41 protein-coding genes, 3 tRNA genes, 6 pseudogenes and 1 riboswitch (2 of these 51 cut by a window edge) are annotated in these 57,671 nt (G+C 49.2%); of the genes and pseudogenes, 21 read left to right on the top strand and 29 right to left on the bottom strand.

What is annotated here, in order from left to right; translation table 11 throughout:
- Positions 1-1,956, top strand: partial view of a right-handed parallel beta-helix repeat-containing protein gene (locus tag CGZ65_RS02855; RefSeq protein ID WP_096294748.1) — the 3' portion only. Its footprint begins 87 nt before the window's first position; the window shows 1,956 of its 2,043 coding nt (coding positions 88-2,043); the start codon falls outside the window, past its left edge; the stop codon is at positions 1,954-1,956.
- Between the two features lie 93 nt (positions 1,957-2,049).
- On the top strand, positions 2,050-2,886 hold the full coding sequence (gene serB / locus CGZ65_RS02850; protein WP_096294747.1) for a phosphoserine phosphatase SerB: 837 nt from the start codon (positions 2,050-2,052) through the stop codon (positions 2,884-2,886).
- A 63-nt stretch (positions 2,887-2,949) separates the two neighbouring features.
- Here serB and lptG read toward each other — a convergent pair whose 3' ends face one another.
- Positions 2,950-4,020 (bottom strand): LPS export ABC transporter permease LptG, encoded by a 1,071-nt coding sequence (gene lptG, locus CGZ65_RS02845; RefSeq protein ID WP_096294746.1) that lies wholly within the window; start codon positions 4,018-4,020, stop codon positions 2,950-2,952.
- Positions 4,017-5,132 (bottom strand): LPS export ABC transporter permease LptF, encoded by a 1,116-nt coding sequence (lptF, locus tag CGZ65_RS02840; RefSeq protein ID WP_096294745.1) that lies wholly within the window; start codon positions 5,130-5,132, stop codon positions 4,017-4,019. The genes lptG and lptF overlap by 4 nt, the downstream gene beginning before the upstream one ends.
- Before the next feature lie 223 nt (positions 5,133-5,355).
- Here lptF and CGZ65_RS02835 point away from each other — a divergent pair, with 223 nt between their 5' ends.
- The 6 genes from CGZ65_RS02835 (at position 5,356) to CGZ65_RS02815 (ending at position 10,086) form a co-directional block, all read left to right on the top strand.
- Positions 5,356-6,765, top strand: coding sequence for a leucyl aminopeptidase (locus CGZ65_RS02835; RefSeq protein WP_096294744.1), 1,410 nt, complete (start codon positions 5,356-5,358; stop codon positions 6,763-6,765).
- 90 nt (positions 6,766-6,855) lie between these two features.
- Positions 6,856-7,296: a DNA polymerase III subunit chi gene (locus CGZ65_RS02830; RefSeq protein ID WP_096294743.1), complete on the top strand. Its 441-nt coding sequence runs from the start codon at positions 6,856-6,858 to the stop codon at positions 7,294-7,296.
- Positions 7,297-7,435: 139 nt separating this feature from the next.
- Positions 7,436-8,248 carry an FKBP-type peptidyl-prolyl cis-trans isomerase gene (locus tag CGZ65_RS02825; RefSeq protein ID WP_096294742.1) on the top strand — a complete coding sequence of 271 codons (813 nt, stop codon included), beginning with the start codon at positions 7,436-7,438 and terminating at the stop codon, positions 8,246-8,248.
- Positions 8,249-8,309: 61 nt separating this feature from the next.
- Entirely contained in the window at positions 8,310-8,438 is a 129-nt protein-coding gene (locus tag CGZ65_RS14560; protein ID WP_255419103.1) for a hypothetical protein, read from the top strand.
- Positions 8,439-8,525: 87 nt separating this feature from the next.
- On the top strand, positions 8,526-8,732 hold the full coding sequence (locus CGZ65_RS02820; RefSeq protein ID WP_096294741.1) for a hypothetical protein: 207 nt from the start codon (positions 8,526-8,528) through the stop codon (positions 8,730-8,732).
- 856 nt (positions 8,733-9,588) lie between these two features.
- Positions 9,589-10,086, top strand: coding sequence for a disulfide bond formation protein B (locus CGZ65_RS02815; protein ID WP_096294740.1), 498 nt, complete (start codon positions 9,589-9,591; stop codon positions 10,084-10,086).
- A gap of 102 nt (positions 10,087-10,188) precedes the next feature.
- Here CGZ65_RS02815 and CGZ65_RS02810 read toward each other — a convergent pair whose 3' ends face one another.
- Entirely contained in the window at positions 10,189-10,914 is a 726-nt protein-coding gene (locus CGZ65_RS02810) for a YebC/PmpR family DNA-binding transcriptional regulator (RefSeq protein WP_096294739.1), read from the bottom strand.
- A 414-nt stretch (positions 10,915-11,328) separates the two neighbouring features.
- Here CGZ65_RS02810 and CGZ65_RS02805 point away from each other — a divergent pair, with 414 nt between their 5' ends.
- On the top strand, positions 11,329-12,756 hold the full coding sequence (locus CGZ65_RS02805; protein WP_096294738.1) for an alanine/glycine:cation symporter family protein: 1,428 nt from the start codon (positions 11,329-11,331) through the stop codon (positions 12,754-12,756).
- A 56-nt stretch (positions 12,757-12,812) separates the two neighbouring features.
- On the opposite strand, the gene trhA is transcribed toward CGZ65_RS02805, so the two are convergent.
- From trhA to thiM, 18 genes and pseudogenes are all read right to left on the bottom strand, one after another.
- Positions 12,813-13,439, bottom strand: coding sequence for a PAQR family membrane homeostasis protein TrhA (gene trhA / locus CGZ65_RS02800; protein WP_096294737.1), 627 nt, complete (start codon positions 13,437-13,439; stop codon positions 12,813-12,815).
- Between the two features lie 178 nt (positions 13,440-13,617).
- Positions 13,618-13,692: transfer RNA gene (locus tag CGZ65_RS02795), tRNA-Glu, on the bottom strand.
- A 22-nt stretch (positions 13,693-13,714) separates the two neighbouring features.
- Positions 13,715-13,791 (bottom strand) — tRNA-Arg (locus CGZ65_RS02790).
- A gap of 132 nt (positions 13,792-13,923) precedes the next feature.
- The gene (locus tag CGZ65_RS02785; RefSeq protein ID WP_198345328.1) at positions 13,924-15,282 is read right to left on the bottom strand and encodes a deoxyguanosinetriphosphate triphosphohydrolase; all 1,359 of its coding nucleotides are present in this window, start codon (positions 15,280-15,282) and stop codon (positions 13,924-13,926) included.
- An 85-nt stretch (positions 15,283-15,367) separates the two neighbouring features.
- The gene (rho, locus tag CGZ65_RS02780) at positions 15,368-16,630 is read right to left on the bottom strand and encodes a transcription termination factor Rho (RefSeq protein ID WP_096294736.1); all 1,263 of its coding nucleotides are present in this window, start codon (positions 16,628-16,630) and stop codon (positions 15,368-15,370) included.
- 191 nt (positions 16,631-16,821) lie between these two features.
- On the bottom strand, positions 16,822-21,339 hold the full coding sequence (locus CGZ65_RS14555; RefSeq protein WP_096294735.1) for a calcium-binding protein: 4,518 nt from the start codon (positions 21,337-21,339) through the stop codon (positions 16,822-16,824).
- 223 nt (positions 21,340-21,562) lie between these two features.
- Positions 21,563-22,135, bottom strand: a complete 573-nt coding sequence (locus CGZ65_RS02770) for a hypothetical protein (RefSeq protein ID WP_096294734.1) — start codon at positions 22,133-22,135, stop codon at positions 21,563-21,565.
- A 247-nt stretch (positions 22,136-22,382) separates the two neighbouring features.
- Positions 22,383-22,825 (bottom strand): annotated as a pseudogene (locus CGZ65_RS02765) (hypothetical protein); the annotation flags it as partial.
- Positions 22,797-23,034: pseudogene (locus CGZ65_RS02760) on the bottom strand (IS1595 family transposase); the annotation flags it as partial. The pseudogenes CGZ65_RS02760 and CGZ65_RS02765, both read right to left, overlap by 29 nt.
- Positions 23,035-23,286: 252 nt before the next feature.
- Positions 23,287-23,913: a hypothetical protein gene (locus CGZ65_RS02755; protein WP_096294732.1), complete on the bottom strand. Its 627-nt coding sequence runs from the start codon at positions 23,911-23,913 to the stop codon at positions 23,287-23,289.
- Between the two features lie 69 nt (positions 23,914-23,982).
- Positions 23,983-25,665: a glutamine--tRNA ligase/YqeY domain fusion protein gene (locus tag CGZ65_RS02750; RefSeq protein ID WP_096294731.1), complete on the bottom strand. Its 1,683-nt coding sequence runs from the start codon at positions 25,663-25,665 to the stop codon at positions 23,983-23,985.
- 219 nt (positions 25,666-25,884) lie between these two features.
- Positions 25,885-26,502: a glutathione S-transferase family protein gene (locus CGZ65_RS02745; protein WP_096294730.1), complete on the bottom strand. Its 618-nt coding sequence runs from the start codon at positions 26,500-26,502 to the stop codon at positions 25,885-25,887.
- A 15-nt stretch (positions 26,503-26,517) separates the two neighbouring features.
- The gene (locus tag CGZ65_RS02740; RefSeq protein WP_096294729.1) at positions 26,518-27,291 is read right to left on the bottom strand and encodes a DeoR/GlpR family DNA-binding transcription regulator; all 774 of its coding nucleotides are present in this window, start codon (positions 27,289-27,291) and stop codon (positions 26,518-26,520) included.
- Between the two features lie 78 nt (positions 27,292-27,369).
- The gene (locus CGZ65_RS02735) at positions 27,370-28,272 is read right to left on the bottom strand and encodes a LysO family transporter (RefSeq protein WP_096294728.1); all 903 of its coding nucleotides are present in this window, start codon (positions 28,270-28,272) and stop codon (positions 27,370-27,372) included.
- A 59-nt stretch (positions 28,273-28,331) separates the two neighbouring features.
- Positions 28,332-29,078, bottom strand: a complete 747-nt coding sequence (locus tag CGZ65_RS02730; RefSeq protein ID WP_096294727.1) for a GntR family transcriptional regulator — start codon at positions 29,076-29,078, stop codon at positions 28,332-28,334.
- Between the two features lie 506 nt (positions 29,079-29,584).
- Positions 29,585-30,001, bottom strand: coding sequence for an OsmC family protein (locus CGZ65_RS02725; RefSeq protein WP_096294726.1), 417 nt, complete (start codon positions 29,999-30,001; stop codon positions 29,585-29,587).
- 278 nt (positions 30,002-30,279) lie between these two features.
- Complete coding sequence (thiD, locus tag CGZ65_RS02720; RefSeq protein WP_096294725.1) at positions 30,280-31,086, bottom strand: bifunctional hydroxymethylpyrimidine kinase/phosphomethylpyrimidine kinase; 807 nt, start codon at positions 31,084-31,086, stop codon at positions 30,280-30,282.
- A gap of 96 nt (positions 31,087-31,182) precedes the next feature.
- Positions 31,183-31,980: a hydroxyethylthiazole kinase gene (gene thiM / locus CGZ65_RS02715; protein ID WP_096294724.1), complete on the bottom strand. Its 798-nt coding sequence runs from the start codon at positions 31,978-31,980 to the stop codon at positions 31,183-31,185.
- Positions 31,981-32,098: 118 nt separating this feature from the next.
- A riboswitch (TPP riboswitch) is annotated at positions 32,099-32,193 on the bottom strand.
- 274 nt (positions 32,194-32,467) lie between these two features.
- On the opposite strand from thiM, the gene CGZ65_RS02710 reads away from it, so the two are divergent.
- The 4 genes and pseudogenes from CGZ65_RS02710 to CGZ65_RS02695 all read left to right on the top strand — a co-directional run bounded on the left by CGZ65_RS02710 (position 32,468) and on the right by CGZ65_RS02695 (position 38,944).
- Positions 32,468-34,858 (top strand): TonB-dependent hemoglobin/transferrin/lactoferrin family receptor, encoded by a 2,391-nt coding sequence (locus tag CGZ65_RS02710; protein ID WP_096294723.1) that lies wholly within the window; start codon positions 32,468-32,470, stop codon positions 34,856-34,858.
- Positions 34,859-34,944: 86 nt separating this feature from the next.
- Entirely contained in the window at positions 34,945-35,580 is a 636-nt protein-coding gene (locus CGZ65_RS02705; protein ID WP_096294722.1) for a biliverdin-producing heme oxygenase, read from the top strand.
- Positions 35,581-35,737: 157 nt separating this feature from the next.
- Positions 35,738-37,264: an NAD-dependent succinate-semialdehyde dehydrogenase gene (locus CGZ65_RS02700; RefSeq protein WP_096294721.1), complete on the top strand. Its 1,527-nt coding sequence runs from the start codon at positions 35,738-35,740 to the stop codon at positions 37,262-37,264.
- 82 nt (positions 37,265-37,346) lie between these two features.
- Positions 37,347-38,944 (top strand): annotated as a pseudogene (locus CGZ65_RS02695) (peptide chain release factor 3).
- A gap of 211 nt (positions 38,945-39,155) precedes the next feature.
- On the opposite strand, the pseudogene CGZ65_RS02690 reads toward CGZ65_RS02695, so the two are convergent.
- Positions 39,156-39,916 (bottom strand): annotated as a pseudogene (locus tag CGZ65_RS02690) (sulfite exporter TauE/SafE family protein).
- A gap of 249 nt (positions 39,917-40,165) precedes the next feature.
- Here CGZ65_RS02690 and CGZ65_RS02685 point away from each other — a divergent pair.
- Positions 40,166-40,660 (top strand): TIGR00645 family protein, encoded by a 495-nt coding sequence (locus CGZ65_RS02685; RefSeq protein WP_232507493.1) that lies wholly within the window; start codon positions 40,166-40,168, stop codon positions 40,658-40,660.
- A 43-nt stretch (positions 40,661-40,703) separates the two neighbouring features.
- On the opposite strand, the gene CGZ65_RS02680 is transcribed toward CGZ65_RS02685, so the two are convergent.
- Positions 40,704-41,588, bottom strand: a complete 885-nt coding sequence (locus tag CGZ65_RS02680; protein WP_096294719.1) for a LysR family transcriptional regulator — start codon at positions 41,586-41,588, stop codon at positions 40,704-40,706.
- A 129-nt stretch (positions 41,589-41,717) separates the two neighbouring features.
- On the opposite strand from CGZ65_RS02680, the gene CGZ65_RS02675 reads away from it, so the two are divergent.
- Together CGZ65_RS02675 and CGZ65_RS02670 are read left to right on the top strand one after the other, a co-directional pair.
- Complete coding sequence (locus CGZ65_RS02675; protein ID WP_096294718.1) at positions 41,718-41,948, top strand: tautomerase family protein; 231 nt, start codon at positions 41,718-41,720, stop codon at positions 41,946-41,948.
- A 71-nt stretch (positions 41,949-42,019) separates the two neighbouring features.
- Positions 42,020-42,889 (top strand): alpha/beta fold hydrolase, encoded by an 870-nt coding sequence (locus CGZ65_RS02670; protein ID WP_096296074.1) that lies wholly within the window; start codon positions 42,020-42,022, stop codon positions 42,887-42,889.
- A 253-nt stretch (positions 42,890-43,142) separates the two neighbouring features.
- Here CGZ65_RS02670 and CGZ65_RS02665 read toward each other — a convergent pair whose 3' ends face one another.
- The 5 genes and pseudogenes from CGZ65_RS02665 to ubiD all read right to left on the bottom strand — a co-directional run bounded on the left by CGZ65_RS02665 (position 43,143) and on the right by ubiD (position 50,047).
- Positions 43,143-43,658 carry a PqiC family protein gene (locus CGZ65_RS02665; protein ID WP_096294717.1) on the bottom strand — a complete coding sequence of 172 codons (516 nt, stop codon included), beginning with the start codon at positions 43,656-43,658 and terminating at the stop codon, positions 43,143-43,145.
- A pseudogene (gene pqiB, locus CGZ65_RS02660) lies at positions 43,658-45,327 on the bottom strand (intermembrane transport protein PqiB). The gene CGZ65_RS02665 and the pseudogene pqiB overlap by 1 nt, the downstream one beginning before the upstream one ends.
- Entirely contained in the window at positions 45,317-46,609 is a 1,293-nt protein-coding gene (locus CGZ65_RS02655) for a paraquat-inducible protein A (RefSeq protein ID WP_096294716.1), read from the bottom strand. Before CGZ65_RS02655 ends, pqiB begins: the two are co-directional and overlap by 11 nt.
- A gap of 272 nt (positions 46,610-46,881) precedes the next feature.
- Positions 46,882-48,338: pseudogene (locus tag CGZ65_RS02650) on the bottom strand (DASS family sodium-coupled anion symporter).
- 230 nt (positions 48,339-48,568) lie between these two features.
- On the bottom strand, positions 48,569-50,047 hold the full coding sequence (ubiD, locus tag CGZ65_RS02645) for a 4-hydroxy-3-polyprenylbenzoate decarboxylase (RefSeq protein WP_096294715.1): 1,479 nt from the start codon (positions 50,045-50,047) through the stop codon (positions 48,569-48,571).
- 207 nt (positions 50,048-50,254) lie between these two features.
- On the opposite strand from ubiD, the gene CGZ65_RS02640 reads away from it, so the two are divergent.
- Positions 50,255-50,330 (top strand) — tRNA-Ile (locus tag CGZ65_RS02640).
- 284 nt (positions 50,331-50,614) lie between these two features.
- Here the strand turns inward: CGZ65_RS02640 and CGZ65_RS02635 are convergent.
- Complete coding sequence (locus CGZ65_RS02635) at positions 50,615-51,577, bottom strand: calcium/sodium antiporter (RefSeq protein WP_096294714.1); 963 nt, start codon at positions 51,575-51,577, stop codon at positions 50,615-50,617.
- 319 nt (positions 51,578-51,896) lie between these two features.
- On the opposite strand from CGZ65_RS02635, the gene CGZ65_RS02630 reads away from it, so the two are divergent.
- From CGZ65_RS02630 to pgaB, 4 genes are all read left to right on the top strand, one after another.
- Entirely contained in the window at positions 51,897-53,234 is a 1,338-nt protein-coding gene (locus tag CGZ65_RS02630) for a sodium-dependent transporter (protein ID WP_096294713.1), read from the top strand.
- Positions 53,235-53,659: 425 nt separating this feature from the next.
- Positions 53,660-54,256, top strand: coding sequence for a cysteine hydrolase family protein (locus tag CGZ65_RS02625; RefSeq protein ID WP_232507492.1), 597 nt, complete (start codon positions 53,660-53,662; stop codon positions 54,254-54,256).
- Between the two features lie 287 nt (positions 54,257-54,543).
- Positions 54,544-56,949, top strand: a complete 2,406-nt coding sequence (pgaA, locus tag CGZ65_RS02620; RefSeq protein WP_096294712.1) for a poly-beta-1,6 N-acetyl-D-glucosamine export porin PgaA — start codon at positions 54,544-54,546, stop codon at positions 56,947-56,949.
- A gap of 197 nt (positions 56,950-57,146) precedes the next feature.
- Positions 57,147-57,671: the start of a poly-beta-1,6-N-acetyl-D-glucosamine N-deacetylase PgaB gene (pgaB, locus tag CGZ65_RS02615; protein ID WP_096294711.1), read on the top strand. 1,356 nt of this gene lie beyond the right edge of the window; the window shows 525 of its 1,881 coding nt (coding positions 1-525); it begins with the start codon at positions 57,147-57,149; the stop codon falls past the right edge of the window.

The following is a 57,671-nucleotide window of genomic DNA, read 5'->3' as shown; positions in this document are numbered from 1 at the left end:
ACCAAAACCACAGCCTCAGGCATCACTTATACAGTTTATTCCAACAGTAAATTTGGTAAATACATTGATGCCGGCCAATTCGGCACCGACAAAACCGGCAAAACCGACAGCTCGGCGGCCATCAAAGCTGCGCTTGAAGTGGCCAATAAGGAAAAAGCTGCCGTATATTTGAGCGGCAAACTGTATATTGCGGATCAAATCGTCATTGATAAATCTTTGAGCAACGTAAAGGGTTTGTTTGGAGACGGCATGGGCGCAACCAAAATCAGCTTTGATACCAAGCAAGACGGTGTTTTCAACTCAAACAACAACGACGGCGATATTCGAAAATATGCCGGTATTTTGGTCGATGGCGTCAACAACGTAAATATCTCGAATTTATCCATTGAATACACGCACACCAGTGATTTCTACCGCAAAGGCCAAAGTTACTTCGGCAAGATAACTGGTATTTTGGTCAACGATGCCGACAACACCCTGATTTCGGGTGTAGAAGCCTCAGGCGCCAACCGTGCGGGAATTTTGTTTACCTCAACCAGCGCCACCAACAAAGACAGCCGCACCGGCACCACCTACAAAACCCGCGTAGAAAATGGTGAAATCGATGAAACCGACGCCAGATTGCCTTTGGGTGAAAACAATCGAATTGAAAACAGCTATCTGCACCACAACCGCGTTGGCGGCGCATTAGTCGCCTATCAAGAAGATTTTGTAGCCAACGGCAATATCGCAGCCTGGAACGGCTCGCAATACGATGGCGGTACCGGTTACGGCATTGCTGCTTTGGCAGGCACCTACAATTTCGGTATCACCTATACTAACAACTACACCGACCACAACTACCGCAAAGGCTTGGATGTACATGACGGTACCGACATTGTGATTAAAAACAACGTCTCCAATGGTGACCGCTTATATGGCATTGCCGTTTATAACCGCCAATACGCCATGGATGATGTCGTCATTAAAGACAACACCGTTATCCAAGATCCAAGCTTCCGCCTTTATCATGATGACGATTTAGGTCAGTTTTATCATGGTTATGGCGGCATCCAATTGGAAACCAACACCCAGCGTCGTGACTTACACACGGAAAACAACGCCAATTATGAAATCAGTGGCAATAAAATCAGCGGCTTAGCTGTTCATCGCGATGCCCTGCATACTTACGGCATTGAATTTCGCAATCATGAGCATTCCATCGATTACACCGTCAACATCACCGACAATACCATCGAAGGAACCAGTAGCAAGTATCTGATTGCCGCAATTAACGACACTTCGCTAAATGGTAAAAATGGCGCCGGTTCCGGCACGATTAATATCTCTGGCAACACCGCCGACATCGGTGAAATCGTGAAAGGCACGGTACCGATTTACGTTGAAGAGAAAAACGCTTCCGATACTTTACGCGGCAGCGTGACGGTCAGTGACAACGACATCAGCATCAATAAAACCAGCGGCGTGGTCGAAGGTGTGCAATTGATTGGTAATGCCAAAACATACGCCGTTACCGACAACAACTTTGCTTTAAAAGGTATTTTAGACAAATCCATCATCAGCTTTATCGGCACCAGCAATAAAGAAAGCGCCAGCGTAACCGTCAGTGATAACGACTTAGTAACCAGCTCACGCGTCAAGCTGACGGCAGATTGGCTGCAACACAAAAACGCGTCTTATGTGGCCATTGATAATACGCACAACGGCAAAACAATGGATGTTTACTCCAACTTAAATACCAAGCAGCTAAAATCGTTCAACGATACTAAGGAAGCGGCCGACGCGATAGAAAAAGAATTGACCACCGTTTTCGACATCGATAAAAATGCCTTTAAAGTCAACGCCCTTTTTACCGCCTACGACCAAGCGAAATTAGGTGAAGCCAAAGCTTATTCATACGATGCTTTAGATGACACCTATACCATCAATACCTTAAATTCACTCGGTATTTTATAATCTCAATCAAAGGCCGTCTGAAACAGATTGTTTCAGACGGCCTTTTCTTTCTTTGCTATAATCGCGGTTCTCCAATCCAATCATTTCTCTATCATGCCAAACGTTCTTGTGCTTCAACACTCTGATTTCTCACGCTGCGATTTAAGGGCATTGCACAGCCTCAAGCTGGCTGAGCCGCAATACACACCTCACAGCCTGCGTTTTGCCGTAGCCGAAGATTTTACCCTGCCCGCTGCCACTAAAACCGAACTTGACCGCCAAGAAATTGATGCTGCGGTGTTGCCCGATATGGCATTTAACGATTTGGGGCTGATTGTCAGCGACATGGATTCCACGCTGATTACCATCGAATGTATCGATGAAATCGCCGCCGGTGCCGGCTTGAAAGAACAAGTAGCCGAAATCACCGAACGCACTATGCATGGAGAACTGGATTTCGAGCAATCCTTACGCAGCCGCGTGGCGCTACTCAAAGGCTTGGACGAGCAGTTTTTGTACGACGTATATGAAAACGTGTTGCAGTTGTCGCCCGGCTCCGAATATTTATTGGCCGAGTGCAAAAAACACGATGTGAAATTCCTACTGGTTTCCGGCGGTTTTACCTTCTTTACCGAGCGCCTGCAACAACGTCTCGGCTTTGAATATCAGTTTGCCAACGTTTTGGAAATCACCGATGGCAAACTCACCGGCCAAGTATTGGGTGACGTGGTGGATGCACAAAGAAAACAGGATTTGTTGAACGAATACCGCGACAAACTCGGTTTAACCGCTTCAAAAACCTTAGCCGTGGGCGATGGTGCTAACGACATTCCTATGCTGGAAACCGCCGGCATCGGTATAGCCTACCGTGCCAAACCAAAGACACAACTGCATGCCGATGCCTGCATTAATTTTGGCGGATTAGAACGCATTCGCGGCTGGTTCCGTTAATCGCCTTACCAAGCAAAAGGCCATCTGAAACCCGATATTTCAGACGGCCTTTTGATTAAATACTCAGCGTTTTTCCTGTTTGCGAATCAGGTAAACCGCCCAAACCGCAAAGATAATGGTCGGCAACGCGCCGGCCAAGAAAGGCGGTACGCCATAAAGCTGGCTGGTAAAACCAAAAAAGCGGCCGGCGAAATGGAAGGCCAAGCCTAAACAAATACCGCCAAACAGTTTCAAACCCATATTGCCGTGGCGCGTGGTTTGCGGGGTAAACGCATAAGCCACCAAAGCCATCACCAAGGCGGCAATCGGATACATGACTTTGCGCCACCAAGCAATCGAATAGCTCTGCGTTTGCTGATGGTTGTCTTTCAAATGCATGATATAAGTAGTGAGTTCGGATACCGACATCTGATCTGGATCGACCAGCAATACATCCAGCAATTTGCTGTTGAGTGCGGTTTCCCAGCGTTGCTCAGCTTCTGTCCTCACTTCAACACGATTACCGTGAAGCACACTGTGGCGCACGTTTTTTAATTGCCAGCTACCGTCAGCATTCAACACCGCCGATTCGGCTTCGCCGGCTTGCTCCAATTCATATTTTTCATTGTACTGCCAAAATTTTACGCCCAAAAGAGTTTTATCGGGCAGCATTTCACGCACATTAATAATGTTGTTTTTTTCTTTCAGCCACAAACCGGTGTCGCCGGCGGTGAGCTTGCCGTTGATGGCGGTGGTTTTCAAGTTTTCCGCGCGTTGGCTGAGTTTCGGCGCAACCCATTCACCCAAGGCCACAGTAGCCAACGCAAAAATCAAACCGAATTGCGCCAAAATCAGCAGCAGCTTTTTGGTACTCAAGCCGCTGGCTTTCATCACCGTCAATTCACTGCCTGCCGCCAACTGGCTCAAGGAAATCAAGCCGCCGATTAATACCACCAAAGGCATCAATTCATAGGCGCGCGCCGGCATCTGCAGCAGCACATATTGCGCCATTTTCGCGCCATCATAACCCCCTTTGCCAAGATTGCCGACTTCGTCAATCACTTCAAAAAAGCTGTATAAAGCCAAAAACGCCAGCAACGCATACAAGGCCATTACGGCCATTTGGCGGATAATATAACGTGAAATCAGATTCATTTTCCGCCTTTCAAACTCAAGCTTTTTGCCACAGCCTGCCAAAACGGCTGCGCCGGCATACTGCGTACACACAACAACACCACAGCAACAGCAAACATCAGCACATGCATCGGAATCAGCCCAATGAAGAAATGGATTTTACCGCTCTCCACCGCGTTGCGTAAAAAGGTCAGGCCGTTTTGATAAATCAGGAATAAACCAATGGCAATTAGGATATTATAAGTGTGGCCGGTGCGCGGATTAAAATATGAAAGCGGCACCGCCAGCATAGTCAGCAGCAAAATGCTGATCGGCAAAGACACACGCCACATTAATTCGGCTTGGTGCTGTGGGTTGTCACTGCCGATTAATTGCGAGGTCGGAATGGTGCGGCGGTGAGAAACCGGATCGACGATTTTCGGTGTGGTGCTGATAATCAGGCTCAGCTTTTCAAACGAAACTTGATTGTAATCGGCCTGCCCCGGCGTGCCGCTGTAGCGGTAACCGTTACGCAATTCCAATGTGCGTTTATTGTCAGTCAGCGCAAAATTTCCTTCTTTGGCAAACACAACGTTGTCGTTGCCTTTATCATCTTGCTCGCGCAAAAACAGGTTTTTCATCACGCCCGAGTCGGCATCGAAGGTTTCCACAAAATAAACACGGTTGTTACGCTTGCCCAAAGCGTTGAATTCACCCGCCTCCACCAAAGAAAGCTCTTGTTTCTGCTTCAAAATTTCGGCATATTCGCGGCTGCGCAGCTCCACCCACGGCATCACCCAAAGCTGCATCACGGCAATCAAGACCGCAAACGGTACAGCAAACTGCATCACCGGTTTAATCCATTGCTTCAAAGCCAAACCGCTGGAGAGCCACACCGACATTTCGCTGTCGCGCCAATAACGGGTCAGTACCGTCAACGTGCTGATAAACGCCGTCAACACCATCAGCAACGGCGTCATGCCGATGACCCAGAAGCCGACCAACGCCAACACGGCATCAATCGCTACCCGCCCATCGGCGGCGCGCCCAAGCAGGTTAATCGCTTGCGTCGATACCAATACCGCCAGCAGCACCACAAAAATGCCGACTGCGGTAAAAGACAATTCTTTAATAAAATTTCTTTGATAAATCATATAATTGCTGTTTCAAGCTGGGCGGCGTAAAGCCGGTTGGCAGGTTCTCGCTGTTATTCTTTACAGGCCGTCTGAAACGCAATAATGCAAACGCGCAACCTGCCGGTATCATGAAATAAGGTTTCAGACGGCCTGATGATGGAGTACAATCATTCCGTCTTTCTCACACGGCGCCAAGCCGTCTGAAACATCCGAACACCCATATTCAATCAGGAGAATAAACGTGGAATTTAGCACAAAAGCCGAAAAATTGCAGCCGAATCAGGCAGGCGCAGCGTTATTTATTTGTACGGAAGAAACCCAACTTCACCACGAGACCGCCCTTGCCCTATTCCGCGCATTGGAAGAAGACCAAACTTTTGCCGAAACCAAAACCCTTTCTGCTGACGGTTTACAAGCCGTAGCCTTCGTGTATTTGAAAGATCTTGAACGCACCACCCTCGACAAAGCCGCCGCCGAAGCCGCCAAATGGGCGCAGAAACAAGAAACAGTGAGCGTTGACATCATGCCGTTTTGCGAAATCAACGCCCCGCGCGTGGCCGAAGCCTTTGCCGTGGCATTCGGCAACGCGGCCTACCGTTTCGACCGTTACAAAAAAGAAGCCAAACCGGCGAAGCTGACCCACACTGCTTTCCATACCGAACACGCTGAAAAAGTTGACCGAGCTGTCAAAGTAGCCGATGCGCAAGTGTTCGGCCAAAGCCTTTGCCGTGATTTGGGCAATGCCGCGCCAAACGAATGCACGCCGGATTTTTTAGCCGCCACCGCCAAATCCGAAGCAGAAAAATTGGGCGCTCAGGCCAAAATCATCGAAAAAGACTACATCAAAACCAATATGGGTTCGTTTTGGGCGGTTGCCAAAGGCAGCGTACAAGACCCTTATTTAATCGAGCTCTCTTACTTCGGCGCCGCAGAACAAGAAGCCGCCCCCATTGTGTTGGTCGGCAAAGGTATTACCTTCGACACCGGCGGCATTTCATTGAAACCGGGCTTGAACATGGATGAAATGAAATTCGACATGTGCGGCGCAGCCACCGTGATCGGTACCTTCTGCGCGGCCGTGAAGCTGCAATTGCCGGTTAACCTGATTGCGATTGTACCGACTTGCGAAAACATGCCATCGGGCATGGCCACCAAACCGGGCGACATCGTCACCAGCATGAAAGGCTTGAGCATCGAGGTGTTGAATACTGATGCCGAAGGCCGTCTGATTTTGTGTGATGCGCTCACCTACGCCGAACAGTTCAAACCCAAAGCCGTCATCGATGTCGCCACCCTCACCGGTGCCTGCATCATCGCCTTGGGTCACGACGTCAGCGGCCTGATGGGCAACAATCAGGAATTGGTTGACAGCCTGCTGGCTTCATCTAAAGAAGTCAACGACAAAGCATGGCAGCTGCCGTTGTTTGACACTTATAAAGAACAGCTCAAGTCCAACTTTGCCGACCTCCCGAACATCAGCACACCGGGCGCCGGCACCATTACCGCCGCCACTTTCCTGTCGCATTTCACCGAAGCTTACCCATGGGCGCATCTCGACATCGCAGGCACCGCATGGAAATCCGGCAGCGAAAAAGGTGCTACCGGCCGCCCTGTTCCTTTGTTGCTGAATTATTTGCGCCATGTGAAATAAGTTTAATTCATCACGCAGGCCGTCTGAAAAAATGTTTTTCAGACGGCCTTTGTTATAATTCAACACAATTCAATCTTACTTGATACTGCCATGCCCAAAGCCACGTTTTACACCCATGTCGCCCAACCTGCCATTTTTATCTGCCGTTTGGCTGCCCGTGCAATTCGCGGTGACGGCCGGGTATTGGTTTGGTCGGATTCGGCCGATACGATTGCACGCCTTGACCGCGGTTTATGGCAGCAGGATGCGGAAAGTTTTATTGCGCACGAGATTTGGCAAACCGGTGAAATAATGCCGTCTGAAACGCCTGTTTTACTGGCTAGCGGCAACACCTTACCCACGCTTCCTGCCGACATCACCGTTTTGAATTTATCGCCCGATTTTTGGTCGGACGCGGCGCATCCGCCCGAGCGTGTACTGGAAATCGTCGGCAACAGTTTGGAAGATTTGGCTGAAGCACGCGAACGATTCCGCGCTTACCGCCAAAGCAGTTTCAATATCGAACATCACAAAATGGAAGGTAAAGCATAAACGTGCAGACGGCATAGGCCGTCTGAAATCCACTCATCATCTTTACAAATCCAACGATAATTTTTCAGACAGCCTGATTTATTTTCAGGCGTCCTGGGCTATAATGACGTTTCTCTTTTTCATTCAAAGAAACAGCATTATGAACAAAACTTTCAAATTCAGCGCGCTGGCTCTGGCCGCCGCCTTGTCATTGGTTGCTTGTGAGAAAAAAGATACAGGCGCAACTCCTGCAACGGCTTCTGCTGCTTCCGGTGCAGCAAACGGCGTAGATGCCATTGGGACACCGGCGCAACAAGCCAGCTACGCAATGGGTGTGGACATCGGTCGTTCTTTGAAACAAATGAAAGACCAAGGTACCGACATCGACCTGAAAGTATTCAATGAAGCCTTACAAACCGTGTATGACGGCAAAGAGCCGAAAATGAACGAAATGCAGGCGCAAGAAGTGATGATGAAATTCCTGACCGAGCAGCAGGAAAAAGCGCAAGCCAAACGCAGTGAAGATGCCAAAGCCAATCTCGAAAAAGGCGAATCTTTCCTGAAAGAAAACGCGGCTAAAGAAGGTGTCAAAACCACCGCTTCCGGTTTGCAATATGTGATGAAAAACGAAGGCACCGGCAAGAAACCAACCAAAGAAGATGTGGTTACCGTAGAATACGAAGGCCGCTTGATTGACGGCACCGTATTCGACAGCAGCAAACAAAACGGCGCCCGGCCGGTAACCTTCCCGGTAAACCAAGTGATTCCGGGTTGGCAAGAAGCTGTACAATTGTTGAAAGAAGGCGGAGAAGCAACCTTCTTTATCCCGGCCAAACTGGCTTACGGCGAACAAGGTGCGGGCGACAAAATCGGTCCGAATTCCGCCTTGATTTTCGATGTGAAATTGGTGAAAGTCGGCGGTGCAGAAGATATGCCTGCCCAACCTGAAGTACAAATCAAAAAAGTGCAATAATCTTTTGTGATGCCGAACAGGCCGTCTGAACATTTTCAGACGGCCTGTTTATATAAGAATTATGCCCCATTGTATTAACGGTTTTCTCATTTCCGCCGGTTTGATTATGGCTATCGGCGTACAAAACTCACTGGTACTGAAACAGGGCTTATTGCGCCAGCATGTTTGGCCGGTGGTGCTGTTGTACTGACTGGTGATGGGATGCTGGAGACCTTGGGCTTATTTGGCTTAAGCGCCTTACTCTCCGACAGCCTGAGAATTATCTGGCGCGCCGGCCTTGGCAGGTGCCTTATTTGTATTGGCCTGTAGCACAATGATCGCCAAACGCGCATGGCAAGGCAGCAATTATCTCACCGTGAATACCGAAAACCACCTTCCTCCCTCTGCCTTAAAAATCACCGCTACTACGCTGGCGCTCACCTTGCTCAATCCGCATGTGTCCATCGATACCATAGTGTTGATTGGCGGCAGCACAGCCCATTAGGACCAAACCGCCAAACCATTCTTTTTAGCAGACGCCATCACCGCATCAGAGGTTGTGGTTCGGCGGATTAGGCTTCGGCTTCGCGGCTGCTATTGCCGCTGTTCCGACACGAATAAGTGTGGCAACTACTCGATGGTGTGATTGCTTTGGTCATATTCTATTTGGCTTTCGGGCTATTGAAACAAACTGTGAACATCTTTATTATGTAAATATTATGTAAATTCAAGGCTGCAGCCTTTGTCAAATCAGCATCTTCTTTGGTACATTTCTGCGTAATGCGCTACAATTATCGAAAACGCGCTATGTGGTGGAACAGCGTTTTGGCAGCGTTGCACTGTAAATTCCACCATCATCGTACTGCTTATATCGGGTTATTGTTATATCGGGTTATTGAAAGTCACTGCGCAAAATCATTTGAACGCAATTATGTCTCAATCTGCTGAAAGTTGCCAACAGGCTGAGACCTTTGCAAAACCCCGGGTTTGAGTACAGTTCAAAATTATAGCAGCACAGAAAGCAAAGACATATCATAAAGACAGGCAAGCTTTCGAGCAGCGTATAACGAAGAAATGTGCCAAAGATGGGAATTTTGCAAAGGTCTCAGGTTTTGTGTGTCTGCGCACGAAGGGGATATGTTCCTAAATAAACTTAATCATAGGCAACGAGGAACATCTAATATTAAAAAGCTTATTTGATAACTTAAGTAATATTTTTTTATTCTGGCTAGGCCTTTGAAAGGTTTCGGCCTAACTATTCTTTGGCATTCGATTCCGTTAACACTCCCGAAGCGTTATCACCAACAACACACTTAACTATTATTAACTATTAATAGGCCGTCTGAAACGGCTTTAGGATTATGAACTTATTCCGCTTAACTTTATGGGGCATTGTTACCCTATCCGCCGCCGCCGCATGCGGTTCTTTCGTTTTGCAGTACATTGTCGGCGTGAATCCTTGCGTACTGTGTATTGTGCAGCGCTTAATGGTGTTGGCCGTCGGCTTTGTTGCTTTGCTCACCGCATTTAACCGTCAACTTTCCCTTGCTGCCCGTACCGCGAGCGCATTCTTGGTCAGCATTCCGGCACTTTACGGCATGGGCGTGGCCATTTACCAAATCTGGATTCAAAGCCTGCCCGCCGGCACCGCTCCTGCCTGCGGTGCGCCGTGGACTTTCCGCCTACGTGATTGGCCGCTGTTTGAATGGTACGAACCGATTGTGCGCGGCTTTGGCAATTGCGCCGAACCGGATTACATCTTTGGCGTTGCCCTACCGGTGTGGAGCGCTTTGTATTTTGGCTTTGTCGTGTTATTGGTGTGGGGCATGTGGTTTAAAACCCGTCAGATACGAGTTTGAGATGGAGTCAAGGCCGTCTGAAATATTTCAGACGGCCTGTCTAAATAAAAAAAGCAGGCTGATTTCAGTCTGCTTTTTTTCATATCTACTGCCCAACAGGATTTATTCCAAATCCAATACAGCCGAAGTGTAAACGTTTTGTACGTCGTCCAAGCTTTCCAACGCTTCGAGCAGCTTTTGCATTTTCACGGCATCTTCGCCAGTCAGCACGGTTTCATTTTGCGCCCGCATAGTCACATCACCATCCACCGATTTAAAGCCGGCTTCTTCTAATGTGGCTTTCACGCCTGCCCAGTCGTTTGGTGCGGTAATGACTTCAATCATGCCTTCCTCATCGACAAGCACGTCTTCCGCGCCCGCTTCCAAAGCGGCTTCCATCAACGCATCTTCATCCGCATCGGCGAAAACCAAATAGCCTTGGTGCTCAAAATTAAAGGCCACGCAACCGTCAGTGCCCAGATTACCGCCGTTTTTGGTAAACGCATGGCGAACATCGGCCACAGTGCGGGTTTTGTTGTCGGTCATGCAGTCAACCATCAAAGCTGCGCCGCCGATACCGTAGCCTTCGTAACGCAATTCGATGTATTCCACGCCTTCCAAATTACCTGTGCCTTTGTCAATCGCGCGCTGCACGTTGTCTTTCGGCATGTTGGCATCCCATGCTTTGTCCATAGCCAGACGCAAACGCGGATTGGCTGCCGGATCGCCGCCGCCCAATTTGGCCGCAACGGTGATTTCTTTAATCAGTTTGGTAAAAATTTTGCCGCGCTGCGCATCGACGCGCGCTTTTTTGTGCTGGATATTCGCCCACTTACTATGGCCTGCCATGTGGATTCCTTTCGATTTTTTGCGTTTGATAACCGATTAAAATAAGCATGGGTTTATGCCATTCTTATTTTAATCAATCACGTACATGCATGAGTCATTCTATTTTCAAAATGCGTATTTTATCATAAGTTTTTTGCGGCCGAAAACTTTCAGACGGCCTGTATGTCCGCTTGGTATAAATCAATTTTATGTTAAATTCCGTTATATCCATTCAGTTTTTGTATTCTCTTGAGTCGAGATTAGGCGTATGATGCCGAAAATGTTTCTTTATTAAAGAAAATATGATAAAGAGCATTCGGATAATCCCTATCCGGCCAACGGCCTGCTCGCCTGAGGTGTCTAAACGGGATTAAAGCGGAGTAGTTGCCGCTGTGTATTTCACGTTGATTAACTTTTTATTTTTTGAGGTTTATTATGGAAGCAACATTGTCTGCGCTGGTGGGCGTGGTCAATAAAGTGCTGTGGGATTACCTGCTGATGTATGCCTTAATCGGTATTGGCTTGTTTTTCACGGTTTATTTGGGTGCGCCGCAGATTACCAAACTCGGTGCAGGTTTTAAATCGGTTTTCGGCGGTTTGTTCGGTAAAAAAGACGGCACCGATAAAGATCAAAAGTCTCTTTCCCAATTTCAAGCTTTGGCGGTCGCCATTTCTGCCCAAATCGGCACGGGCAACGTGGCCGGCGTCGCCACAGCGATTACTGCCGGCGGCCCGGGTGCGATTTTTTGGATGTGGCTCTCAGCCATACTGGGCATGTCGACAATTTTTTCCGAAGCGGTTTTGGCACAAAAATACCGCGTCGTCAGCCACGGCAAATACATCGGCGGCCCGGCATTCTATATTACCCACGGCTTAACCCCAAAAATCGGCCGGCCTGCCGCCCGCTTTTTGTCGGGCTTCTTCTCCGTCGCCATCATCATCGCCTTGGGCTTTATCGGCAATGCCACACAAGCCAACTCGATTGCTTCCGCGGTCACTGTGGCATTTCATGCTCCGGCATTGGCGGTGGGCATTGTATTGGCGGTATTGGCCGGTTTGATTGTCATCGGCGGTGTCAACCGGATTGCCAATGTGGTGCAGTTTGTGGTGCCGTTTATGGCGGTAATTTACATTTTATGCGCGGTGGTGATTTTGTTTAAATTTTCCGCCCACATCGGTCCGATGATCCAGCATATTTTTGTGGCGGCTTTCGATCCGAGCGCAGTGTTGGGCGGCGCGGCCGGTATCGGTATGCGAGAAGCCATCCGCTACGGCGTGGCACGCGGTTTGTTTTCCAATGAAGCCGGTATGGGTTCGACCCCGCATGCCCACGCGACCGCCAACGTAAAGCACCCCGTGCAGCAAGGCATGGCGGCATTTGTCGGCGTGTTTATCGATACCTTATTGGTCTGCACCGCCACCGCGCTGATTATCCTGCTCACCGATGCCAATACTTTGGGCTTAAAAGGTGCCGCAGTGACCCAACAAGCTTTTATCATCGCATTCGGCGATTTCGGTGGTCAATTGCTGGCCGTGTGCCTGGCTTTCTTTGCCTTTACCACCATCATCGGCTGGTATTATTTCGGTGAATCCAACATCCGCTTTTTGTTCCGCGGCAAACATTTAGGCTTTTACCGCTCGTTGGTTTTGATTGCGATTGTGCTGGGCACTTTGGGCAAGGTTGATTTGGTGTGGAGTTTATCGGATATGTTTAACGGCTTTATGGTCATTCCGAACTTAATCGCGCTCTTCCTGCTGCGAAAAGAAATCCGCGCGGTGTACGACGATTATTTGGCGCAAACCAAAGCCGGCCAAGCATTGTCTTACCAATACGAGTTCCATGAATTTCACGATAAGAAATAGTCAAAAAAACCTCTCCGTTTCTCGGAGAGGTTTTTCCAATAAAGGCCGTCTGAAACTTATAAAACATAAAAATAAATACAGATAAACTGCGCCAAACTGCCCGCCATCACGAACAAATGCCAAATACCGTGACCGTATTTGATTTTGGTGTCGTTCACAAACCAATAAATCCCGGCACTATATAACACGCCACCCAAAGCCAGCCAAAACAAACCGGCTGCCGACAAGCTCTTTGCCAGCGGATACATCGCCACCAAAATCAACCAACCCATCACCACATAAATTACCAACGACAATAAGCGTTTTTCGCTTTTACACCCGATGGTCAACTCCTGAATGATGCCGAATAAAGCCAGCCCCCAAGACACACCGAACAGCGACCAGCCCCAGCCCCCCTTCAGCGTCACCAGTGTAAACGGCGTATAACTGCCCGCAATCAGCAGATAAATCATGCAATGATCCACCTTCTGCAACACCGCCTTGACTCTCGGCTGAGGAATGCTGTGATACAGCGTCGAGCCCAAATACAACAGCAGCAAGCACACACCATAAGTAATCGCGCTGGCAAGCTTGTAGGGATTAAAATCCTCAACTGCCTTCACAATCAGCAACACCATGCCGGTCAATGCCAGCAGCACGCCGGCCAAATGGCTATATGCATTAAAACGCTCACCTTGATACATAGCTTTATTTCTCATCATGGATGACAGCCAACAGTGTACGCCGATTCCCTGAATAAAAGGCCGTCTGAAAGATAAAAATAGGTTAACTACTTTTTTATCAAATGAATGATATTTAAATAAATCATTTAGGGATAAAACAAAAGCCTTACTGAATCCAGTAAGGCTTTTGTTAAGTATGTGGCACGCCCACGGGGAATCGAACCCCGGTTACCGCCGTGAAAGGGCGATGTCCTAACCGCTAGACGATGGGCGCGGAATAAAGGATTTTTCTTAGCTGGCGCACCCGGAGCGATTCGAACGCCCGACCCTCTGGTTCGTAGCCAGATACTCTATCCAACTGAGCTACGGGTGCATCCTCATCACTTCGCTGTTGCGCTGTGAATCAAGAAGAGCGAATAATAAAGAATTTACTGAAATGTGTCTAGTGCATTTTCAATTATTTTTTGAGATTTTTAATAAATATTTGAAATAAAATTAAATAATTTCAGCGCAACATGCCTAAGCCGGATAAATCCTGTGCCATCTTGGCAGCAGCATTGTCGGTCATACCGCCGACAAAATCCAAAATTTTCATATAGGCTTGGTAAAGGGTGTCATCTTCAGTGATCGGGTCATCGTTTTTGAACAGTTCCAATATTAATGATTGGCGCGAATCAACCTGCCTATCCTCCAAATACGCGTAAGCCGCCGGCACGAGCAAATCCAAAATCGAGCCCAAGCATGGGAACGTGGCGATTTCAGTGATCAGCTTGGTATGATGGCGGAAAATGCGCGTGCGCGCCAAATCTTTGGCCTTCTCGAGCGTGTTCTGTACTTCGGGGCTGCACAAGGCAATTAAGTCTTTGCCTTTGAATTCGCCGTTGAGCAAATCGGATTGGTGTTTCATAAAGGTTTGCGCAACATCATCAATCGCCCGACCAATGGCAATACCGCGCAGCATGGCGCAACGCTGGCGGCTGGATTGGGCATGCCATGTACTTTCAGTAAAGGTCAGCTCGGATAATATGCTCTCAACTTCGGTATCACTCAGCAAATCCAGCTCAACCGCATCTTCCAAGTCCAACAAGGCATAGCAAATGTCATCGGCGGCTTCCATCAGATAAGAAAGCGGATGACGCGCCCAATGGTTTTCGCCCAATTGAAGCAAGCCCAATTGTTCGGCAACACATTGAATAAAGGGCAGCTCGGTTTGGTAGATATTGAATTTTTTTCTGCCGTTGGGATGCTGCGTGGTCCACGGATATTTCAGTAAAGCGCCGATGGTGGCTGCCGTCAGGCGCATACCGCCGCGATTGCGGTACATTTCCAAAGTCGCCAAAATGCGTAAGCTGTGGGCATTGCCTTCATAAGTTTGCACATCATTGCGCTCAATGTCGCTCAAGCCTTGCAGATAGCGGCTGTGTTGCGGATTTCGGAACCAATCCCGCAACGCGTCTTCACCGGTGTGGCCAAACGGCGGATTGCCCAAATCATGGGCCAAACACGCGACCTGCACCACTGCGCCAATATCACTCGGCGTATTGCCCAAAGGCAAAAATTCACCGGCTTGCAACATCATGCCGACACGGTTGCCCAAGCTCCTGCCGACACTGGCCACTTCCACGCTGTGGGTTAAACGGTTGTGGGTCAAATCATGTTCGGCAAAAGGATGAACTTGCGTTTTACGCCCCAAACGGCGGAACGAGCCGGAAAACACCACACGGTCGTAATCGATGTGAAAGTCGGTGCGCAAGGCATCCATGCCTTCTTGTGTGGACGGCGTCACCGTCGGCACAATACTGCCGTCTTTCACGCGGAAGCGTTGGGTAGACAATAAATCCTGCCAGTTCATTTTTGCCTGCATGATAAGGTTCCGTATCGGTTTAATGATTTGACTATACAATAAATTAAGGCCGTCCGAAAGTTTCAGACGGCCTCACAATGACAACTTATTTATTACCGCGCATCAATTCAAAAAATTCGTTGTTGTCTTTGGAATCTTTCAACTTGCCGACCAAAAACTCGGTGGCTTCGATTTCATCCATCGGATGCAGGAATTTGCGCAGCAGCCACATGCGTTGCAACTGGTCGTTTGGCACCAGCAATTCTTCGCGGCGGGTGCCGGATTTGTTGATGCTGATGGCCGGGAACAGGCGTTTTTCAGCCATACGTCGGTCGAGGTGCAGTTCCATATTGCCCGTGCCTTTAAATTCTTCGTAAATCACGTCGTCCATGCGGCTGCCGGTTTCGACCAAAGCAGTGGCGATGATGGTGAGCGAACCGCCCTCTTCCACGTTACGCGCCGCACCGAAGAAACGTTTCGGACGGTGCAAAGCATTGGCATCGACACCACCGGTCAGAATCTTGCCCGAAGCCGGCACCACGGTGTTGTAAGCACGCGCCAAGCGGGTAATCGAGTCGAGCAGAATCACCACGTCTTTTTTATGTTCGACCATGCGTTTGGCTTTTTCCAACACCATTTCAGCCACTTGAACGTGACGTTGTGCCGGCTCGTCAAACGTAGAAGACACTACTTCGCCTTTTACACTGCGGCTCATCTCGGTCACTTCTTCCGGACGCTCGTCAATCAGCAATACAATTAATTCGACTTCGGGATTATTGGCCGTAATCGCGTGGGCAATATTTTGCAGCATCACGGTTTTACCGGTTTTCGGCGGCGCAACCAACAAAGCGCGTTGACCGCGGCCAATTGGCGACACCAAATCAACCGCACGGCCGGTGAGGTTTTCTTCGGCCTTAATGTCACGCTCAAGCTTTAATTGTTTGGTTGGGAATAAAGGCGTTAAGTTTTCAAACAAAATCTTGTGCTTGCACGCTTCCGGATCGTCACCGTTGATGGTATCCAAGCGCACGAGGGCGAAATAGCGCTCGTTGTCTTTCGGCACGCGCACGCTGCCTTCGATGGTGTCGCCGGTGTGCAGATTAAAACGGCGGATTTGGCTTGGGGAAACGTAAATATCGTCAGGACCGGCCAGATATGAAGTGTCGGCGCTGCGTAAGAAACCGAAACCGTCAGGCAGGATTTCCAAAGTGCCCGAACAGGTAAAGCTTTCGCCCTGCTTCATTTTTTGGCGCACAATGGCAAAAACGAGGTCTTGCTTGCGTAAGCGGTTGGCATTTTCGATGCCGTGCTCTTCAGCCATTTCCAACAATTTGGAAATGTGTAATGTTTGTAATTCAGAAACGTGCATAATGAGTGATTTTGATAGAATTGAAGACGACAGAGGCCGTCTGAAAGAATAGATGATGCCGTATGAAAGGCATATTCTGAAAGAAGTGGGATTTTAGGCGGTCAGGCTTTTCGTGTCAAATATTATCCGTATTTGGTCGGGATTGGGGATAGAAGGCCGTCTGAAAAACATGCTTTCAGACGGCCTTAAGCTTACATGGCGTAATTCATCACTTCGGCAGAAGCAACCGTTTTATCGCTAAACTCAAATGCAGTATAGCGATAGCTTTCACTGCTGAAGAAATTCTTCACGCTGACCTGGTCACTGTCACCATAAGCATTAACGACCAGATCGTTACCCAAACGGCTGAATACAGCATCTGAAAAATCGCTTCCCTCAAAAATCAGTAAATCAGTATGCTCGGCTTTACTGCCGTAATCGGAAACCGTATCCCGTCCGTGGCCTTTGGCGAAGACGTAGGTATCGGCTTCGTAAGTGCCGCCTTCCAAGTAATCATTGCCCGCGCCACCTTTTAAAACATCGCGGCCATTGCCACCGTACAGTTTGTCGTCACCTTCTCCGCCGTTCAGGGTATCGTTACCGTTATCGCCGTGGAGACTGTCGTTTCCTTGGCCTCCTTCGATCAGGTCATTACCCTCGCCGCCGTTCAGGTAATCATTACCCAAACCGCCGCGCAGGATATCGTTACCGTTGTAACCGTAGAGCGTATCGTTACCTTTGCCGCCGTCGAGGACGTCAACGGTATCCCAGCCGTAGAGGTTTTCGTTTCCGTCCGTACCGATACCTTCAACCTTTATATCCGCCATGTCTTGGGCGGTAACGGTTTTGTCGTCGAAGGCGAAATCATAGTAGCGGTAAGAGCTGCTGTTGAAATAACCCGATACGGTTACGCCGTCTTCACCGCCGTAGGCTTTGATAACCAAATCATTGCCGTTTCGGGTAAATACCGCGTCGGCAAAGTTCGCACCCTCGAAGCGTAAGGTATCGGTGTGTTCGGTTTTCCAACCCGAATCGGAAACAATGTCCTGACCGTGGCCTTTGGCAAAGACATAAATGTCGGCTTCGTTGCTGCCACCGTACAGTTTGTCATTGCCCGTTCCGCCGATCAGAGTGTCCGAACCCGCTCCGCCGTGCAGTTCGTCATCGCCTTCTCCACCGATTAAGATGTCGTTGCCGTTATCGCCATAAAGACGGTCGTTTCCTTCACCACCTTCCAAACGGTCATCACCTTCGCCGCCATGCAGGGTATCACTACCCAAACCGCCGCGCAGGATATCGTTACCGTTGTAACCGTAGAGCGTATCGTTACCTCCGCCGCCGTCGAGGACGTCAACGGTATCCCAGCCGTAGAGGTTTTCGTTTCCGTCCGTACCGATACCTTCAACCTTTATATCCGCCATGTCTTGGGCGGTAACGGTTTTGTCGTCGAAGGCGAAATTGTAGTAGCGATAGCTGCTGCTGTTAAAATAGCCCGATACGGTTACGCCGTCTTCACCGCCGTAGGCTTTGACAACCAAATCATTACCGTTGCGGGTAAATACCGCGTCGGCAAAGTTCGCACCCTCGAAGCGTAAGGTATCGGTGTGTTCGGTTTTCCAACCCGAATCGGAAACAATATCCCGTCCGTGGCCTTTGGCAAAGACATAAATGTCGGCTTCGTTGCTGCCACCGTACAGTTTGTCATTGCCCGTTCCGCCGATCAGAGTGTCCGAACCCGCTCCGCCGTGCAGTTCGTCATCGCCTTCTCCACCGATTAAGATGTCGTTGCCGTTATCGCCATAAAGACGGTCGTTTCCTTCACCACCTTCCAAACGGTCATCACCTTCGCCGCCATGCAGGGTATCACTACCCAAACCGCCGCGCAGGATATCGTTACCGTTGTAACCGTAGAGCGTATCGTTACCTCCGCCGCCGTCGAGGACGTCAACGGTATCCCAGCCGTAGAGGCTTTCGTTTCCGTCCGTACCGACACCTTCAACCTTTATATCCGCCATGTCTTGGGCGGTAACGGTTTTGTCGTCGAAGGCGAAATCGTAGTAGCGATAGCTGCTGCTGTTAAAATAGCCCGATACGGTTACGCCGTCTTCACCGCCGTAGGCTTTGATAACCAAATCATTGCCGTTGCGGGTAAATACCGCGTCGGCAAAGTTCGCACCCTCGAAACGCAGGGTATCAGTATGCTCGGCTTTATTGCCGTAATCGGAAACCGTATCCCGTCCGTGGCCTTTGGCGAAGACGTAGGTATCGGCTTCGTAAGTGCCGCCTTCCAAGTAATCATTGCCCGCGCCACCTTTTAAAACATCGCGGCCATTGCCACCGTACAGTTTGTCGTCACCTTCGCCGCCGTTCAAAATGTCGCTGCCCGAACCGCCGTGCAGTTCGTCACCGCCTTCTCCGCCGTTCAGGGTATCGTTACCGTTATCGCCGTGGAGACTGTCGTTTCCTTGGCCTCCTTCGATCAGGTCATTACCCTCGCCGCCGTTCACATAATCATTACCCAAACCGCCGCGCAGGATATCGTTACCGTTGTAACCGTAGAGCGTATCGTTACCTTCGCCGCCGTCGAGGACGTCAACGGTATCCCAGCCGTAGAGGCTTTCGTTTCCGTCCGTACCGACACCTTCAACCTTTATATCCGCCATGTCTTGGGCGGTAACGGTTTTGTCGTCGAAGGCGAAATCGTAGTAGCGATAGCTGCTGCTGTTAAAATAGCCCGATACGGTTACGCCGTCTTCACCGCCGTAGGTTTTGACAACCAAATCATTACCGTTGCGGGTAAATACCGCGTCGGCAAAGTTCGCACCCTCGAAGCGTAAGGTATCGGTGTGTTCGGTTTTCCAACCCGAATCGGAAACAATATCCCGTCCGTGGCCTTTGGCAAAGACATAAGTGTCGGCTTCACTGCCGCCACCGTACAGTTTGTCGTTGCCCGCCCCACCGTTCAGAATGTCCGAACCCGGACCGCCCTCCAGCGTATCGTCTCCTTCTCCGCCGTCCAGAATATCGTTGCCGTTATTGCCACTGAGATAGTCATCGCCTTTGCCACCAAGCAACAAATTAGCCAAATCATTACCATTTAACCGGTCTTCGGTATCGCCACCGAGTTTATGTCCCAGCTTCGCCAGTGTTTCCGTACCCAGTATCTGCGCATACTGTTCAAAAGTGCCGTTTTCAACAGCTGCTTTGGCGTATTGCGCCATCAGTGACGACAATTCGGTCACATTGCCGGTTGTTGTACTGTAAGCAATAAACTCCCCCAAATCCACAAACGCTTTTTCAGGGTTTTCAGCAAAAACATTGCCGAACTTGGCTGCCACACCGCTGTAGTCCAATACGAATCCGCCGTTTTCGATTCTCAAACCGATTTCGTTCAAATACGGCTGTAAACGGGTTTGAAACAACAGTGCCTGGTAGACATTTTTATTAAGCGAATCGTATGCCTTGTCGATAACCGAGAAAATGCGCTTGGTTTCGGTATCGTTCATGCTGAACATCACGCGTGATTTTTCGCCGGAGAACGCGTCGAGTGTGGCGACTTTTTGGCGGTAGTGCTGGATTTTGTCCAAATATTCTTGCGGAACGGAATAACCCAGAACCAAACCGGCCTGAGTAGGTGTAAGGGCAACGCCTTCGTTGGCAGTTCGAATCATGGCGGTAGAGAAAGTGAAACCGACGTGATAATCCGGATCGGTTTTCGCCCACTCCTGAACCAGCTTGTTCAGCAAAGCCTGTTGCTCCGCCTTGGTTTCCGCATCCGAATAAGCCTTGAGCGTTTCCGCCAAATCGGGCGACAATGCCGCCGCTTCGCGCAAATCGCGTAAGCGGCCGATGCCCTGCAGGTTCGCCGCCCGCATTTGTTCTTCGGTCATTTTTACCGAACCGGCATAGCGGCTGTGCAAAGTATCGTTGGCCAACAGCAGGTCGCCCATTTCGCACTTGCTGCCGTCGACCAGGGTGTAGCTGCCTTTCTGCGCAACGGTGTTACCATTGCCCAAGCGGGTGTTGACATCCTGATAGGCGGCATCGAGCGATTGGATATTGAGTTCGGCCAAGGCAAACAGTTCGCCTTCCTGAGATACGCCGTCCTGATTCAAATCGCGCCATACCTTGAGTTTGTCGAAACCCGCATCTTGGGCATCGACTTTGCCGTCCGAATTGGTATCGGACTCGGCCAATGCGGCATAGCCGTGCGCGGCATTGCTGCCGTCTTTCAATACGGTGCTGTCGCCAAAAAGTTCGCCGCCGTTGTTGATCAGGCCGTCTGAATTGCGGTCAATTACCAGCAAACCGTCGTCGGCAGCCACCCAGCCCGTTGATGTGCGGATGCCGTCTTTGTCGTGGTCGAACAATGCACCCGAATAACCCTGCGTGCCGACGGTTTCGATGCCGTCGCCGTCCAAATCAAGAACGAGCGGGTCGTAAACGTGGTATTTGCCGTCGCGGTTGATGTTTTGGTAGTCTTGGAAATTTTTTGGGTCATTGAATTTATCAAACCAATAATCTGTTATATCGCCAAGCGTGATTGCTCCATTCTTGCTTTCATAAATTGCATATGCCCCGCCAGCTAGTGCAAAAGCAACAGCTACTACCTGACCTCCTGGAATTAGGCTTGCGATTCCTGCCCCAAGAGTTGCTAAATCCCCCAAAGTCAATTTAGATGTATCACCATCTTTACTTGCTAAAGAAATACCAAATTGTGCTATTCCCATATATCCAGCTGCTTTTGTGAATTGGGATAACCCGCTAGAATTGGCTAGACCACCAGCTTCACGGATATTACCAATTTGACCACTAATTGTACTTCCCGCACCAAGGCTAACACTTATTTGATCAGATGTCCCTCTTTGACTTGAACCATAAGATATACTATTACTTGTAGCATTACTAATAGTTCCGTAATTACCTAAAATATAACCTGCAGCTTGCTTTGCACTAGACATTTTTGCTCACTCCTGTTTTATTTAAGAAACATTCCATATAAAAAATTCTGGCAATTAATAAGAGTATAATAACAAAATACATACAACTAAAGTAATAGAAAAATAAACCCAAATATCTAAATTTTTTTTCTCTATTTAAATATTTATCCTTGTCATTATGAATTGAAAAATGGATATTACTGTCCGAGATAAATTCACCATTTAAAATTAATCCTGAAGTAGTTTTATAATCAGAATCTGGTAATAAAAATAATACATTATAACCCAACAATTCTTGATTATGAAATTCCTTACACATTTGATAATTAAAATCTATGCATGAAAATGAATATTTTTTTTTATTAAAAATAAAACTTACCCAAGGGTTTTTAGATTGAAACTTAGGTATATAAATGATTCCGTCAGGTATCTTAATTATTTTTTCTTGAGAATCACTAAATCTTCCTAATCCAGATAAAAGAACAAAAATAATACATATTACAGAGCTAAATACATTGAAAAATATAGCTATTCTATTTTTATATACCCAGGCATCAAATTTTTTTATTGCTTCTGTTTTCTTCATACGCTTCCTATTTGTTTAATATAAATTTCTTTCAATAAACTACAGTAAGTGTAGGTTAAGTTATCAAACCCAATATTTTAGATGACCTATACATCAGCCTGTTTACTAAAAGCCAGTAATATAAACCATCCGGATTATATTGTAATGATTACAAATCAAACGTTATCTAAAAAAGAAAAACAGTAATCAAAACATTCTACCATATCGTCTGAAAAAAGTTTCAGACGATATGGCAGACGGTTCTGTTTTCATTGGCATACCGACTGTGCAGATGATCTACCACCGGCAGAAAATTTCCCGTTTTACGGTTCATGCCACCGGTAAGGGGTAGCTGCCTTTTTGGGCGAGGGTGTTGCCGTTGCCCAAACGGGTGCTGACATCCTGATAGGCGGCATCAAGAGATTGGATATTGAGTTCGGCAAGGGTAAACAGTTCGCCTTCCTGAGATACGCCATCCTGATTCAAATCGCGCCACACCTTGAGTTTGCCGAAGCCGGCATCTTGGGCATCGGCTTTGCCGTCCGAATTGGTATCGGACTCGGCCAATGCGGCATAACCGTGTGCGGCGTTGCTGCCGTCTTTCAATACGGTGCTGTCGCCGAACAGTTCGCCGCCGTTGTTGATCAGGCCGTCTGAATTGCGGTCAATTACCAGCAAACCGTCGTCGGCGGCCGCCGAAGCAGCTTTCGTCCAATTCTGCTGCACCGTCAAACACTTCGTCTGCATACAGTGCCGGATGATGCCCGATGAATTGGCGGATTTTGCGGTAAAACAGCATGGCTGAATTGGGCTGAATACCTGAAAATATCCGCAGCAGAACGGGCACTCACTTCCGGTACAGAAAATTCAAGGAGCTTTTTCTGTATGGATTTTCTTGGTTTGCAATGGGTTATCTTCATTTTAGCAGCTTATCATGACTGCTAATCTACTTCAGCCCCATAAAATTTTTATTTTAGGAGAGTGGCTTAGGCGATTTTTTGAGTTTCAGGCCGCCATTAGCTTAAATGGATAATTGAGCAAATAATGTGCGCCCGCCCAGCAAAGCTGTGGCTGCCTGAAACCATAGCCATTACGGACTATTTTTTCATGCTTGAAAATATTTCAAGATTATCTGCGCCCAAGAAATGAAATGATGTACCGCAACAATATCATTACCGAACACCGCCCATTGGTGGGCGAAAAATAAAGATAATGGGCAATGCCAATGCCGTATCCAAACTCTTGGTAACGCGGTCGCAAGTGCTGTATGCACGAATATAATTTATATTGCCATGTTTAATTTTTTGTTTTTCAATCGCATAACGTTTTTTCAATTCTTCTCTTTCAGGCAGCTTGATGGCTTGTAGTTCGACATCGCCCCCAATATATAAAAGCGGTCTTGCCTGATTGATTTTGTATTTTTCCTGCATGATGCGTTGTTCTGCTGGGCTGTAATGTGATAATTCTATTTTATTGCTCATCAGTCCAATGGTATTCGGAGCGTATGTATGGCGAAAATCGTTGGCAACGATTTGAAGAGGCTGCCCTGTTTTTGCACCATCGGCGATGATTTTTTGCCCCAGTGGCGAAGCCAGAAAATTTTCCATGTCTTGAATAGTGTCTTGTGATGATGTAACGCGATAATCGTTTTTATCGGTTATCAAATACAGCTCATTATGATGAAAAAAGTAGGCACGCAATGGTAATACTTGCTGGGCTCTGCTACCGCACAGTTGCTGTGCGCAAGCATTGAGTAACAGCAAGGCCAATACGATGGTAAACAGATTTGAATATCGCATGATGAATTCCGATAATGGGTTTTCAGGCAGCCTGAATATCTGCTTTTTAGGCTGCCTGAATATTTTAACTTACTTTTGCCAGCTGTCTTTGAGCCCAACCGTGCGATTAAATACAGGTGTTTCGCCAGTTTTATGCTCAAAACGGTCGGTAACGAAATAGCCTATGCGCTCAAATTGCCAACGGCTTTCAGGTGGCAAATCATTGACTATATTTTCCGCAAATGCGGTGATTTCTTGTGCTGAATTGGGGTTCAAGAAGTCGGTAAATGGCAAATATTCGCCATCGTCGCCACGCACCGCATCAGGGCGTTCTACGGTAAACAAGCGGTCATATAAGCGCACTTTGATTTCGGCAGCATGTTCTGCAGACACCCAGTGAATCACGCCTTTTACCTTGCGGCCTTCGGGATTTTTGCCTAGCGTGTCGTGGTCAATACTGCATTTTAATTCAATGACTTGTCCGTTTTCATCTTTAACCAAATCATCACATTTGATGACATAGCCATGACGCAAACGCACTTCGCCGCCCAGAGTTAAGCGTTTCCAGCCTTTGGGCGGTTCTTCCGCAAAATCATCATGTTCAATATAAATGGTTTGGGAAACAGGGACTTCACGCTCGCCGAAACTTTCTACATTGGGGTGGAAAGCGGCACGGCGACTTTGTGTTTTGCCATTTTCAAAATTGGTTAATGTAACTTTTAATGGGTTTAAAACTGCCATGAGACGTGGCGCAGAGTTTTCCAATTCTTCTCGAATCGCGCCTTCCAATACGCTCATATCTACCACGTTTTCCGATTTGGAAATGCCCACGCGTTTAGCGAATAGGCGCAAGCCTTCGGGTGTATAACCGCGACGGCGCATACCTGAAATAGTTGGCATATGTGGGTCGTTCCAGCCTGTAACGTGTCCTTCTGTAACCAGTTGATTTAGTTTTCGTTTTGATGTGATGGAATACAAAAGTTCCAAACGCGAAAATTCATATTGGCGCGGGTGTGATGGCGTGGGAATATTGTCTAGCACCCAATCATACAAGGGGCGGTGCGCTTCAAATTCCAGCGTACACAGCGAATGGGTAATACCTTCAATCGCATCGGAAATGGCGTGGGTGTAATCATACATCGGGTAGATGCACCATTTGTCGCCGGTGTTGTGGTGGTGGGCGCGGCGGATGCGGTAAATCACGGGATCGCGCAGGTTGACGTTACCTGCGGCCATGTCGATTTTCAGGCGCAGGGTTTTGCTGCCGTCGGGGAAGGCGCCGTCGCGCATTCTGTAGAACAAATCGAGGTTTTCTTCGACACTGCGGTCGCGGTAGGGGCTGTTTTTGCCCGGCTCGGTGAGCGTGCCGCGGTATTCGCGCATTTCTTCAGCGGTGAGGTCGTCGACATAGGCTTTGCCGTCTTTAATCAGGCCGACGGCGTAATCGAAGAGCTGGTCAAAATAATTAGACGCATAACGCGGCTCGCCCGACCATTCGAAGCCCAACCAGCGCACGTCTTCTTTAATCGAATTGACGTATTCGTCGCTCTCTTTTTCGGGGTTGGTGTCGTCAAAACGCAGGTTGCACAAGCCGTCGTAAACGTAGGCCAGCCCGAAATTCAGGCAGATGGATTTGGCGTGGCCGATGTGCAGGTAGCCGTTGGGCTCGGGCGGAAAACGGGTTTGGATGGCGCTGTGTTTGCCACTTTGTAAGTCGTCTTCGATGATGGTGCGGATGAAATGGTTGTCCGCAAATTGTTCTTTATTCAGCATAAAATCGTCTTTATGAAAGATAAGGATTCAGACGGCCTATTTGATTTTATGGTCGTTTAAAATAAAGAATAATACAGCGTTGCCGGCTCCCTTATGTACTGGATGTACACGGCGGTCGCTGCCGTCTTGTCTATTTTTATTTTAAACGGCGATAACAGGCCGTCTGAAAGAAATTTTGAAAATTGAATTGTACCTGAGATGGCGGATTTGATAAATCGTTTAGGCGCAAGGTTGAGTCGCTGCCAAGCAGGCATAACGCGCATTCATTTCGTCTGTCCACACTGCCAGTTCGGTCAAACCTGCCATTGTGTCGGCTTGGGTCAAGGCGCTGCGGAAACGGAGAAAGTCAATCACACACACGGCATTGATTGTGCCGATATTCAATTCTGTATCAAACGGTTTGATGGCATCGGCCAATACCGGCAACGTGCGCGTGTTGCGGCGGATAATCTGCTCATGGCGCGACTGCCACCATTCTGCTTCGGGGTGCAACAGTTTTTCACCCACCATATCAACGGTGTTGTCCAGCATACCTGCAGCCAAATCGTGCAGATTCAATACCACCCAACGCTTGTCGTCTTGCGGATATAAACTGTGGCTGCTGCCTTGTGCGTCCAGGTATCCGGCAATGACATTGCTGCTGTAAAGCCATGTACCTTCATCGGTTTGCAACACCGGAATGCGTCCGAGCGGTGTATCGCGGTTGTGTTCGGCTTGTTCGGAAAACGCCGTAGCGCTAATAAGACGGGCTTCAATCTGTGTGCCCAAGGCATGATGAACTGTCACGGCACGCACTTTGCGCACATACGGGCTGGTATTCGAATACCACAATTTCATGCTCTGTTCCTAATATTAGCGCGTAGGCGGCGTGAACCATTCCACACCGGCGCTGTCGAGAATTTTGCGCATATTGTCGGCCGGTGCGCGGTCGGTAAACACTTTATCGAATTCGGTAATGTTGCCTAGGCGCACCAAAGCATTGCTGTTGAACTTGGTGTGATCCACACCCAAAAACTTCACGCGTGCATTGTTCATCATCGCCTGCATCACGCTGACTTCTTTGTAGTCGTAATCCAAAAGCGAGCCGTCTTCTTCCACGCCGTGCGTGCTCATCACCGCATAATCGACTTTGAATTGATTGATGAAATCCACAGTAGCCACACCGGTCACGCCGCCATCGATAGGACGCACCACGCCGGACGTGATGATCACGATGTAGTCGCTTCGGGAAGAGGCCATCGAAGCAACATAAATATTGTTGGTGATGATGCGTAAATTGCGGCGCTGCTTAATCAATGCGGCAGCCACGGCCTCCATGGTGGTGCCGATACTGAGAAAAAGCGAGGCATTGTCGGGAATTTGGTCGGCAATCAGTTGCGCAATGGCATTTTTCTCTTCCTGATGGCTGTTGCGCTTGCCTTGCTGCAATTCGCTTTCCAACACGTCGCCCAAAGTCGCTCCGCCGTGATAGCGGCGCAATACGTTTTCTTCGCTTAATAAATTAATATCGCGGCGGATGGTTTGCGGGGTTACGTCCAACTCTTTGGCCAATTGGTCGATCGACATGTAATGCTGCGCACGCACCAATTCGATGATTTTTTCGTGTCTTTGGATTCGTGGTTTCATGGTGTTTTCTTTGTGTGGGCTGCCGTATTGTTCTTATGCAGAATATTTTTAGGATTTTGCCAAATTTTGTTAACGGCTTCAACCGAATGAGGAAAAAACCACCATTAAAAACGGCGCCGCCACATTGACGATAAAGCCGAAACTAATCGCCAGCGGCACAGCGGCCAAACCACCCGAGCTTTGGATAACCGGCAAAGTAAAATCCAAGCTGGTCGCCCCGCCCACGCCCACCGCCGCGCTCGGATGGCGGCGCATCAACATCGGAATAAACACCAGCGCAAAAAATTCCCGCCCCAAATCGTTCAAGAGCATAATACTGCCCCACACCGCGCCGTAAGCTTCGGTCATCACCAGACCCGACAAAGAATACCAGCCGAAGCCCGAAGCCAGAGCCAAGCCTTTCAGCCACGAGACATCTTCATTCAACGCAGCAAACACCAAACCGCCGGCCAGCGACGATGCCATCATGATCGTGGCCGTCTGAACGCCGCGCTTGTTAACCAATACTTGGCGCAAACTCACGCCGCTGCCGTTGAGCTGGATACCGATCAGCAACACCAGCGCCATCAGGCAATACATACCCAAGTTTTCAGACGGCAGCCACACGTCGGCCATCAATTTGCCGAATACAAAGCCCAAAGCCACGCAGCCGAGCTGTTTGGCGCTACCCGATAAACTCACATTGGCTTTTTGGCCGGAACCTTTGGCCTGCCAAGGAAAGCGGCGGTCAAACCACATCAAGGCCAGCAAATTCATACCGATGGTGCAGGCAAACAACAATAAGGTCGTCAGCACGATGGTATGGAGTTGCGAACCCAAATTTTCTACGCGCGAGAGCGACACGCCGATTAAAAGCAGCACGGCATACACCAGCACCACCAGCATTTTATCCACCAATGCCAAATAAGGCTTGGGCAGGCGGATAAAAAATCCGAGAAACATCGGCGCCAACACCGACACTAAGGTCATCAAACTTTCCATTTGTTTTCCACATCAAAGGCCGTCTGAAAACCTTTCAGACGGCCTCTTCTTGAGATTAATTAATGCAATTCGTTTTGCGCTTCGTATTTGCTTTTCAAACGCTCGATACAGCCGCCCAAGTGACGGCGCAATAACTTCAGTACCCGTGTGCGTTTACCGGCGGCGAGCAAATCCAAAATTTCGCGGTGTTCGTTATAAGTATGGCCGCTGGTGCGGTGGCCGTGGCCGTGGCTGCGTTCGCCGAATACCGCAACAATCAGCGATGAACGGGCGCACAAGGTATTCATGATTTCAAACAACACGTCATTATCCAACAGACGCACCAATTCAACGTGGAAGGCATTGGCCAGGCGGTTCCAACCCACGCTGTCGCCGTTTACCGATGCTTCTGCCTCGCGTTCAATCATGTCATACAAAGGCTGCAGGCGTATTTCCAAATCCGGTAATTCAAGCAATAAATTGAAAATCATGGTTTCCAATTCGATGCGCGACTTGTATACATCTTGAATTTCTTTCAAATCCGGCACATGCACGAATGCACCGCGGTTGGGCTGCAAATCGACAATTTTATCGTGTGCCAGTAGCGATAAAGCGCTGCGCACAGTATTGCGCGAACACACCATCTGGCGGCACAAATCAGATTCGGTCAGCTTTTTGCCCGGCAGTAAAACGTGGTCGGTAATGGCATCCAAAATAGAGGCATAAACCCGGAAAAGCTCGGAATCATGTCGCTCTTCCAAAATTAATGAAGATGTCGCCGGTGCAGTATTGGTTGCGGTATGATTTGATTTATTTTGGTTATTCATTTGATTTCCCTAGCAATTTCATTTGCACAAACGGGTTGTTTACAATATTAATAAAATTTGTTGACAATTCAGAACATAACTTGCACAATAACTCTAAAGAAAAGCCAAGTATTACAAGGCGGTTAAATAGAGAAAAGGTTCAAATGGGCAGATATATTCAAGATACAGCTTGAATATATCTGCTTTTTTGATAGTCGGTTTACAGGATATTGCGCAATACAGGTTCCATTTACCCATCATGCTGTTCAGACGGCCTTTCGCGCCATCTCTCCATGTCTGCGTTAACAGGCTATTTTACCTGAAAACCTCCCGATTCATTCACTATATTCATTCATTATAAATTAGGCCGTCTGAAAAATTACACTAAGACCTTTGCAAAACCTTGAATTTGAATACAATTCGATGTTATCGCAGCGCAGAAAGCGAAGACATATTATGAAGACAAACAAGCTTTCCGGCAGCACATAACGATGAAATATACCAAAGATGGGAAGCTTGCAAAGTTTTCAGGCTTCGGCCACTTCAAAACTATGCGTGACCTTAGCCGCCTTGCCCAGCATAATCGAGGCAGAGCAGTATTTTTCCGCAGATAATTCCACCGCTTTGGCAATCGCGCTTTCTCTCAAATCATGACCGATGACTTTGAAATGAATATGGATTTCGGTAAACACGCGCGGCGCTTCATCGGCGCGCTTGGCTGTTACCGTGGCTTGGCAATCGATTACTTTCTGACGTTGCTTTTCGGCAATCATCACCACATCAATGCTGGAACAACCGGCCACACCCAGCAACAACATTTCCATCGGGCTGGCACCGCGTTTTACCGCACCTTCCGCCGCCGCACCCTCCATTACCACGCTGTGCCCGCCTTCAGCGGTGCCGACAAAGCACATTCCGTCCAACCATTTTGATGTAACCTGCATATTCTCTACTTTCTTAAGTAAGCGCCGCGCGAAGTTCCGACACGGCTTTGATGTCGCGTATTGTAAACAATTTCATGCCAAATTACCAATGCTGCGGATGGCGTAATGATTTTCGGTACGCAAAAAGATGCTGCGTTTAAAACAACATAAGGCAATATTCTCGCTATGCGTTTTTAGGTCAACGCATTTTATTATCAGAGACATAAAGCTGCTGATGATAACGCATACTCAAGGCCGTCTGAAAAGCTGATTTTCAGACGGCCTCTCGCTTGCAGCCGTCAAGCTTTGTAAGCCCAGTGATTGACCGGGCCGTGTCCCGCACCGATATTCAGCGGCTGGCTGATGGCGGCGGTGATGTAGTCTTTCGCGGTTTGCACGGCTTGCTCTACCGCAAAGCCTTTGGCCAATTCCGCGGTAATGCAGGCAGAGAAAGTGCAGCCCGTTCCGTGGGTATGCGGCGTCGGGAAGCGCAGGCTTTCCATCTCAACCACACCGTCAGGCGTAAACAGCCAATCGGTGCAGGCTTCGCTTTGGCTGTTGTTCAGATGACCGCCTTTAATCACCACATGTTTCACGCCCGCTTCTTGCAGCAGTCGTGCGGCACGTTCGGCATCTTGGCGGTTGTCGATTTTCACGCCGGTTAAGGCTTCGGCTTCAGGCAGATTGGGCGTGAGCACATCGGTACGCGGCAACAAATGCTTTTTCATTGCGCCCACCGCCGAACTGTGCAGCAGTGAAGCACCGCCTTTGGCAATCATCACCGGATCGAGCACCATTTGGCCAAATCGTCGGTTTTGCAGATTATCCGCCACGCATTCGATGATTTCCGCCGTGCCGAGCATACCGAGCTTGAATGCACGGATATCGAAATCATCGGCCACCGCTTGGATTTGCGCGGTGATGATGTCGGTCGGCACGAAATACACGCCGTGCACACCCAAGGTATTTTGCGCCGTTACCGCCGTCAGCACGCTGGTGCCGAACACGCCGCGCATTTGAAAGGTTTTCAAATCTGCCTGAATACCCGCACCGCCGCCCGAATCGGAACCGGCAATGGTTAAGCTTTGTACGAATGTTTCTGCCATTTTGTTCTCCTTGAATCGTTCAGACGGCCTGTAATCATCAATATAAACCATGCCGTCTGAAAAATTGTTTCAAAACATTGCTGCGTGTTTGTCTGTTCAGACGGCCTCGACACGCGCTTTGGCGGTCAAATCTTGTGCCGAAATCATGGCCAAGCTGTCGATCAGTTTCACGCCGAATGTGCCGCTTTGGCGTTCGTCCAAGCCCTGCGCGGCGGTTTCACCGGCAACGGCGTAAAAGGTGCAAGCCGCCGTGACCGCAGCCAAATCATCGCCTTGCTCCGATGCCAAAAATGCGGCAATCACGGCACCCAGCAAGCAGCCTGACGCGGTGATTTTCGGAAACAGCGGCGTGTTGTTTTTCACGGTAAACGTCGATTGGCCGTCTGAAACATAATCCGTCTCACCGCTTACCGCCACGACGCATTGATATTTCTGCGCCACCGACGCCGCAATCTGCGCCGCGTTGGCCGCGCCCTGCCCCGCATCCACACCTTTACCCTGCCATGCTTCGCCGGCGATAAAACCGATTTCCGCCGCATTGCCGCGTATCGCCGCAAACTTGATTTCTTCGAGTAACCGCGCCACAGTTTCACGGCGCAACGGTGTGGCCGCCACGCCTACAGGGTCGAGCACCACCGGAATACCGCGTGCATTCGCTGCTTTTCCGGCGGCAAACATCGCGGCGATGGTGGATTGTTCCAATGTGCCGATGTTGATCAGCAAAGCCTCGCAAACCGCCGCCATATCCGCCATTTCGTCAGGCTCATTGCCCATAATCGGCGAAGCCCCCGCCGCCAGCAAACCGTTGGCAGTAAAATGCGCCGCCACGGTATTGGTGATGCTGTGCACCAAAGGATTGCGCACGCGCATGTGTTCTAAACAGGCAAAATCCATGATGGTTTCCTTAACAAGAGTTCAGACGGCTTGCACTTCGTTCTATGGCCTATAGAGAGCCTTCCCATACGAAAAAAAGCACAACCCACCGATGCGCGGGTTGTGCCTTCATAGCAATCAATGCTTGTGATGAGTTTCCTACGCCAGTACAAACTGTATCAGGTTCACGGGTATGTTCTCAGCAGCTTTACAACCGCACCCCGACTCTAATCAATAAAATGCTCGACTATATTAGCTTAGATTATTGTGCCATGGCAATGTTTGGTGTACAGCGGATCAGTACGATTATTTTCAACATAAACTTCACTCACTTAATCAGCCTTTATCGATTTTTTGTTAAGCAAACACTTATTATGTTATCAAACGTTAAAATTTATATTGATATAAAAATAAAAATGATATACATTTTTATAAAATAAATGATTTTAATTTTTATTTATTGCTGATTATTTTTAATTAATTTAATTTATGTAATAGCGCATCTCCTATGAAAACACCACATATCCTTCCTTTGGCTGCAATAATCGGGTTGTTGTTCAGCCATCCAACTAGAGCATTCGAAATCAATTCAGACGAATACCCAGACAGAACCCAAGCTGCGCATCCATTGCAATTGCAGCAAGTTAACGTACGCGGCAAGCGCATGACACCGCCTTCCGTTGAGCGTAAGCAACTCGAACAGATTCAAACCGAGATGATTCGCGACAACAAAGACTTGGTGCGCTATACACCAGATGTAGGTTTAAGTGACAGTGGCCGCCATCAGAAAGGCTTTGCCATGCGCGGTGTAGAAGGCAACCGTGTCGGCATAAGCATTGACGGCGTTAATTTACCTGATTCCGAAGAAAATTCGCTGTATGCCCGCTACGGCAATTTCAACAGCTCACGTTTGGCAATTGACCCTGAATTGGTACGCCAAATCGATATTGCCAAAGGCGCGGATTCATTCAACACCGGCAGTGGGACACTCGGCGGCAGCGTGAATTATAAAACGTTGGACGCTCGTGACATTTTGGATTCAGAACAGAAATTCGGCGGCATTTTAAAAAGTGGTTACAGCAGCCGTAATATTGAATGGGCCAATACCGGAGGCGTAGCGTGGGATACCGGCCGTTTTGATGGTGTTTTACTCTATTCTCAACGCCGCGGCCACGAAACCGAAAGCCACGGCAGACGTGGTCATGCAGCTGTCAAAGAAGGTGAAGGCGAAAATATCCGCGGTTCCGCACGCGGTATTCCTGATGCAGCCAAACACAAATACCACAGTTTCTTGGCCAAAGCAGGCGTGCAGCTCAACGAGAACCACCGCATCGGTGCATCTATCAACGGCCAACAGGGCAACAACTACACCATCGAAGATTCTTACAACCTGATAGGATCCAACTGGCGGCATGCCGATGACCGGCATAAACGTCGCAACTTCAATGCCTATTATGAATACACACCAGATTCCGATGTATTGGGTTTGCTGCGCATGGATGCCGATTACCAGAAAACCCATGTTGGTGCAATCAACTATAAAGGTACTTACCTACAAGATTGGTCATCCGACGAATGGCCGAAACCTTATTTATGGGATCAGCCCGATTTAGACAATGTATACCGTCGCGACATGATGACACGTCTCAAGCGCTTAAGTGTTCGCTTCGACAGCCAGCCGCTGCAATGGGGTGGTGAGCATACTTTGTCTTTACGCAGCTTTATCGGTGAGCGCGCATTCGAAAATCTCAATCAAGATGATATTTACTGGAAAGGTGAAAAATACCGCAGCACCAACACCATCCAGTATCCGGTCAAAACCCGTAATTACGGCTTTTCGTTGTCCGACCACACCCGCTGGAACGATACCCTCACCAGCAACATCGGAGTGCGTTACGATCATACCAAAATGACGCCGCAAGATTTGAATGCCGAGTGCAACAACTGCGCGGAAAAACCCGATGCCAACAGCTTCTCGGGCTGGTCGGGGTTTGCCGGTTTAGGCTGGCAATTTGCCGACGGCTGGCGTGCAGGCTATAACGTTTCGGCCGGCTACCGCGTACCGACAGCTTCGGAAATGTATTTCACATTCAACAACGGGGCAGCGACTTGGGTTGCCAATCCTTCATTAAAGGCTGAGCGCAGCGTCACACACAATCTTTCCCTGCAAGGGCAAGGTGCGGCCGGGCATTTGGATTTGAATCTCTACCAAAGCAACTACCGCCATTTCTTGTCGGAAGAGCAGTATTTGGAAACAGTCGTTGACCCTACTTGTGATTGGTATTCACAATATTGGTCAGGATGTAGTCCGCATCGCAGCCAGCTCTATTGGCACATGACCAACATCGATAAAGCCCGTATCCGCGGCATCGAGTTTTCAGGCCGTCTGAATGCCGACAAAGTCTGGCCTGCGGTTCCGGCGGGATGGAAACTCTTCGGTGCATTGGGTTACGCCAAGAGCAAACTCTCTGGCGACAACAGCCTGCTTTCCACACAACCGCTGAAAATCATCACCGGTATCGACTACGAAAGCCCGAGCGACAAATGGGCGGTAATGTCGAGACTGACCTATCTGGGTGGGAAAAAAGCGAATGATGCCCAATATACCGTTTACGAAGGCTCTAACAACAAAGGCTTTACCAAAACCGTCGAAGCCTATCCGTGGCTAAATAAATCTGCCTACGTATTCGACCTGTTCGGCTACTACAAGCCGACCAAAAACCTGACCCTGCGCGGTGGTGTATATAACCTGTTCAATCGTCAATATCACACTTGGGATTCATTACGCGGCATTTACAGCTACAGCACCACCAATGCCGTTGATAGAGACAACAAAGGCCTGCAGCGTTACTACGCACCCGGCCGTAATTACGCTTTTTCACTCGAATACAAATTTTAACTCATTCAGACGGCCTATCCTATGATTCACAGGCCATCTGAAAATACTCATTCTTTTGACTCACTTCAATTAATAAAGGACAGCCCATGCAAGCTACAGATGAAAACCATACTGAATCTACTTTTGCCAAGCGCTTAAAAGAACAAACTACCACCATTCATGATACAGTTGATAACCTGGTGATGTCGGTAGCTCCGTTTGACGGCCGCGAAAACTATGTTAAATTTCTCAAATTACAATCGGTTTTTCACAAAGCGGTCGACCACATCTACCAAGATCCCGAGCTCAACCAAGCCATTCCCCAATTATCTTATATGGCACGCCACAATGCAGTGGTACAGGATTTGCAAGATTTGGGTGAACTGCCTTATACCTATGAGAAAGCCCTGCCACAGGAAATCGGTAATAAAGCCATCGGCTGGCTCTACTGCGCCGAAGGCTCTAACTTAGGTGCAGCCTTTCTGTTTAAACACGCGCAAAAACTGGATTACAACGGCGAACATGGCGCACGCCATCTGGCACCACACCCCGATGGCCGCGGCAAACACTGGCGCGAATTTGTCGAGCATTTAAACGCGCTGTCTTTGTCACCAGAAGCAGAAGCAGAAGCCATTCAAGGTGCCAAAGAAGCATTTGAGTTTTATAAAACCGTTTTGCGCAAAACCTTTGGCTTACCCGAGGGCGCAGAAGCACCGGCAGGTTTCCAACCACACCGTCATTAATCAAATTATTGAAGTATCAGGCCGTCTGAATATTCAGACGGCCTGATACTTTTTGAGCAGCCTCTCAAAGATGCCAACATTGACAAGCCCGATGTGAAAGTGTAGTTTTGAGCCATTCACCCTTGAGGCCGTCTGAAACTTTTCAAAGGATTATTCCATGCAACTGAACGACCCGCGCTTATTGAAAAATCTTTGTTACATCAACGGCCAATGGTTGCCGGCCAAAAGCGGCCAAAGCATCCGTGTCATCAATCCGGCCAATGGCGAAACCGTCGGCGAAGTACCGGACATGGGCGGGCAAGAAGCACGCGAAGCAGTGGATGCCGCCTATGCCGCGCTGCCCGAATGGTCGGCGCAAACCGCACAAGAGCGCAGTCGCATTTTGCGCCGCTGGTTTGATTTGATGATGGAATACCAAAACGATTTGGCCATGATTCTGACCATGGAACAAGGCAAACCTTTGGCCGAAGCGAAAGGCGAAATCGCTTACGGCGCGTCGTATATCGAGTGGTTTGCCGAAGAAGCGAAACGCATTTACGGCGACACCATTCCGGCGGTATCCGCCGACCAACGCGTGCAGGTGATCCGCCAGCCGGTCGGTGTATGCGCCGCGATTACGCCGTGGAACTTCCCCAATGCCATGATTACGCGCAAAGTCGCACCGGCACTGGCTGCCGGCTGCACGTTTGTGATCCGCCCTGCTTCCAAAACACCTCTTTCCGCGCTGGCTATTATCGAATTGGCCGAACGCGCGGGCATTCTGAAAGGCGTGTTGAACATCGTCACCGGCTCGTCGCGCGACATCGGCGGCGTATTGACACAAGATACGCGTGTGCGCAAATTCAGCTTTACCGGCTCGACCGAAACCGGCCGCAAACTGATGGCACAATGTGCCGGCAGCGTGAAAAAAATCTCATTGGAATTGGGCGGCAATGCGCCGTTCATCGTATTGGACGATGCCGACATCGACGAAGCAGTCAAAGGCGCGGTAGCGAGCAAATTCCGCAATGCCGGACAAACCTGCGTCTGCGCCAACCGCTTTTATGTACAAGATAGCGTGTATGACGAATTTATCGGAAAATTCACCGGTGCCGTGCAAAAACTCAAAGTCGGCAACGGCTGGGAAGACGGCACCGACATCGGCCCGTTGATTGACGAAGAAGCAGTGAAAAAGGTTAAGGAATTCATCGATGACGCGCAGCAAAAAGGCGGCAAATTATTGTGCGGCGGCGGTTCAGACGGCCTGTTTATGCAGCCTGCGGTGTTACGCGATGCCACGCAGGACATGAAGTTCGCCAAAGAAGAAATCTTCGGCCCGCTCGCGCCGGTATTCCGTTTCAGCCGCGACGAAGAAGCGGTAAAATTCGCCAACGACACCGAATTCGGCTTGGCCGCCTATCTCTACAGCCGCGATATCGGCCGCATCGCCCGCACCCAAGAAGCTTTGGAATACGGCATGGTCGCGGTCAATACCGGCGGTTTATCCAACGTGGCCGCGCCGTTTGGCGGCATCAAGCAATCGGGCATCGGCCGTGAAGGCTCGAAATACGGCATGGACGATTATTTGGAAATGAAATACATCGTCACCGCCGGCGTGGGCCGTGAAGCCTGGCAGGCTAAAATAAGGCCGTCTGAAAACATGATTTTCAGACGGCCCCTATCTATCCAAACATTGAATCTTTAAGCATTTTTTTGTACAATTGCGCATCTTTTTGTTATCCGGCAGGCCGTCTGAACCACGGCCTGAAATTTTTAGAAAAATCATTATGCCGAATATCCCCGAACAAGTGCGCCGCCGCCGCACTTTTGCCATCATTTCCCACCCCGATGCAGGTAAAACCACGCTGACCGAAAAACTGTTGTTGTTCTCAGGTGCAATTCAAAGCGCCGGTACGGTGAAGGGTAAGAAAACCGGCAAATTCGCCACGTCCGACTGGATGGACATCGAAAAGCAACGCGGCATTTCCGTAGCTTCGTCGGTGATGCAGTTCGACTTCAACGACCACACCGTCAACCTGCTTGACACCCCGGCCACCAAGACTTCTCGGAAGACACCTACCGCGTATTGACCGCGGTTGACAGCGCCTTGATGGTGATTGATGCCGCCAAAGGTGTGGAAGCGCAAACGATTAAGCTTTTAAACGTCTGCCGCCTGCGCAACACGCCGATTGTCACGTTTATGAACAAATACGACCGTGAAGTGCGCGATTCGCTGGAATTGCTCGACGAAGTGGAAAACATTTTAAAAATCCGCTGCGCGCCCGTGACTTGGCCGATCGGCATGGGCAAAAATTTCAAAGGCGTGTATCACATTCTGAATGACGAAGTGTATCTGTTTGAAGCCGGCGGCGAGCGTTTACCGCACGAATTTGACGTAATTAAAGGCATCGACAACCCGGAATTGGAAAAACGTTTTCCTTTGGAAATCCAACAGTTGCGCGACGAAATCGAATTGGTGCAGGCCGCGTCTAACGAGTTTGATTTGGAAGAATTTTTGGCGGGCGAACTCACGCCGGTATTCTTCGGCTCAGCGATTAACAATTTCGGCATCCAAGAAATCTTAAATTCCTTAATCGATTGGGCACCCGCACCGCAAGGCCGCGATGCCACCGTGCGCGTGGTTGAGCCGACCGAAGAAAAATTCTCCGGTTTCGTGTTCAAAATCCAAGCCAATATGGATCCGAAACACCGCGACCGCATTGCTTTTCTGCGCGTTTGTTCCGGAAAATTCGAGCGCGGCATGAAAATGAAACACCTGCGAATCAACCGCGACATCGCCGCCTCCAGCGTAGTGACGTTTATGTCGCATGACCGCGAGCTGGTGGAAGAAGCCTATGCGGGCGACATCATCGGTATTCCCAACCACGGCAATATCCAAATCGGCGACAGCTTTTCCGAAGGCGAGCAACTGGCGTTTACCGGCATTCCGTTTTTCGCGCCGGAACTGTTCCGCAGCGTTCGCATTAAAAACCCGCTGAAAATCAAGCAACTGCAAAAAGGTTTACAGCAGCTTGGCGAAGAAGGCGCGGTGCAGGTATTCAAACCGCAATCGGGCGCAGATTTGATTTTGGGCGCAGTCGGCGTATTGCAATTTGAAGTCGTGACCTCGCGTTTGGCGGCCGAATACGGCGTAGAAGCCGTGTTCGACAACGCTTCAATCTGGTCGGCGCGCTGGGTATCATGCGACGACAAGAAAAAACTGGCCGAATTTGAAAAAGCCAACGCAGGTAACTTGGCCATTGATGCCGGCGGCAACCTCGCCTACCTCGCGCCCAACCGTGTGAACCTTGGCTTGACCCAAGAGCGCTGGCCGGACATTGTGTTCCACGAAACACGCGAACATGCGGTGAATTTGAACGCTTGATTAGATGAATATAAGCAAGACCGAGACCTTTGCAAAATCTTCATCTTTGGCACATTTCTTCGTTATGCGCTGCTCGAAAGCTTGCCTATCTAGATGATATGTTTGCGCTTTCTGCACCGCTCTAACTTCGAACTGTACTCAAATCTGAAGTTTTTCAAAGGTCTCAGGCCGTCTGAAACAACATGTTTCAGACGGCCTCTTTTATGCTTGTTTACACCCGCAAATCCCAAGCAAACTTACCGATGATCAACACCAGCAAACACATAAAACCGTAGCGCAGAAACTTGGTGCCGCCGCGTATCGCCAACCGTGCACCGATGATGCCGCCGCACAAATTCGCTACGGCCAACGGAACCGCCCATGCCTACACCACATGGCCATGCGGCACGAAAAAAGTTAAAGCGGCAAAATTGGTGGTGGTATTGATGACCTTGCCCGAAGCGTTGGCGGTAAGAAAATCATAGCCGTAAAAACGCACGAAAATAAACGCCAGCAGGCTGCCTGTGCCCGGCCCGAAAATGCCGTCGTAAAAGCCGATTAATGCGCCGAAAAACAAGCCCCACAAGGTTTCTTTTCGCGTGAGTTTGGCGGTACGCTGGATTTGGCCTAAGTCTTTCTTTAAAAAAGTATAAGACACATCACAATCATGATGACCAGCATAATCGGCTTCATGTATTGGGTCGGGAAAAACGCCACTGATTTGGCGCCCAGATACGAAGCGATAAACGCCAACACCGCCGCCGGCAGCAGCATTTTCCACGGCACGGGAATTTTGCGCACATATTGCCAGGTCGCGGTGACCGTACCGGAAAACGACGCCACTTTGCCCACGCCCAACACGGTCGGCACCGGCGTGCCCGGCAGGATATTAAACAGCCCGGGGATTTGCAGCAAACCGCCGCCGCCCACTGCCGCATCCATCAATCCGGCCAAAAAACCGATAATAATCAAAAAGTAAAACGTTGTTTCCATCAATAGGTAATCTGAATAAAATTTTTGAATATTTTAATGAAATCGGCTTTCTCCGTCTATACTGCATGCCGTCTGAAAACTTCAGACGGCCTCGGTTACCTATTGATTAAGAGATTGGATTTCCAGCAAAAATTCATTTAAAATACGCGCCTTTGATTATTTTATACTATCCAACATGACCGAACATACACACGAACCACACACCCGCCATCGCACCAGCCCTACCGGCCTCAGCCACAACGCAACTTCTTGGGCAGCCTGATTTTCGCCAGCCGCTGGCTGCAACTGCCGATTTATTTGGGCTTGGCGGTGGTGCAAGCCATTTACGCCTATAAATTCCTGAAATTGCTGTGGCATTTGGTGGTCAACCTCAACCAAATGGACGACAACACCATCATGCTGACGATTCTCAACCTGATCGACGTGGTGATGATTGCCAATCTGTTGGTAATGGTGTTAATTGGCGGCTACGAAACCTTTGTTTCACGCCTGCGCGTTGACGATCACCCCGACCAGCCCGAATGGCTCAGCCATGTGAACGCTTCGGTATTGAAAGTGAAGCTGTCGATGTCGATTATCAGCATTTCATCGATTCATTTGCTGCAAACCTTCATCAATGCCGCCAACCTCACCGAAAAACAAATGATGTGGCAATTCATCATCCACATGGGCTTCTTAGTGTCCGCCGTCGCCATGGCGTGGACTGATAAAATTGTGTACAGCACCTCACACAAACACCATTGATTTTTCTACATAAAAGACCGTCTGAAATTTCAGACGGCCTTTTTTATTGTGCCGCAAAACATTGCGATAAAGTTTCCAGCACTACACGGATTTTGGCCGATTGACCGCGGTAGGCGGTGACGGCGTAAATCGTGCGCACCGGCAACGGATGGTGTGGCAATACCTGCACCAAACTGCCGTCTGCAATATAAGGCGCAACATCGCCCGCCAACAACACCGCCAAGCCCAAACCGACTCGTACCAACTCGCGGGCGGTGACGGAATGGTTCAGGCAATCGGTGCGGTTTGGCGGCAATACTTTAGGCAAACCGAGCTGTTTTAAGGTATCGAGCAACACCGAATCCTGAAAATTCAGCCAATGCGCCTGCGATAAATCTTGCGGAGTGGCAATCGGGTGGTGACTTAAATAATCTGGCGATGCGCAAATCATAGTCGGCCAATGCGCCAAAGGACGGGCAATCAGGCGGTCATCGTCCGGCTCAGGCACGGCACGGATGGCAATATCAGGGCTGTAGTCGGCATGTAAATCGCTCAGGCGGTTGTCTTCGATAAGTATCAGGCGGATGGACGGATAATGCTCGCGCAATAATGCAATCGTTTGGCGGATGACGGGCGTTTGCACATAACCGTCGGGCAGCGTGATGCGCACGTCACCTGCCGGCTCGGCACGCAGATTCTGCATGGCCTGTTCGGTTTGCGCCGCCAAATCGGCCAGCCGCTGCGCATACTGCCACAAAATCCTTCCCTCTTCCGTCGGCGCAAGACTGCGGGTGGTGCGGTTTAACAATTTGATTTGGTAATGTTTTTCCAACTTTTGAATATGCTGGCTGACCGCGCTGGCGGTCATGTTCAGATGCTGCGCTGCGGCATTCATGCTGCCGTGTTTGAGTACGGCGTTGAAAATGGCGATGAGTTTCAGGTGCTCCATTATTAAGAAAATCTTAAAACTGTTTATCTTATCTTGCTGATTATCAAGTAATTCAGCTTAATTTACAATACAGTTATCGAGTCAGGCAGCCAACAGGCCGTCTGAAAACCATTTTTGAAGGAACCCATCATGCCGCATATTGCCATTAAATGTTATCCAAAAGGTTTGAACAAGCAGCAACTGCAATCATTTGCCGACGATTTGACCGCCTTTATCAGCGAACGTTTGAACACGCCCGATGAGTGGATTACCATTGATTATCAGGAATTGTCCGAAAGCGATTGGAAAGAGCAAGTGTATGATGCGGAAGTGAAACCGAATGGCGGCCGCTTCCTGCGCAAACCGCATTATCAGTTTTAATCTATCAGGCCGTCTGAAAAAACAGCATTTTCAGACGGCCTATTATGCTTGATATGAATCTGGGAATGATCATGAAAACCTTCACCACCTTACTGATGGCCGCCCTATTCGCCACCGCCGCCCATGCCGAGCCTTTGCGCTACTTCGGCCAAACCGAGCAAAGCTACCAAAGCAGCACCGACTACGGCAACACCACCACCTCCGGCCGCTACGCCGTTTCAGACGGTAGCAAGATTTATTACGAAGTGTACGGTCAAGGCAAACCGGTTGTTGTGTTGCACGGCGGCATGGTCGGCTCTACCGCCGAAATGAGCGAATTTATCGACCGCTTGCGTCCACAACGCCAAGTCATCGCCATCAGCACCCGCGGTCACGGCAAATCGGAAAGCAACAAAGTGCTGCCAACCTACGCGCAAAAAGCCAAAGACACCGCCACCGTGTTGCGTCAACTGGGCATCAGCCAAGCTGACTTTTTAGGCTTCAGCGACGGTGCCTACACCGCGCTGCAGTTTGCGGCAGACTATCCGACGCAGAGCGGCAAAATCATCGCCATCGGTGCCGGTGAATGGAAACGCGGTTTCATTCAAGGCGGCACCAAAGAACGTGCGCCGTTTGCCATCTTGCAAAAACTAGACCCTGCCTACTGGGCGCAACAGCAAACCATCCGCCCAAATCCGCAACGAACCGCGCAATGGGTGGCGCAACAAAACGCGGCTTATAACCAAGCCGAATTTGGCGCGGAAACATTTAGCCGCGTGCAGTCACCAGTATTGCTGGTAGTGGGCGAAGACGATCAAAACGCTCCGCTGGATACCGTTATCGCCGCCTATAAAATGCTGCCGAACGCTGATTTGGCGGTAATTCCGAATACGCCGCACCCGACTTTTGCCGTCAATTTTCCGGCAGTTTGGGCTTCGGTTGAGCCGTTTTTGAATCGGTAACTTTTATGGTAAAGGGCAGAGACCTTTGTAAAACCTCATTAACCATTCATAAAAACCAAAAAAGCCGTGATTCCTGCGCAGGCGGGAATCCATCTTAAAATTTCAGAAACTTATTTTATTCAATAGTTTGCTGTATTCAAAAATGGATTCCCGTCTGCGCAGGAATCACGGCTGTTTTTGTGCAATGGCTTTTCAATGAGTTTTACAAAGGTTCAGGCCGTCTGAAAAACATATCTTCAGACGGCCTGTATTTTTAATAAGCCATTAATTCAGCAGCGCGGTTCAAACCGGTTTCTAAAGAATCGACCATGGCTGCATAGCCGTCGCCCTGCTGCGGCGTTTTGACATGGAAAGGCTTGCTTTGCCCGTTCGGCCATAGTGCGTAGCCGCTGACCACGGTTTGGCCTTGGTAGCTGCCGTTGAACGCTTCGACATACACTTTCAACACTTGTCTGCTTTGGCTGCGGCCGGAAGGGATAAAGGTGTATTGGCGGTTTAAGCGGTTGAGTTTGTTGCTCAAGCTGTTGGCCAACGCGCTATCAAGCGGGCTTACCCACAAATGGTTTTTGGCAAAATTCAGGTGATGCGCATCGGTCTGATACACTAGCCCGCCTTGATTCAGCGGCTCGGCTAAATATACCTTTACCGCCACCTCGCCGCCTTGGTGCGGCTGAATGTATTGGCTGTCGGGCAGCACGAAATATCGGGTGCTTTGCGGTGTGCTGCAGGCGGCGAGCAACACGGCGCAGGTTAAAGCTAAAAGGCGCATTATCGGCTTCCTTTCGGGATCGGATCTTTAGTATTGCTATTAAAAATCAACGCATTCGGTTTTTCTCTCAACGTGTTGATCACCGGCTGTGCGTCTTTCAGCGTCTTATCAATGCTCTGTAAGGTGTTTTGCACCTCACCGTAAATCGGCGATTGAGGCGACACGCCTTGCAGGGTTTGACGCAATTCTTTCAAGGTTTGGTTGATTTCCTTCGGAATATTCTGCGTTTGCGATTTGCCGACCAATTTATCCACCGAATTCAAAGTGGTGGTGGCGGATTGCAAAGTGGTTTTCAGTTCGGCTAACGATGTATTCAGGTTGCCAACGGTTTGCTCCAGCGGCAACTTGTTGAATTTTTCCAACAGATTCGACAATTGTGCCTGCAAATCGTCAAAGCCGCCGCCGCGCGTGGCAATCACGGTATCGCCGCCGTACACGGTATGCGGTTTCAACTTCGGCAAGGAAGACGGTTCGTCGGTCAGCTCGACCAATTTGCTGCCGGTAATCAGATTATTGCTGGCGATGGTAGCGGTGAGGCCGCGGTTTAAGGCTGTCTGAAGTTGCTGCTGCCAATACGCTTTGCTCTGCATATCGGCATTCATTTCCAAACGCGACGGCTCCAGGCGGATGCGTACGGGAATCCAGCCGTTGGCAAACAGTTGCAGGCTGTCGTTACGGGCGAAATACGGCAAATCCGACACCACGCCGATGTTGATGCCTTTGTATTCCACCGGCGCACCTACGCTTAAACCGCGCACGGATTGTTTGAAAAAGGCGGTGTAGTAAAGCGAGCGGTCGTCCGGCAGGTTTTCTACTTCGCTGCGACTGTCGTAAAGCGTGAAGGTGTCTTCATTGTTGACAGATTGGGTATCATCGGTTTTCGGCGAACTAAATGCAATCGCGCCTGACAGCAAAGCCGGCAGTGGCGCGGAATTTACTTGGATGCCGCTGCCTGATGTTTGGATGTTGATGCCGCTTTCCAACCAAAAACGGCTTTCGGTATTAATCAGCTTGTCATTCGGGCTTTGGATGAAGATGGTGTAATGCACGGTTTGGTCGTCGGGGTAGAAGCGCGCGCTTTCCACCTGCCCGACCATGAAGTTTTCATACAAAACCGGGCTGCTGACATTTAAAATCTTGTCATTCGATCCGACCAATTTCAGACGCAGGCCGCGTTGTCCGATAGCGGCAATCGGCGGAATATCCAATACTTTAAACACCGATTCTTCTTCCGCGCCGATACCGGGGTAAAGGCGATGTATGAGCCGGAAAGCAGTGTACCCAAGCCGGTTACGCCACTTTGGTCGATGCGCGGTTTCACTACCCAAAATTGAGTGTCTTTACGGATTAAATCTTGCGCATCGGCGCTTAATTGCGCAGTGGCTTCAACACCTTTGCGGTCGTCACGCAATTTGATTTTGGTGATGCGGCCGACATCAACGTTCAACACTTTAATTACGGTATTGTTGACTTCAATGCCATCGGCGCTGTCGAGCAGCAGCGTGATGGTCGGGCCGGTATTGCGGATTTGTTTCATCAGCAACCAACCGCCCGCAATCAGGGCAATCAGCGGAATCAGCCAAACCACCGAAGTAAACACGTTGGTTTTCTTAATGCGTGCCGGTGGTGGTGGTAAATCATTGTCAGGTTGGTTTAGATTATCGTTCATGTTCATTATGGCCGTCTGAAACTTTGTCCCAAATCAGGCGCGGATCGAAAAAATAAGCGGAAAGCATGGTAAGCAACACTACCAAGCAGAAATACACAACGGCTTCACCCGGCACCACTCGTGCCATATTGGTGTGAAATGCACTCATCAAAATAATAATGACAAAAATATCAATCATCGACCAGCGGCCGACGGCTTCGGTAATCCGATACATCACCGACATCCAAGGCACAGCAAGTGGCGGTTTGAAATAGGCAGATGCAATCAACACCGCCATCGTCACAATCTTCAACACCGGTACCAAGATACTGGCGCTGAAAATGATCACCGCAATCAGTTTGTCTCCGTCGTGCCACATATAAATGATGCCGCTCAAGATGGTGTTGATTTCCAGCGCGGTCGGGTTGGACGAAATCATAATCGGCAGCAAATTGGCCGGAACATAGAAAATCGCCGCCGCAACCAAAAAACACAGCGAAATGCGCAAACTATACGGCCTGCGGCGGTATAAATCCGCACCGCACACACCACAAATCTGCTCGCGGGCATCACGGAAATACAGACAACGGCTGCAGCAAATCTTGTCATCCGACGCCGTCTGAACGGCATTATGGCCTAAAATACGGTGAATTTTATAATACACCCAATGCTGCGGAATCGATACCGATGTGCGAATCAACATCACCGCCAACACCAGCATCAGGTAAAAAGCCGGGCCGAACGTGACTTCAGATACCGACGACAATTTAATATAAGCCACCAAGGTAGAAACAAAAAACACATCGACCATAATCCAATGGCGCAAGCGAACCAACACCCGTGTGCAGAAAAACAGCGCCGGCAGCATTTTTTCCATCACCAAGGCCGAATAGACGTATACGCACATCAGTAAAAACAGCAACGGTGTACCGAAGGTCAGAATAAACATCACTTCGGCCAAAAAACCGAATTCCTGCAACACCAACAGCCGCATCATTTCCGGCAAGGTCAAAATCGACAGCACGCCAATCATCTCAATTTTTATAAACAGCATAGTGTAAACAAAAGCCATTAAAATCAGCGATGTGGTTGCATAAGCCAACGGCGCGATGTAGGGATTTTTTTCGACCTGCACCAACTCATGATTGCACGTCGGGCAGTGCGCTTCCTGCCCCTGCTGCAGACACGGAATGTCGGTGCGGCAGCCGCAATCAGGACAATCCACCGAGTGCGCCGGTAAGGTGGCATCGTTGCGGAACGATTTAAAACGCCACCAGCGTCGGTAGGTCGGAAACAGTTTCATGAAATCGGATGCGGAATAAAAACTTTATCAAGGTCGGCATTATATAGCAAAAACAAGCCGATAGCAGCGAAACATTGTAAAAGGCCGAGACCTTTGCAAAATCCTGGATTTGAGTTCGGTTCAAAGTTGCAGCAGCACAAAAAGCGAAGACATATCATAAAGATAGCCAAGCTTTCGAGCAGCGCACAACGAAGAAATGTGCCCAAATAGGGATTGTGCAAAGGTCTCAGGTCCGAACAATCATATTCAGACGGCCTCAATAGCCAATCATCTTACCAATAGCCCAACAGTTTCCACCAAATGCCGCCAATTACCACAAACACCAGCAGATTGACCACACTCATGATAAAACCGACTTTCCACCATTCACCCAACGTCGAATAGCCCGAGCCGAAAATAATCGGCGCGGTACCGGTGGCGTAATGGGTTAAGGTCATCATAATATTGGACGCAGCAGCCATCAATAAGGCAAACAGCATCGGCGGCGCGCCCAAGGCGATACCTGCGGCGTAGAAGGCGCCGAACATGGCGGTAATGTGGGCGGTGGTACTGGCAAACATATAGTGCGCGTATAAATAAGCCAGCAAAAGCAAGGCACATGCCCCATCCAGCCCATGCCGGTGCTGGCGATGCCGCTTTCCAACAAGCCTGAAAACCAGGTCACCACACCGAGCTTGTTCAAAAATGTAGCCATCATCACCAATGCGGCAAACCAAGTGATGGTGTCCCACGCGCTTTTTTCTTTCAGGATGTCGTCCCACGTCAATACACCCGAGAGCAACAGCAGTGACAAGCCGATAAAGGCGGTGGTTGTCGCGTCAACGGCATACGCTTTGCCCAACAGTAATGCAGGAATGCCTGCCCACAGAAACAGCAAAATCCCGAAAACACCCAGCATAATCCATTCACCACGGCTCATCGGTCCCTGCTCTTTCAAGCGGTCTTTGGCAAACTGCATGGCATTGGGCGTTTCTTTTATTTTCGGCGGCGCAATGAAATACAGCACGGCCGGCATCAAAATCATGGCAATCAAACCCGGCACAAACATCGCCAACGCCCATGTACCCCAGCTAAGCTCGATATCGCTGTTGGTTGCTTTAGCCACCAATTCCACCACCAGCGGGTTCGGTGCGGTAGCCGTGATAAACATGGCCGACGTAATCGGATTACTGTGGTAATTAACCAGCGACAGATATTTACCCATGCGGTTTTGCGTGCCTTTTTCCGGATCGGAATCGTAGCTTGAGGCAATCGCCTTCATTACCGGATGGATAATGCCGCCCCCACGCGCGGTATTGCTCGGTGTTACCGGAGCCAGCAGCAATTCGGATAAAGCCAAGCTGTAGCCGATGCCTAAAGTTTTTTTACCCCACACGGCGATAAACAGATAACCGATGCGCGCACCCAAGCCCGTTTTCAGAATACCGCGCGAAATCATAATCGCCACACCAATCAGCCAGATCAGCGAGCTGGAAAAGCTTGAAAGCGCATCTTTAATCGCACCCGAAGGCGTGTCGTTGGTCACGCCGGTAAGCGCCACCAAAGTAATGGCAATCATCGCAATCGCACCAATCGGCATAGCTTTTCCGATAATCGCCGCCACCACACCGACAAACATCGCCAACAGATGCCAGCCGTCCGGTGTTACACCTTCAGGCACGGGAATCACAAACCAAATCAATAAAGCCAACGCCACCGCAACCGCAGTAGAAATCGGCTTAAAGCCTATTTTCTTGTCCATCGTTAAGCTCCTGTATGCGTAAAATCAGGATTAAATATTTATTAGTAACAGTATAATTCCAACCTTCTACCCTCTAACTTTGATGTATCACAATAAATGTCAGATTATTTTAATGTAAATATTCTTATTTAGAAAACTCTTGATTTTGAGCAAAACAAGCGGACAAAAACAAAAAGGCCGTCTGAAAAACATTTTTCAAACAGCCTTCCAATACTATTTTACAAGCCCAAATCTTTCCACATGGCATCGACCTTGGCCACGGTAGCGGGATCTTTTTCAATCACTCGCCCCCATTCCCGGTCAGTTTCGGCCGGCCATTTATTGGTGGCATCCAAGCCCATTTTGCCGCCCAAGCCGCTGACGGGACTGGCAAAATCAAGGTAATCAATCGGCGTGTTTTCCACCAAAACGGTATCGCGCACCGGGTCCATGCGTGTGGTGACCGCCCAGATGACTTCTTTCCAGTCACGCACATCCACATCTTCATCAACCACAATGATAAATTTGGTGTACATAAACTGGCGAAGGAAACTCCAGCACCCCATCATCACGCGTTTGGCGTGTCCGGCGTATTGCTTCTTCATCGACACCACCGCCATGCGGTAAGAGCAGCCTTCCGGCGGCAGATAGAAATCGACAATCTCGGGAAACTGTTTCTGCAAAAGCGGGACGAACACTTCATTCAGTGCCATACCCAGCACGGCAGGCTCATCAGGCGGTTTGCCGGTGTAGGTGGAATGGTAAATCGGGTCTTTGCGCATGGTGATACGCTCGACGGTAAACACGGGGAACCAATCCTGCTCGTTGTAATAGCCGGTGTGGTCGCCGTAAGGGCCTTCCAGCGCGGTTTCATTCGGATGAATCACGCCTTCCAACACGATTTCAGCCCGTGCCGGCACCTGCAAGTCATTACCGATACATTTCACCAATTCGGTACGCGAACCGCGCAGCAAACCGGCAAACTGGTATTCGCTCAAGGTATCCGGCACCGGCGTCACCGCACCCAAAATGGTGGCCGGATCACAGCCCAGCACCACAGACACCTGATACGGTGCATCGGGATTCTGTTTACGGAATTCCTGATAATCCAGCGCACCGCCACGATGCGACAGCCACCGCATAATCAACTTGTTTTTGCCGATTAATTGTTGGCGGTAAATGCCGAGATTTTGGCGTTTTTTATTCGGCCCGCGGGTCACGGTCAAACCCCACGTGACCAAAGGTGCGATGTCTTCCGGCCAGCAGTGCTGAATCGGCAGCTCATACAAATCGACCGCCTCGCCTTCCAATACGATTTCTTGGCAAGGCGCATTTTTCACCACGTTCGGCGCCATACTCCAAATATCTTTCAACAAAGGCAGTTTGGAAAACGCATCTTTAATACCTTTTGGCGGCTCGGGTTCTTTTAAATAAGCCAGCGTTTGGCCGATTTCGCGCAATTTCGACACGCTGCCTTCGCCCATCCCCATCGCTACACGCTCGGGCGTGCCGAATAAGTTTGCCAACACCGGATAGCCGTAGCGCGTGCCATCGGCGCGAACCGGATTTTCAAACAAGAGCGCCGGCCCTTCCGCGCGCAACACGCGGTCAGCAATCTCGGTCATTTCCAACTCCGGCGACACCGGCGTGGAAATCCGCTTGAGTTTGCCTTGCGCTTCAAGCTGCGCGATAAAATCTCGTAAGTCTTTGTATTTCATCTTTACTCTCTTTCAGCCCAATGTTTTTCAGACGGCCTTTCCATTAAGCTTTGCCGAAACAATTGGCCTGAATTATAACGCGTTTTGACAAATTGAGCGGCGTTGAAACCATATAACCTTCCATCACTCGAGATTTGCCGAATATTCCGTTATGACGCAATCTTGCGAAGCCGTTAAATTATGATACAATACGCCCCTGCTTCTGACGGGTCTGTAGCTCAGGGGTTAGAGCAGGGGACTCATAATCCCTTGGTCGTGGGTTCGAAACCCACCGGACCCACCAAATTGAAAACCGGATATGTCGATTGGCATATCCGGTTTTGTTTTCAGACGGACTGATTCGTTTTTCTACTTTGTCATCAATATACTCTCAACTAAACAGTTGCTATAGATTTTCAATGGCCGCAATTTGATGAATAGCATATTATAGAGTAACAAAAATTGCTCATATGCTTTTGCTTGCACAGCAATAATGCCGTCTGAAAAATCCCAATCTTTCAAGCCTAAAAACAAAAAGAACAGGATTCTCCCTGCTCTTTTTTATTCCTTATATATAGAATATATAGATTAAAAACTAGTGCTAATCAAATAACCCGTATAAGCTGCATACGAACCCAGCAAAATCAGACCTTTCAGACGGCCTATTTGACCTGCGCGGCCTTTACCCAAGCAGAAGACAAACAGCAACACGGTCAAGCCCGACATGATGGCGACATCGCGGGTAAGAATTTCCGGTGCCACTTCCATCGGGTGGATCACGGAAGCCAAACCCACTACGGCTAAGGTATTGAATAAGTTGGAACCGACCACGTTACCAATAGCAATGTCGTGTTCGCCTTTACGCGCGGCGGCAATAGAAGAAGCCAACTCCGGCAATGATGTACCAACGGCAACTACGGTCAAACCGATAATCAAGTCACTGACACCCATGCTTTGTGCCACGGTAACGGCTCCCCATACCAGCAGACGCGAACTCAAAACCAATATTAACAAGCCGACAACCAACCAAAACAAACCTTTTTTCAATGGCATTTTGCTGTTTTCCAATTCATCGGAAAGGTCTTCCACGATGTTGTCGGCACCTTTCAGGTTGGTTTTCACTGTCCATCCCATATAGCCGGGCAACACCAGCAGCAATACCACGCCGTCCATCAGGCTCAAATAACCGTCAAACAATTGGAACGCGGCTAAGGCGGTAATCACCAGCAATACTGGCAGTTCGGTTTTAACGATTTGTTTTTGCACCATAATCGGGCTGATAAGGGCAGTGACACCCAAAATCAAAGCAATGTTGGTGATATTGGAACCATAGGCGTTGCCCAAGGCAATACCCGGGCTGCCGTCTAAGGCCGACATCACGGAAACGACCATTTCCGGTGCCGATGTACCGAAACCGACAATGACCATACCGATTAACAGCGGGGACATGCCGAAATGGCGGGCGGTAGCAGCCGCACCGTCAATAAAGCGGTCGGCGCTCCAGACCAGCAAAACGAGACCGATAATAATAGCTATGATAGCGTAAATCATTATTTTCCTTGTGTTTAGGTGTGTTTTGAAAGGAGGCTATTGTAGCAGCTTTCCCAAGCTTTCCAAGACGGCACTGAGACCTGTTTGAAAAATTGATACGCCAAGATGATATTCCAGTTTCAGACGGCATAATATTTCTATTTTCAACTATTTTCTTCTTGTTAATTCTTCTCTTTTAAAAAATTTTGATGGTTTCCACCCTATACTATCTGTTATTCGCATCTTGTATGCTTAATCACTAACTCGCGCCTTCAACCGCTGCAATCTGCATAACAGCTTTGTTACAATCAACCATTATTTTTTACATTTCGATACATTTATGAATACTCCTGCTTCTTGGTCATCCAAACTGGGCTTTATCCTTTCCGCTGCCGGTTCGGCGATTGGTTTGGGCGCGATTTGGAAATTCCCTTACACCGCCGGCACCAATGGCGGTGCCGTGTTCTTTTTATTGTTTTTGCTGTTTACCATCTTAGTTGCCTTGCCGGTGCAATTGGCTGAGTTTTATATCGGCCGTACTAGCGGTAAAAACGCAGTCGATGCGTTCAAAACGCTGGCGCCCGGTTCGCAATGGCCGTGGGTAGGGCGCATGGGTGTGGCGGCGTGTTTCGTGCTGCTGTCGTTTTACAGTGTTGTCGGCGGTTGGGTGCTGAACTACGTGGTGCACGCGTTTAGCGGCCAGATTCATCCTAATGCCGATTTCGAGACTTTGTTCGGGGCCACCATCGCCACCCCTTGGAGCGTATTATTTTATCAGGGCTTATTTATGCTGTTGACGATTTGGGTAGTAAAAGGCGGCATTTCAGGCGGCATTGAAAAAGCCAACCGCTATCTGATGCCTGCTTTGTTTGTGTTGTTTATCGTATTGGCCATCCGTTCGATGACCCTGCCCAATGCAATGCAAGGCGTATCGTTTTTACTTAAGCCCGATTGGTCTTACTTCACACCGCAAACTATGCTGATGGCGTTGGGTCAGGCATTTTTCGCACTGAGCATCGGCGTATCGACCATGATTACTTATGCATCTTACCTGAGCAAAAAGCAGGATTTGTTCCGCTCGGGCAACAGCATCATGTGGATGAACTTATTGGTATCGATACTGGCGGGTTTGGTCATTTTTCCGGCAGTGTTTGCGTTTGGCTTTGAACCGTCACAAGGCCCGGGCCTAATCTTTATCGTATTGCCTGCGGTATTTATGAAAATTCCGTTCGGCACCATACTTTTTGCCGTGTTTATGCTGCTGGTGGTATTTGCCACGCTCACTTCGGCATTCTCTATGTTGGAAACCGTGATTGCCGCCACTATCCGCCAAGACGAAAGCAAACGACAAAGCCGCACTTGGCTAATCGGCGTAGCGATTTTCATCGTCGGTATTCCTTCAGCCTTATCGTTTGGCGTATTGGACGAATTTAAAGTATTCGGCAAAACCGTTTTTGATTTATGGGATTACATGATTTCCGCCATCATCATGCCGATTGGTGCGTTGAGCGTGGCCATTTTTACCGGCTGGGTACGCAACAAACAATCAGTTTTGGCAAACATCAGCGAAGGCAGCACCATACCCCAAACCGTGATTCATTTGTGGCTCAACACGCTGCGTTTCCTGGCTCCGATTGCCATTCTTATAGTCTTCATCAATACATTGAGCTGGATTTAAGCAGCCGCCCCCTTTTTAAGTCCTCAACAGGTAAAAGGCCGTCTGAAAACATTGCTTTCAGACGGCCTTTTTGTCTCATTTTGTTATTTTTTCAGCATAAAAATATTCTGTCTTCATTAAAACAAACCGCGGCCATTTTGATTGCAATAGATTGATTTATTTGGCATAAATTCTATTTCAAAAGCTCAATTCATTCCATCCTTCAATACTCACTAAATATATTATTTCAATCTACTAAATATTTTCTAGCAATATTACGCTTATCCTGATATTATACCGTCTATCAAGTATTAGCCGATTATCCGATTTTAAAACCACTTATCCAAACTTGATTATTGATGACGGGCAACCCGATGACAACATTAGGAGAAATATCATGACGACTATTGCTATCGATAATCCAGCCGCAATATCGTTTTTCCTGCATGGCAGCAAACGAAAACCGTTTTCTGCACCATCCGGAATACATCGTGGACGAATTAAACCGCCAAGCGCGTTTTGCCGATAAGCGCGTTTTGATTGAAAATGTCGGCTCGACCGCCGGTGTATTTTGTCAAGAATGCATAGAAGCCCCGCTTAATCGCAGCGGCTTAGTATTCAGCCAAAACCGAGACAACTGCCGTCGCAATCATCTGTTCACCGGTTTGCCCAGCCCTGCCGATTACGACCATGTGATCGAGACCGACGGCGATTACCGTCACGGGGTATGCTTTCACGATACCAGTGAATTGGTCAGCACAGGCTTATTGGAATGGTTGCGCAAAAACAGCGCTGATACCGTGATTATCGGCGGCTTGGCCACCGAAGATGCGGTAACCCATACCGCACAACAATTAAGATACTACAGCCACCGCTTACACGTCATCGTGAATTTAAGTGCAGGCTGCGGCTATACGCCGGAAACCACCCTCAAAGCCATCCGCGATTTGCGCGAGCAAGGTATTACTGTAGCCACACATTCTGCAGAAATTCCGTGTTTAACGGAATCCCTTTCTTTGAACGCCTTATTAAAAGTGTCGTAGTCTCTTGCTAACACTCCCAGCTGCAAGAGTTTTCAGGCCGTCTGTTTCAGACGGCCTCTTTTTTCCATTATCTCTTAAAACTATTTCCACCGAAACGGTTTATCCGCTTAGTCAAAATATTAACCGCTAAAATATTACAAACTGAAACATAACTCTAATACATTAAAATCACACCAACCAACATAATAATCCTGTATATTCCATATACATTCAAACACATTCTTCGAAACGTACTCATCCTTTCACACTACCGCCATCATGGCGGCCGTCAGTTTGATAATTTAACAATGAACATTACCCGTCCACTCTCTTTATTGGTGGCGACGGCCGGTTTTTCCGTGCCTGTCGTTTCCTATGCCCAAAACATTGATGCCGAACGCGAGCATTGGGTTGCCTACTCGCGCGCCAGTGAAGCGCAACGCATTGAAGCCGTTGATGCTTTGCAGCAGCTTTATCGCGAAACCAATAATCCGGCCGTGCGTGCCGATTTGATTGCCTTGCTGATACGCGGCGGCCAGCGCGAAGAAGCCTTGGCCATATGCGCCGATTGCATGCCGTCCGAACTGGCAGCCGATGAATTGGAAAACTTAGCCAAAGCCGCCCGCGACAATAAAAAATTCGATCAAGCGGCCAAGTTTTACCGTACGCTGCAAACCCGTTTTCCAGACCAAAAAATCGGCTTTCTCGGCAGTGCCTTAGTAGCGGCCGACCAAGGCCGGCAGCAACAGGCCACAGCCGATATTAAAGAATACCGCCGCCGCTTCGGTGATGACGGTGATATTCAAGCAGCAGCCGAATACCTCAACAGCCAAACCCAATCGCAAACCGAGCAGTTAAGTATTCTGGGCAAACGCATGAGCGCGGGAGCCGATAAAGAAACAGTTTTACAAACTTACCGCCTGGCTGCCAAAATGAGGGCATACCCTGTGCAGGAGCGTTTGATCAAAGAATTTCCGCAATATTTCACCCAAACCGACAAATTGTGGGGACAAAAAAATGCAGCCGCTTCACGCCTGCGCGGTGCGTTGGAAATCTCCGATCAAGAGCAGCTCAAACAAGCCTATCGCGAGCTGACCGACATCATGAACGCCACCGAGTTCGGTAGTGAGTTACACACCAGCGCACTGCGTGACCGCTTGGCAGCATCTACCGCCACCGGCAAACCGGAAGAAGCCGTTAGCGATTACCGCCGCTTGGCCAAACTGGGCAAGCAGCCGGCTTATGTCGATGCCTACTACGCCAAAGCCTTAACCGAAACCGCCAGCCCGCATAAAGCCAGCAAAATCTATCAAACTGCGGCAGACACCGAAATGGCGCAGAACAATAAAATCAGCGATGAATTAAACGAGTCCTTAATCGGTGCGTATGCAGATTTGGGCTATTACGACAAAGCGCGTGCGCAAATCCTGAATTGGCCCGCCGAACGCACCAAGCTCGATTTCACCCGCACCGTCCACATCAGCAATCCGTATTACAACAAACGGTATTTCTGGAATGCGCGTTTGGATGCATGGGGCGGCGATATCAATAAAGCCATTAAAGAAATGGATGCCTGGATTGCCGAATATCCGGCCGACCCGTGGGCGCAAGTTTTGCGCGGCGAACTGGCCTACTGGAACGGCCATGCAGAAGAAGCCGAAATGTGGTTCAACCGCGCGCAGGAATTTTTATCGCCTGAATCGCAAGACTGGGTGAAAAGCAAAACCGCTTCCATGCAGATGGCCAGCGGCAATTGGCGCAAAGTGGATCAAACCGTGCAAAACGTCAGCCGCAACAATTTAAGCTATCAAAGCTTTTTCCGAGATTACGACCAAGCACGCGCACCGGCTTTGAGCATCAACGCCAATGCCATGAAAGCCACCTCGCCGTCTGAAAAAATCGAATGGGGGCAAAACGCCACGCTGTATAGCCAACGCAGCGACAAAGGCCACCGCGCTTATGTGGCCGAGCAAACCGCTTATGTACCCAACCACGGCGAACCGTTGCGTGCCGGCCGTATCGGTGTCGGTGCGGAAGTCAGCGCTTATCCGGCCACGATCAACATCGAAGCCGGTCATGGCGTGAATCTGGATAAAAAAGCCTATGTCAAAGCCGGTGTGGACTATCGCTTAGACAGCCGCTTGAGCCTGAATGCCAACGCTGCCTACAACAGCGCCGATACGCCGACCAAAGCCTTGAATCAAGATGTGTATGCCAATGAATACAGCATAGGCGCAAATTACACCCACTCTGCCAACCTACGTATGGGTATTGGTGCGGGCGTGATGGATTTTGACGACGGCAACCTGCGCAAAACCGCTTACGCATGGCTTTCCAATAATCTCTACCAATACAACCGCTGGAAACTTTCCAGCTCATTGCGGGCAGATTACAGCAGCAACAAAGACATCCCCGAAGCGCACTACTACAACCCGAAAAACAGCAAAAGCCTGAGCGGCACGCTCTCCTTGTCTCACAGCCAACCGTTTGACAACCGCATCCAATTGCAGCAAACCGTCAGCGCCGGTGCCGGCCGCTACTGGCAGGCAGGCGAAAATGCTGAAAATACTTGGCTGCTGAAATACGGCCACGATTGGCAATTGGGCAGAAAACTCAATCTCAGTTACGAAGTCGGCCGCCGCCAAGCCATATACGATGGAAAACCCGAATACCAAAACTTCGGCAGCATCGGCCTAAATGTAAAATTTAAATAAGCGATGTTCAGACGGCCTGTTTATACGATAGGCCGTCTGAAACAACATTCCCCATTAATAAATGTTTCAACACGCAGGACTGCACATAAAGCGCAGCCCTGTGTTGCCCTGATTAGGAAGAGGTTATACCTCTTCCGGATAAATCCTGATTCTACCACCCTGACGGGCGGGGGGATCAACCAGCAAGGAAGATTTTGATGAAACAACGCATTTTATTCCCGCTTTTATGCGCCTTTGCCCTGCCTTCCGCGTGGGCAGCGGCTGATGTGAAATACGGCGTGATTTGTTATCACGACGTCATCGACCAGAGCAAACCGCCTTTTCCCGCTAATATGCCGCAAGACGTGCGCCGCACTTATTTTCCGCAAACCATCACCGTTGAGCGTTTGATTACCCATTTCAACTGGCTGCGCGACAACGGCTACACACCGGTCAGCTGGAAGCAGATTAAAGCGGCGCGTGCCGGCAAAGGTTCATTGCCGGCCAAACCGGTATTGCTCACTTTTGACGACGGCTACGCCAGCTTCTACACCACCATTTATCCGGTTTTGCAGGCCTACAATTATCCGGCCGTTTACGCCCTGGTGACATCATGGCTGGAAACACCTGCCGACGGCTACATCAATTACGGCAGCATCAGGCTGCCGCGTTCGGCCTTCATTACTTGGGAACAAGTGCGCGAAATACAGCAAAGCGGTCTGGTTGAAATAGCCTCGCACAGC

The organism is Neisseria weixii, assembly GCF_002327085.1.
Taxonomy (GTDB): domain Bacteria; phylum Pseudomonadota; class Gammaproteobacteria; order Burkholderiales; family Neisseriaceae; genus Neisseria; species Neisseria weixii.
Note: the sequence above shows the minus strand (reverse complement) of the source record. Positions and strands in the feature narration are given on the sequence as shown.

What these genes read in the sequence shown, in the direction of transcription:
- CGZ65_RS02815 (WP_096294740.1), top strand. Translation starts at nt 9,589, where the DNA reads ATGAACTTATTCCGCTTAACTTTATGGGGCATTGTTACCCTATCCGCC.
- thiD (WP_096294725.1), bottom strand. Translation starts at nt 31,086, where the DNA reads ATGGCAGAAACATTCGTACAAAGCTTAACCATTGCCGGTTCCGATTCG.
- CGZ65_RS02825 (WP_096294742.1), top strand. Translation starts at nt 7,436, where the DNA reads ATGAACAAAACTTTCAAATTCAGCGCGCTGGCTCTGGCCGCCGCCTTG.
- CGZ65_RS02630 (WP_096294713.1), top strand. Translation starts at nt 51,897, where the DNA reads ATGAATACTCCTGCTTCTTGGTCATCCAAACTGGGCTTTATCCTTTCC.
- CGZ65_RS02710 (WP_096294723.1), top strand. Translation starts at nt 32,468, where the DNA reads ATGAAAACACCACATATCCTTCCTTTGGCTGCAATAATCGGGTTGTTG.
- rho (WP_096294736.1), bottom strand. Translation starts at nt 16,630, where the DNA reads ATGCACGTTTCTGAATTACAAACATTACACATTTCCAAATTGTTGGAA.
- CGZ65_RS02805 (WP_096294738.1), top strand. Translation starts at nt 11,329, where the DNA reads ATGGAAGCAACATTGTCTGCGCTGGTGGGCGTGGTCAATAAAGTGCTG.
- CGZ65_RS02750 (WP_096294731.1), bottom strand. Translation starts at nt 25,665, where the DNA reads ATGCTGAATAAAGAACAATTTGCGGACAACCATTTCATCCGCACCATC.
- CGZ65_RS02665 (WP_096294717.1), bottom strand. Translation starts at nt 43,658, where the DNA reads ATGCGCCTTTTAGCTTTAACCTGCGCCGTGTTGCTCGCCGCCTGCAGC.
- CGZ65_RS02830 (WP_096294743.1), top strand. Translation starts at nt 6,856, where the DNA reads ATGCCCAAAGCCACGTTTTACACCCATGTCGCCCAACCTGCCATTTTT.
- CGZ65_RS02680 (WP_096294719.1), bottom strand. Translation starts at nt 41,588, where the DNA reads ATGGAGCACCTGAAACTCATCGCCATTTTCAACGCCGTACTCAAACAC.
- CGZ65_RS02655 (WP_096294716.1), bottom strand. Translation starts at nt 46,609, where the DNA reads ATGAAACTGTTTCCGACCTACCGACGCTGGTGGCGTTTTAAATCGTTC.
- CGZ65_RS02785 (WP_198345328.1), bottom strand. Translation starts at nt 15,282, where the DNA reads ATGCAGGCAAAAATGAACTGGCAGGATTTATTGTCTACCCAACGCTTC.
- lptG (WP_096294746.1), bottom strand. Translation starts at nt 4,020, where the DNA reads ATGAATCTGATTTCACGTTATATTATCCGCCAAATGGCCGTAATGGCC.
- trhA (WP_096294737.1), bottom strand. Translation starts at nt 13,439, where the DNA reads ATGTATCAAGGTGAGCGTTTTAATGCATATAGCCATTTGGCCGGCGTG.
- CGZ65_RS02725 (WP_096294726.1), bottom strand. Translation starts at nt 30,001, where the DNA reads ATGCAGGTTACATCAAAATGGTTGGACGGAATGTGCTTTGTCGGCACC.
- CGZ65_RS02735 (WP_096294728.1), bottom strand. Translation starts at nt 28,272, where the DNA reads ATGGAAAGTTTGATGACCTTAGTGTCGGTGTTGGCGCCGATGTTTCTC.
- CGZ65_RS02745 (WP_096294730.1), bottom strand. Translation starts at nt 26,502, where the DNA reads ATGAAATTGTGGTATTCGAATACCAGCCCGTATGTGCGCAAAGTGCGT.
- CGZ65_RS14555 (WP_096294735.1), bottom strand. Translation starts at nt 21,339, where the DNA reads ATGGGAATAGCACAATTTGGTATTTCTTTAGCAAGTAAAGATGGTGAT.
- CGZ65_RS02755 (WP_096294732.1), bottom strand. Translation starts at nt 23,913, where the DNA reads ATGCGATATTCAAATCTGTTTACCATCGTATTGGCCTTGCTGTTACTC.
- CGZ65_RS02740 (WP_096294729.1), bottom strand. Translation starts at nt 27,291, where the DNA reads ATGAAACCACGAATCCAAAGACACGAAAAAATCATCGAATTGGTGCGT.
- CGZ65_RS02625 (WP_232507492.1), top strand. Translation starts at nt 53,660, where the DNA reads ATGGCAGCAAACGAAAACCGTTTTCTGCACCATCCGGAATACATCGTG.
- CGZ65_RS02700 (WP_096294721.1), top strand. Translation starts at nt 35,738, where the DNA reads ATGCAACTGAACGACCCGCGCTTATTGAAAAATCTTTGTTACATCAAC.
- ubiD (WP_096294715.1), bottom strand. Translation starts at nt 50,047, where the DNA reads ATGAAATACAAAGACTTACGAGATTTTATCGCGCAGCTTGAAGCGCAA.
- CGZ65_RS02670 (WP_096296074.1), top strand. Translation starts at nt 42,020, where the DNA reads ATGAAAACCTTCACCACCTTACTGATGGCCGCCCTATTCGCCACCGCC.
- thiM (WP_096294724.1), bottom strand. Translation starts at nt 31,980, where the DNA reads ATGGATTTTGCCTGTTTAGAACACATGCGCGTGCGCAATCCTTTGGTG.
- CGZ65_RS14560 (WP_255419103.1), top strand. Translation starts at nt 8,310, where the DNA reads ATGCCCCATTGTATTAACGGTTTTCTCATTTCCGCCGGTTTGATTATG.
- CGZ65_RS02705 (WP_096294722.1), top strand. Translation starts at nt 34,945, where the DNA reads ATGCAAGCTACAGATGAAAACCATACTGAATCTACTTTTGCCAAGCGC.
- lptF (WP_096294745.1), bottom strand. Translation starts at nt 5,132, where the DNA reads ATGATTTATCAAAGAAATTTTATTAAAGAATTGTCTTTTACCGCAGTC.
- pgaA (WP_096294712.1), top strand. Translation starts at nt 54,544, where the DNA reads ATGAACATTACCCGTCCACTCTCTTTATTGGTGGCGACGGCCGGTTTT.
- CGZ65_RS02730 (WP_096294727.1), bottom strand. Translation starts at nt 29,078, where the DNA reads ATGAATAACCAAAATAAATCAAATCATACCGCAACCAATACTGCACCG.
- CGZ65_RS02810 (WP_096294739.1), bottom strand. Translation starts at nt 10,914, where the DNA reads ATGGCAGGCCATAGTAAGTGGGCGAATATCCAGCACAAAAAAGCGCGC.
- CGZ65_RS02675 (WP_096294718.1), top strand. Translation starts at nt 41,718, where the DNA reads ATGCCGCATATTGCCATTAAATGTTATCCAAAAGGTTTGAACAAGCAG.
- CGZ65_RS02770 (WP_096294734.1), bottom strand. Translation starts at nt 22,135, where the DNA reads ATGAAGAAAACAGAAGCAATAAAAAAATTTGATGCCTGGGTATATAAA.
- CGZ65_RS02635 (WP_096294714.1), bottom strand. Translation starts at nt 51,577, where the DNA reads ATGATTTACGCTATCATAGCTATTATTATCGGTCTCGTTTTGCTGGTC.
- serB (WP_096294747.1), top strand. Translation starts at nt 2,050, where the DNA reads ATGCCAAACGTTCTTGTGCTTCAACACTCTGATTTCTCACGCTGCGAT.